The sequence below is a fragment of the Mycobacterium sp. NGS48 genome (genome assembly GCF_059812585.1).
Window position 1 is genome coordinate 1 of sequence record NZ_JCALCY010000009.1, and the last position, 55448, is coordinate 55448.

Consider the following 55448-nt stretch of genomic DNA (forward strand, 5'->3'; position numbering starts at 1 on the left):
ACTGTGCGCCAGCGCTTCACGCAATTGTACAGTCCGGCCATAGCAGCCAACGCTAATGCCGAATAGCGATGTCGGCCGTCGCATCGCAGGTAAGCTGCAGTACCTTTGCTCAACTGAAACCGTCATGAAATGTTAGCCGCGGCCACGCCGATCCCTGCGCTCAGCTATGAGGTCGGCCAGCCTGGTCCGCGAGATAATGCTCGGCAGGCACCAACGTCGTTTTGGCAGTCCTAAACCCGCGGGAGATGACGCTCTTCGTCGGGGCGCTACCCCTGCCCCGCCCCTCGCAGTGCTCGTAACCCCTGCAGGGTCCTTGTAATCAGCTCCCGTCGTTCGTCTATCGTCATCGAGTCACCGAGGGAAGTGTGCACCCGCAAATAACCCTGCGTCACAAGATCGTCGACCAGGAACCGCGTCGCACCGAGCGGCAAGGATAGCCGAGCGGCGATCTCTGCGACCGAGGGACTGTGTACGCAAAACGTCAGGATCTGGCCACGCACGTCGTTTCTCGGCCAGTGCGGTGGCTTCACTGTGGTGGTGAGCGTATTGACCGGAGCTTCGAGTGCCACTTCGACTCCAGCGGCGATGTGGCCTGCCGCCGGCGTGTATGGCCGGACCAGGCTCGGCTCGCTCGCTGTTCCCGGTTTTGTGAACCAGCCGCCGATCGGCTCGCCCTTGCCTTTCGGCTGGTGATGCGCGTCGGTGTGCTCGTCCCGGACATGCGGCGAACTATCCGGCACCTTGTGGTTCTTCAAGAACCACAAGGTCTGGTCGGCGTGCACCGACGCGCGTACCTCATTGGAGACGACCTTGAGTATGACGCGGTCGGTGTCTATGACGAATGTGGTCCGTCTCACCGGCAGCAGCCGAGCCAGAAGACCACGACGGCGAGCATGTCGGCCATGCCGGGCCGCCTCAGTCGCCACGACGGATCTACGCAGCTTGGCTAGCCTGCCTCGGCGTACCCCGAACAGCTCCGACACCACCCCGTCCGTGTCGGAGAGCAACGGATAGTCGAACGAGCGCTGTTGGGCGAAGTGGGCCTGCCTGTCGACGGTGTCGGTGCTGATGCCCACGCGCTGGGCGCCCAACTGGGCGAATTCGCTCCTCAGGTCCCGAAAATGGCACGCCTGGGCTGTACAGATCGGTGAGGACGCTATTGGGAAGAAGAACAGCACAACCGGCCCTTCGGAAAGGAGCGCGGACAGCGTCCGAGGCCGACCGGTGTGGTCGTACAAAGTGAAGTCAGGCGCTTTCTCGCCCGCGATCATCGGCAAAGACTAACGCGAGAAGCTCTGCGCGACGCCCGACTCGGATAATTTGGTCTTCGCCGACGTCGGTCCTGACTTAACGGAAAGACAAGGAAGGGCCGACGATTGACTCGGACGGCTTTCACGTGCATCGGAACCGTCGAATACGGCGGGCAACCACCGCCCAAACGAAAAGTCATCGACGGCAACGAGTTCGATCATGTTGTCTTTCCGCGGTATTCCCGTCTCATTGAAGCTCGCGAGAACTGCTGAGGCGGCGCGAGTTTGACTGTTCTCACGCGAGGCCAAGGTGCGACGCGGCGGCCGTGACTGCATCGTCGTCGATAGCGAGGGCCCGGATGCTGCGCACGCTTAGCGCACCGAGGGCACGGTCGAACAATGTCACCTAAATCCAGCTTGCCTCCAGGGTCGACCACCACCGGAGCCCGGCCGCGTCGGAATGTAGTTCGAACTGACCGACAGCGTAGGCCTGGGTGGCTGAGCGCTGACCGGTCGCTACAACCGACGGACGTAGTGATTCGGCCATCAACACGCCAGGGTTCGTCGAGGTCGATATGCCTCGCCGCCTCTGGGGATCGCGCCCCTCTGACAACCGCCTCGAGCACGCACTTCAAACTTGTTGCTCATGACAATGGCGGAAGACGTCGAGGCGGAACGGGCGGCATCAACGGAGTCGTTGATCGAAGCCGGCGCGTCGGCCCGCACCGCGTGTGGTGAGTGGACTGCGCTGGATCTCGCGGCCCACCTCGCAGCGGAAGAACGCATCGGTGGTGTGACAACTCGTCGACAGCGCCATCCGTCTTGCGCGACGCCACGGCTTCGCGGCACTGATCGACCGGTTGCGTCGGCCCATCCCACGGCTGCTGTTGCGGCCGCGGGTGGCCCCGCTGGCCCTGTTCGAATACTGGACGCATCACGACGATCTCATCGGGCTCAATGACCTTGCCCATGCCGTGCCGGCGACACTGGCGGAGGTCATTCCGCTGCTGCTGCGCTATCAGCTCAAGAAGCTGCCCGCCGGTATCCGGTTGACAGTCGGTACCAGCGACAGCAACAGTCGGTGGTCTGTCGGCCCGGAGTCGAGTCCCGAGGTGATTCTCGACGCCACGTCCGCGGATCTAGTGCGGTGGCTTGCGGGACGGAGAGCGTTAGCCGAAATCGCCATGGCGGGCCCCGATGTCCACGTGCAGGCCCTACGTGCGTTCGACGGTCATGTATGACGTCGGAATCATCGCAGCTTCTGCGCGAATTCAATGATGTTGCCGTCCGGGTCGGCGATGTGAAGCGTCCGTTCCTGCCATGGTCGATCCACCGGCCCGCTGAGGATCTCGACGCCGAGCCCTCGCAACCGCTCCGCTTCCCCATCCACGTCTTCGATCCGGAAGCCGATCTCGCCACAGGGTGGGTTGCCGCCTTCGCGACAGATGAGCTCCGGCAGCTTCGACCGTTCGAAAAGCGAGAACTTGGTGTTATCCATGTCGAACTCGATGTAGCCGTCGCCTTCGGTCCGCACCTTGAGCCCGAGCACTTCCCGGTAGAACGTCACCGACCGTTTGAGCGACTCGACATATTGGATGACGTAGTCCACGCGAGGCATGAAATACACCGTATCGGTTTCCAGGCGCCTCGATCGCCTCCCGCAAATACCTGCTGCCCGCGCTACAACCGCGTTAGGCTCTCGATGTCCGGCCACATCGCGCATCAGGAGTCCACTATGAAGTCCGATGAAAAAGGCCTTAGCGAAGACGCCCGTCGGCTACGTGAGTTCGCCGCATTCGACAAGTTCTCGGATGATGAGCTGGAGCGTCTCGTCCGAGCGGCAAATCGCACATCGACGAGGGGGCCATCGCCGCTGATTCATGAGCAGACTCCGTCGGATGCCTGCTACATCCTGCTCAGCGGCGAGGCCGGGGTGTACGTCGGCCAGGACCGCATTGCCGTGGTGGGGCCGGGCGAGATGATCGGGGAATCCGTGCTGCGCCGCGGGCAGCTGCGTTCTGCGACCGTAACGACGACCGGCCCGGCCGAGGTTCTGCGTATTGGGCGCGATGATCTCGGCGGATTGCTCGACGACATTCCCGCGCTGCGTGAAACCATGGACGCGACTGTCGCGCGACACGTGCCCGTAGCTTCGTCGCCGAAGCCGAAACCGCAGCGCACCAAGGTGAACGCCTCGGTCTCGACGGACTTGGTCGAGCGGTTCGAGGAGGCCGCCAACGCCGCCGGTGTGAGTCTCGCGACCGCGCTCGGGGATGCGCTCACCCAGTGGATCGAGCAGAGCAGCACAGCCGCTTCCCCGTAGGCCTCCAGCAGGCCGCGTCCGGTACGGTGCGCTCATGTCCGATCGAAACCGCCGCTTCCTCCTCCGCGAACGTCCCACCGGACGCATTGGCCCTGACACGTTCGAACTCAGCGACGAGGCGGTCCCCGAGATCGGCGACGGCGAGGCACTTGTACGCGTCGATTGGATCTCGCTCGATCCGACGAACCGAGCGTGGATCAATGACATGCCGTCGTATTTGCCGCCGGTCGGCATCGGCGAGGTTATGCGCGCAGGTGGGCTGGGTGAAGTGATCGCGTCGAAGAACCCGCACTATGCGGTCGGCCAGATGGTGCAGGGTCTTGTCGGCTGGCAGGAGTATGCGGTCGTCTCGGACGCGATGCCGTTGCTGCCGGTTGAGGTCGCCGAGGGTGTCTCCCCCAGCGCATATCTCGGCGCGCTCGGGATGACGGGGCTTACGGCGTGGATCGGGATCCGCGACATCGGCAAACCTCAGCCGGGTGAGACGGTCGTCGTCTCGGCCGCGGCCGGCGCGGTCGGCTCGGTTGCCGGTCAGCTCGCCAAGGCCGATGGCGCGCGTGTGGTCGGAATCGCCGGCGGCCCCGAGAAGTGTGCGCTGCTGACCGAGCAACTGGGGTTTGATGCGGCCGTCGACCACCGCGCCGACGACTGGGCCGCCCAGCTGGCCGCGGCGACGCCTAACGGCATCGACATCGACTTCGAGAACGTCGGCGGCGACATCATGGACGCGATCTTCGCGCGCCTCAACATTCGCGCGCGCGTTGCGCTATGCGGGCTGATCTCCGGCTACAACTCGGCTGACCCGCCGCCTGGACCGCGCGCGTTCGGCAACCTGCTCGTCCAGCGTGCCACGTTGCAGGGCTTCATTGTTCTCGACCACTTCGGCCAGGCGCCAGAAGCAACCGCCGAAATCGCCGGCCTGATCGCCGAGGGCAGGCTCACGCCGCTCGAGACGGTCGTCGAGGGCTTTGAGCAATTGCCGACGGCGATCAATATGCTGTTCGACGGCAAGAATGTCGGCAAGCTCGTCGTCAAGACAACCGGCTAGTGAAGGCGCCGTTGACATCTGACGCACGCTCGCCGCGCCACGACGAATTACTGCGGGTGGGTTGCCAGGTAGTCGTCGACCGCGATCCGTGACGGCGCAGCGTAACCGATGGGCAGCAACACATCTCCCGCGGTCGTGTAGTAATAGACATCCCACCGGTAGTAGCTGTTAAACGCGACGGGATCGGCTGCGAGCACCGCGGCGTATTGGTTGACCGCCTGGACGTATTCGTTCGCGTGGTTGTACCGGTAGAGGGCGTGATCACGGTTGCTGGCAAAGCCATTGGCCGCGAGGTAGCGCCCCGCTGCCAAGATGCTGTCGCGCGGTGAGTGGATATCGCCGCCCTCGCCGTAGGCGCCGAACGTGGAGGGCAAGAACTGCATTGGGCCCTGCGCGCCAGCGGTGCTCGGCCCCACGATGCGCCCGAAGCCGGATTCGATGAGGTTGATCGCGGCCAGGCAGGCCCAGTCAACGCCGGACTCCGACTCCGCCTGGTGGTAATAGGCCAACAGTTCGTCGGCTGGGACTGGAGGCTCGATGCGCCACGCGGGCAGCGTGTCCTTCACCTCTGCCATCGCCATGAGCTGCCGGCGCGCATCGATATTGCGGTAGTAGACCTCGAGTAACGACGGTGGGATGCGGGGACGCGTGATCGCATCCCATTCGGGGTGTCGCCCGATGGCCCGATAGGCCGCCTGCTGCCGGCGCGCCGCCGTCTCCAGCGTTGCCTCCGCCGTCGACACGACACGCAGCGCGAGCTCGTCGGCGACAAGGTCGTCCGCCAGTTGCGCGGGGTCTGACGCCAGCCTGGGCTGCACTCCCTCGGGCATGCTCGGCGCCGCCGCCACCGTTGTGGTTGACACGAGCGTTGCAGCGGCTACTTCTGTTGGCGGCGTAGTTGCCTTTGTACACCCGACGAGTGCCCACATGATCGTGCCGAGGACGAGCGGAGAAACGGCTACACGGTTACAGCTCACTGTGTTCGCTTCCATCGAATCCACGCTGCGACAATAGGTCTCGCGTCAGTCGGCCAAGGCGCGTCCCACTATCAGCGGATCGGCCTGACCCACTGCGTCGCGATCTTTTTCATCGTAGTCAAACTTGTCGAGGAAGTGCCTCATGGCGTTGATCCGGGCCCGCTTCTTATCGTTGCTTTTGACCACAATCCACGGCGCGAAATCGGTGTCCGTCGCGTCGAACATCTTTTCCTTGGCCGCGGTGTACATATCCCATCTGTTGATTGACTCGATGTCCATCGGCGAAAAAACTTCCACTGCCGGACAGGGTCAACCATTCGGATGGCGAACCGCGTGCGCTGCTCTGCCCGCGATACCGAGCACCAGAACTTTGTCAGGCTGATCCCGTCGTCGACAAGCAACTGCTCGAAAATTGGTGCCTGCCGGATGAATTTGTCATATTGCTCGGGAGTGCAGAACCCCATCACCTTTTCCACACCTGCGCGGTTGTACCACGACCGGTCGAACAGCACTATCTCACCGCCTGCAGGCAGGTGGGCAACGTAGCGCTGAAAGTACCATTCGGTGCTTTCGCGTTCGCTGGGCTTATCCAGCGCCACTACCTTCGCGCCGCGCGGGTTCAGATGTTCCATGAATCGCTGGATCGTTCCGCCCTTACCAGCGGCATCGCGGCCCTCGAACAAGATCGCATGACGAGCGCCAGTGCGCTTGGTCCATTTCTGCAGCTTCAGCAGCTCGATCTGCAGTCGTCGCTTCAGCGGCTCATACTCGTCGCGCGGCATTCGCTCGTGGTAGGGGTAGTTCTCGCGCCAGGTGTCGACCGGATCGCCGTTGCGGTCGAGCAGGACGGGAGCGTCGTCGTCCGCGCGTCGCCCACGGTATACCCGTGTTCGCTGGTCGAAAGGTCATCCAGGTCAATGTGAGTCATCGGCAGACGCTATCCACAAAAATCATGGTGTCACTGCCGACGCCAAAACGCCCGGGTGATCGGTCGGGGCGCTCAGGCCGTGAGTAGTCCTATGCCGAGCGAGGCCAGGCCTGCCGCGAGCATCAACCCGCCGGCGTACACAAGGGCGATCAGCGCGTTGGGGCGTTCGCGACCCGCCCCCATCGATGAGAAGAAGAAGCCGCTCGGCATCAACAACGCCGCGATCGGCACCCCGATGCGCGATAGCCAACCCCAGAAGCCCGCCATGTCCACAGCCTCGGCGTAGAGCAAGGCGGTTAACGACAGGATCAACAACACCCCCGCGTGGGCATGCCCCGCACGCGCGAACGACATCTGAAACGGTGTGGCCGGGGCGGATCCACGCACCAGCTTCACCAGGTAGAGGCCGCCAGTCTCCACGGTGACCAGGGACAGTAGCAGGATCCCGGCAAGGATCCGGGTGACGTCAGACATCGAGTCGCCTCTCGATCGGATACTGTTGCTATCCAATTTATTGGATACCTTCGCTACCTGATATGTCAAGATGGACTCATGCGACTGGCTGAGCTGTCTTCACGGAGCGGGGTCGCCGCTTCGACCATCAAGTACTACCTGCGGCTCGGGCTGCTTCAGCGCGGTGAGCATCAGAGCAGCACCTGGGCGACATACGACGATTCGCACCTGCGTCGGCTCGCCCTCATCCGTGCTTTGGTTGAGGTGGCCGGGCTGCAGCTCGAGGCGGTGCAGCGGATCCTCGAGGTGGTCGACGACGAGTCGGTGCCGTTGCACCGCGCGCTCGGAACCGCGCAGTGGCTCCTGTCCCCCACTCTCGGCGAGGAACCGAGCGGCGGGTCGACGGAGCGTGTTGATGCACTGCTTGCCCGGCACGGCTGGGACCTGGCGCCCGACAGCCCGCACCGCCCCGTGCTCGCCGGCGCGCTCGACCGGCTCGACAACCTTGCATTCCCGGCCAGCGACGCGCGGCTCGACCGGTACGCAGCGGCACTCGGCGGCCTCGCGCAGGGCGAAGTGGAAGCGGTCACCGCCGAGGCGGAGCGCGCAACCGCGATCGAGCACCTGGTGATCGGAACCTTGCTCTACGAGCCGCTATTGGCCACGATGCGCCGGATGGCGCAGGAGGCCGAGTCGGCCCGCCGCTCCGGCCGCCAGTGACGTCAGCAGGGGCTAGAGATCACCGGTGAAATCAGCGCTGAGCCACCGGTCGGGTCGGATGGTGAATAACACGTTGTCCGCGGGCTCGATGTCACGAACGAATGCGCGCCCACCATCCTCGCCGAGGTAACGGATGGCGATGGCTTCCCGCGCCTCCACAGGACTGGGTGTGGTGGTATCGACGACGGTGCCCTCGACGACCACGTATTGATAGGGCAGCTCTTCGCGTTGAACGACCACAGTTACCGTGCCCGCGCGCTCGATGAGCCGAGCCTTGCGAGTAGACGGCGAGGTGTTTATCAGGATGTTTCCTCCGGGCGTGTAGTCATACCAGATCGGGACACTGGCCGGCGGCCGGCCGTCGGCGGCTGCGACCGACAGCACGGCGACGTGCTTGGCTGCGAGGAACTCCTGGCGTTCGGTTTCGCTGAAGCGTTTCACGCCGACTGAGAACGCACAGCCCGGGGTTCTATTCCCCGCCGTTGACCTGGTGTTGGCAGTATCTGGCAGCTCGCCACATGGATCTGGCAGCAGCGTTGCACTTCGATTTCGGCTAGAGCCTGAGACCGACTATTCAAGGAGGAACGACCGCCATGGCCAAGCTCGCACTCAAGCAAGCCACGATCGAATATCAGGAATTCGGGCCGCAGGATTCGGCGCACACCGTGCTGTTCGTCCACGGCATCCTGGTCGACGGGCGACTCTGGCGCGGCGTCGTCGAAGAATTGGCGCTCCGCGGTTTTCGCTGCATTGTGCCCACGTGGCCGCTGGGCTCACACACCATCCCGGTTAACGACGCCGCCACACTCTCGCTATCCGGCGTCGCGGAGATGATCAACGACGCGATCGTCGCTCTTGACCTGTCCGATGTGACGCTGGTCGGCAGCGATACCGGAGGAGGGTTGTGTCAGCTGATGGTCGACGACTATCCGGACCGGATCGCCCGCCTAGTGCTCACCAACTGCGACGCCTTCGACCAGTGCCCGCCTTACCCGTTCGACATCGCATTTGGCTTGCTTCGCGGACCGATGTCGATCAAGTCGCTCTTCGGACTGATGCGGTTGCAGGTGCTGCGCCGATCGCCACTCGGCTTCGGCCTACTGTCCAACCAGCCCGATCCACACCTCACTTCCGCATGGCTGCAACCCTGCCTGCGGGACTCACGCATCTGCCGCGACCTTGCGGCGCTGCTGCGTCAGGTGGCCACCGCCGATCTCACCGATGTGGCGACCCGCCTCCCCCGGTTTACCGAGCCGGTGACGCTGGTGTGGGGCCAGCGGGACCGCTGCTTCACCCCGGACTTGGGTCGACGCCTGGCCGGGTTATTCAGCAATGGCAAGCTGATCGAAGCTCCCGACGCGAAAACCTTTGTTGCACTCGATGATCCGTCCGCAGTCATCGAGGCGATTGCGGCAAACGCTGCCTAGGCTTTTCAACAAAGCGCTACAGCAGACCCGGGAAAGAGCCGGCCCCATTCAACGCGGGCCGCTGACTGCGCATCGATGAAGCTGTGCGACGACTTTCCGCCGCCGCCCGCGAGATGGACGAGCGCCCAAGCCATTGCGAACACCGGCATCTGGTGACGTTGTGCCGCGCCGAGCAGTTCGTGCAAAGCCGTCTCCGAAGTGCACCGGCGAAGGCCGATCAGAATCCCCTGTGCCGTGTCGAGGATACGACCGCTTTGCAGATCAGAAGACATTTGGGGGTGAGCCCAGTTCGTCATCATGCCGTGCTTACCTCCTATTGAGCCGTTCTGATGTCTGCCACCCGCATTGCAGAAGAAGTACCCCCGTGCGCGTATCCCTCACGCGCATGCCGCTATTGCACCATGTGCCATGATTTGTGCATCGATGCCGTTGCGCCAGATCACCGTACGCATCGGTATGTAGCTGTGATCGTCTTGAGACGTAGCGGCGGCGTCAGAGAGGCCACACCTCGCGCCGCCAGGCGGCGTCCCAAAACATCCACTCGTAGCGGGCTGTCGTGGCGAAATGTGCCCGGGCGCGGACTTCTTCGGTAGCGCACAAGGTCTGGCCGACGTCGTCGGCCAGCGCCAGAACCTCGGCGACGGTGGTCCGATATTCGTCGTCGGCGTAGGTGTCGATCCAGCGCTGGTAGCGCGGATCGGGCGAGCCGCGCTTGACCAACTGGGCCCCAACCTCGGCATAGATCCAGTAGCACGGCAGCACTGCGGCGAGCCCATCGGCGAAGGTGCCGCCGTACGCGGTGGCCAGTAAATAGCTCGTGTAGGCGCGGGTCGTCGGTGCGACCGGCATGGTGTCGGGGTTCTGGAGGCCCAGCTCGGACAACAGCGACTCGTGCAGGGCGAGCTCGACCTCGACGATGCCGGCGGCGTGCCGCGCGAACATGCCGACACGATCGTAAGTGGGCGCCTTGCTGCCCACGACGGTCAGCGCGCGGGCGAAGTCGTGCAGGTAGTGCGCGTCCTGGGCGACGTAGTGGGCGAAGATGTCTGGGTCCAGGCGGCCGTCGGTGAGGCCCGTGAGGAACGGGTGCTCCAGGATCGCCGCATAGGTACCGGCCGCCTCGGCCCACAACCTTTCCGTCCAACCATTCCGCATCACAGCCCCGCTTCGGGTGGGTCGACCAGTCTCCGAAAGCTCGCCGCCGGATAGACGGATGCGCCTGAGTTCTGGACCCGATCGGCCAACGCGATGTCCGATGTCACGACGTTGATTTCCTGCGGTTGACCATCGGCCAGGACCAGACGGACGATCTCGTCGTCACCGGAGTTCGCGGCCGCCTTGGGTGCGTGGGCTACCTCGATCACCGATGAGCGAATCGGTGGCTTGGACGGCCGCTCGAAGACCACCGTCACCTGATGACCTTCCCTCGATGCCCAGCGCTCGAGCTGCTCCACAAGCCGGGCCATCGCCCGGGGGCGGTCCTTCCACCAACCGTCCGGGCGACTGCCGATCACGTTCATGGCGTCGACGATCCACCGCACTTTTCCACGGTACGGGCAAGGGCTTCTAATGCACACCCCAAGCGCCGCTGAGGTATTCAGCGCGGCAGGCCCGCCGAGCCAGCTTGCCGCTGGTCGTGCGCGGGATGGCGCCCGCCGGAAGTAAGCGCACATCGGCGGCGGCTAGCCCATAGCGGTCCAATACCGCCGCCCTGATCGCGTCGATCGCCGGCTGCGGGTCAGCGCGGCTGGTTCCGGCGGCGCGTTCCGCGATGATCACCAGGCGCGGGCCGGTATCGCCGGTGTCGGCTCCCGGCAATTCGTCGGCCGGTGCGGAAAACGCCGCGACATAGCCACGTCGCACCATCGGCGAAGCCTCCGCGGTGGTCACTTCGATGTCCTGCGGATAGTGGTTGCGGCCGTCAACGGTCACCAGGTCGACAATTCGTCCGGTGACGTAGAGCTGCCCGTCGAGATACATCCCCATGTCCCCGGTCCGCAGCCAGGTGCCTTCGATCGGTGAGCCGTCGGCGTGGCTGCCCTCTCTGAGCCGCAACTGCAGCTTGGCGCCGAAGGCCCGCCGGGTGTCGTTCGGACGCCCCCAGTAGCCGCGACCAATGTTGTTGCCTTGCAGCCATATTTCGCCGACCTGACCGTCGGGCAGTTCTTCGTCGGTGTCACGGTTGACGATCACGGCCCACTGGCTGCGAGCGACCCGACCGCACGAGACCTGTGGCACCGCGTTCTGGGCGTCGGCCGGCACTCGCGCGGCGTGACCGGCAGCCAGTTGCTCGCGGTCGAAGTAGGCAACGGTCGCCTCGGCAGCGGGGTCGATAGTCGAGACAAACAAGGTCGCCTCTGCCATGCCGTAGGAGGGTTTGATCGCCGTGCGTGGCAGCCCGTAGGGCGCGAACGCATCGCGGAATGTGGTTATCGCATCGATGCTGACCGGCTCGGATCCGATGATCATCACGACGTTGCTCAGGTCGATATCCTCACCCGGTGCGGGCAGACCGCGCTGCGCCGTCCACTCGTAGGCGAAGTTCGGTGCGGCGGTGACCACACGCCCATGTCGCGACTCAGCGGCCAACGCGTGAATCCACCGCTGCGGCCGTCGGACAAAGGCAGCTGGCGACAACAAGGTGGAATGTCCGCCATATACCGCCGGGAAGCCGATCATCGACAGACCCATGTCGTGGTAGAGCGGTAACCAACTGACGCCGTGGGTGTTTCGGTCAAGCAGGTCGATCGACAGGATCATCTGCAGCAGGTTGGTGCCGACCGCGCGGTGGGTGATTTCCACGCCCACCGGGGGCCGCGTCGAGCCCGACGTGTACTGCAAGTGGGAGATATCGTCGAGGCCCAGCTCGACATCGACGAACGCATGCCCCGCGGAGTCGGGAATCTCGTCGATGACGACGACTTCGGGCCTTCGAAGATGCGAGAGCTTCTGCAGAAACGGCTGGACGGCTTCGATCGCGGCCGCTGTCGTGAGGACCACCGCGGGTTCTGAATCACGCAGCGCCGTCTCGAGCCGTTCGGCGTGGCCGGGTAATTCCGGCGCGAACAACGGCACCGCAATGGTGCCCGCTTTGACCGCTGCGAAAAAGCCGGCGACATAGTCGATGCCCTGCGGCGCCAGGACCGCTACCCGATCACCGCAAGCTGCCAGTTGTTGCAGGTGCGCACTGATCGCTTGCAGTCGGACGCCGAATTGGGCCCAGGTCAGTTCGACGGCATGCCCGTCGACGGCGCCGGTGTAGTCCAGGTAGCGATATGCCACCGAGTCGCCGACGTGGGCGATGTTGCGGTCGATCAGAGAGATCAGCGTGACGTCTGGCGGCAACACAATGCCGCCCTGGGCGTCCAGGCAGTCCTCGATCTGTAGCAGCCCCATGACCCGCAGTCTAGGAGCCCGAGCCGTCAGCTCCTGCTAGCTGCGAGGGCCATGTGGCGCTTCACAACGCCGACTCGTGGAGGACCAGACTGATGAAGACGTAAGCCATGCACATGAGCAGGTTCATCGAGGCGAGAACCAAGCCGGCGACGATGAGCCACTGAACCGCGCTGCGCCGGCCGCGCGTGACCTTTGCGTGGCGCTGCTGGCGCTCTATCTCCATTGCGGCCAGCGCGAAATTCACATCGACGTACTCGTCAGAGACCAACGGCGCACCGCCCGCGATTTCCAGCAGACGCGTCGCTGGGATTCCAACTCCCACACCGGCGAAGCTCCGGCTCATCCGTCGCGCTTGTCTGCGGCTGAGCATTCGGTGTCGTGCGACGTGGCGCTGCGGCGGACTATCCCATTCGTCACCCCAGAGGTTTGACGAGACCGTCATGAGGGATGACTCTAACCGGGTTGGTCTTCCACGGGCTCGTTCAGGGAGCACAAGTCGGGAAATCTGTCGGGTCGGTCGACTCATCCGCCACTTTGGCGTGCTTCTGTCTAATGCCGCCCCTCGCGAACCTTGTATGTGGCTGGCCACGATTTTCGAGAGTCGTCTCCCACCAGCGGTGTTCCCAGTCCGCCGACTTTGACGTCGTAGGCCTCCTTGCCGGAACCGACTTCGCGGTTGGCGTGCTGTTGAGCCAGGTAGTACAGCTCGTCGATGGTGGCTTCGTCGTAGGCGACGAAGGTGGTTTTACGGGGCGCGTTGTCGACTTGGGTGCTCAGCCGGTCGGTCAAGATTCTCGACGTCAGCGCCGCCAGCGCGAACAGCGTGAATGGGATCACCCAGTAGCAGGTGAACGCTCCAGGCGTCTTCGCGTCGAGAATCGTGGCGTCGCCGTCCACGATCGGCGGGATCAATGACGACACCGTCATGGCGGCGAAAACCGCGATCCAAATCCGCGTCAGCAGCGTTGTGACCCGACCGAACGGTTCGCTTTTGACTGCGTCGGCGGGTTGGTCAATTTCGGCCAACTCGCGGACGAAAGGCTTGCCGACCAGCGCCCCGGCAAGGGCCACCACGAAGATCCCGGCGCTGCTCAGCGGCTGAATCCATCGCTCCAGGAACGGCTGACTGGATGTGAACGTCACAACCGCTAACACCAGAAATATGGCGACAGTGCCGATTTCGAACGTGCGCACCGGCATGCGTCGTCCCCACCCGGCCAGGACAGCGACGAGCGCAATGGCCAGCGCAACCAGTACGGACGTACCGAAAGGGACGTTGCCGACAAGCACCCAATAGACGATCCACGGCGCAAAGCCATACAGAATGCCCACGAGGGGTCAGTGTATGGCCAGGCTTGAGCGCCCTCTTCGGGTGCGCCGGATATGGTTGGTCGGAGACGAACCAACTGTGGGGCGGTGACTGTTTATGCGCTACAACCCTCCGCCGAACTGGCCCAAGCCGCCTGAGGGTTGGGTACCGGCACGTGACTGGTCGCCGGACCCATCCTGGCCGTCTCCCCCGCCCGGTTGGAAACTCTGGGTCGACGACGCCGCCGGCCCGCAGCGAACGATGTCCGCACTGAATCGGATTGAGCGCAGCGGCGACGATGTGGAATATTTCGGCGATGACCGCGCCTGGTCGGAGGCCTCTGAGTCCGAGGCCTCCGAGCAGTCACCGCCGGCCGAGCAACGCAACGTTGAGCCGCCATCGCCGTCGTCGCGTCCTGTCGAGGTCGCGCCAGAGGACTTATCCGCGCATCACCTCGGCTGTCACACCGCGATCAGGTGGGACGATGAGCACAAGTACGACATCGGGACGATAGTGGCCATCTCGGCAACTTCAGAGGCGATCAGCGTCAAACTGGCCGGACTCGACTCGCCGGTTTCGTTCGTACGAGACGCGCAACGTCGTGGCTCTGCCAATCCCCGCCTGTACGTATGGCTTTGAATGTGACCCGGTCCTAGCACGGGCCGTGGTGGCATCATCGCGGTATGGGCTTGCTGTTCCGCCTGGCAGAGCTTCTCATCGTGATATTGCCGCTGGCCGGCGTGGTCATCGCTGCAGTCAAAGCGTTCTCAGCCAACCAGAGGCGCGCCCGAACCGGATCACCCGAAAGCGGCGCCGCCGTCGAGCCTCCGGGTAATAAGGCCGGCAGCCAAGCCGCCCAGTGGACGTCGATCAAACGCGTCGTCGAAGAGCACAGCCGAACCGATGAGCGCTGGCTGGATTACGAACTCAACTTGACCAAGCTGCTGGACTTCCCGCTCATGACCGACATGCGCCATCCACTCACGGCGAGCTTCCACAAAGCCAAGTTGAAAGCGGACTTCCTGCGGCCGCTGAAGGCCGAGGACCTCCTCGAAGACCGAGAAGCTGCAACGCAGTACCTCGCCGCCGTCCAAGAGTACGTAACCGCGTTCGACGTGGCCGAGTCCGAGGCCGTCCGCCGGCGACGCAACGACTTCTCCCAAGCTGCACAGCAGCGGATTACCCGCGCGCAGAGCCTGTTTCGGGTGGCTTCGGACTCTGCCGCCACTGCACAGGAGCGGCAACAAGCCTATGACGTCGCCCGCAAAGAGCTCGACGGCCTGATCGTGTTACCGGCCGCGGCGCAGAAAACGATCGAGCGCAGAATCTCCGGCGAGATCGACGGCTAGGTTTAAGCCCGCTCAGGTTCGCTGATCTTGACCAGCATCTTGCCGATGTTGGCGCCGGTGAACAGCCCGTTGAGCGCGTCGACGCACGACTCGATGCCTTGGCACACTGTCTCGCGGTGCGCGAGTCGGCCCTCCTGCTCCCAGCGGCGAAGGTCAGCGAAGGCGTCGTCGAAGCGGCCCCACATGTCGAGGGCGTTGAACCCTTGCATGCGGGCGGTTTTGGCCAGCAGGTTCACGTAGTTGGCCGGCCCGGGATGCTCGCCCGTCAGGTAGCTGGAGATGACGCCGCACAGCACGACCCGCGCCTTGGGCGCCAGGCGGCCCAGCACTGCGTCGAGGATCCAACCGCCGACGTTGTCGAAGTAGACGTTCACCCCTTGCGGACAGTGCTGTTTGAGAGCGGCCGGTAATTCACCGTCCTTATAGTCGATGCACGCGTCGAACCCGAAATCCTCGACCACCGCACGGCACTTCACCGAACCGCCCGCGATACCCACCACGCGGGCACCGGCGATTTTGGCAATCTGACCGGCCACCGAGCCGGTGGCACCTGCCGCCGCCGAGACCACCACCGTCTCACCCGGCTGGGGCTGGCCGATGTCGGTCATCCCGAAGTAAGCGGTGGCGCCTGTCGGGCCGTAGACCGACATCACCGCCAACTGGTCGACCGTCGGCCCGGGAACCGGTGTGGTGAACACATCGTCTCGGACGATGACATATTCCTGGAAGCCCGACAGCGTCGTGACCACATCGCCGACCGCGTAAGCGTCGCAGCGGGTTGCCACCACCTCGCCGATCCCGGCTGCCCGGATGACCTCGCCCAACTGCACCGGCGGCAGGTAGCCCGGCTGGTCGTTCAGCCAGGTCCGTACGGCCGCATCGATTCCAACGTAGGTATTGCGGACCAACGCCTCACCCTCTGCGGGCTCGGGCGCCGGCGTGGTGACCAATTCTGTGTCACCGGGCTGCACCAGCCCGCTCGGGCGGCGACGCAGCAGGATCTGGCGGTTGGCGAGGTCGGGCACGGTGTGAACCTACCGAAGGCGGCGGCCGCCTCGGCACCCGAACCGCGATCAACAAGCCAGAATTTCGTTGTTTTGCTGCAGTGTCAGCGGGGTATTGCGAGCAGGAATGAGCGACATGGACCGACTCCCGCGAATCGGCGGGCCGCAGCGCACGCCAGAACCGCGGCGCCCTGCGTTCACCGAGGGGCCTTAAGGGGTGTATCCGGTTGTCTGCCAAGGATTTTGCGCACCAGGGTCGAGTGTGGTCGATCCCGCAGCTTCCGCGTCTATCACCGAAACAATCGCGCCACAATCCACCCGGGATAGACTTCAATCGTCGGGGGGAATCGCGCTGGACAGGAGCGTAAAACCATGGCTACCACAATCGAGCCGGACACCGAGACCCGCACGCCGTTCGAGCAGGATATCGCTGCTACGCAGCGATACTTCGACAGTCCGCGCTTCGAGGGGATCATTCGGCTCTACACGGCCCGCCAGATCGTAGAGCAGCGCGGCACGATCCCCGCCGACTACATCGTGGCACGAGAGGCGGCGACGGCGTTTTACCAGCGTCTGCGCGAGCTGTTCGCCGAGCGTAAGAGCATCACCACCTTCGGCCCCTACTCGCCGGGGCAAGCGGTGACGATGAAGCGGATGGGCATCGAAGGGATCTACCTCGGCGGGTGGGCGACCTCGGCGAAGGGCTCCACGACGGAGGATCCGGGGCCCGATCTGGCCAGTTACCCACTGAGCCAGGTGCCGGAGGAGGCCGCCGGGCTGGTGCGTGCCCTGCTCACCGCCGACCGCAATCAGGAGTACCTGCGGCAACGCATGAGCGAAGCGGAACGCGCGTCCACCCCGGCTGTCGACTTCCGGCCGTTCATCATCGCCGATGCCGATACCGGCCATGGCGGTGATCCGCACGTGCGCAATCTGATTCGTCGCTTCGTCGAGGCCGGCGTGCCCGGATACCACATCGAGGACCAGCGACCCGGCACCAAGAAGTGCGGCCATCAGGGCGGTAAGGTTTTGGTTCCTTCGGATGAACAAATCAAGCGCCTGAACGGCGCCCGGTTCCAGCTGGACGTGATGGGTGTGCCCGGGATCATCGTCGCGCGCACGGATGCCGAAGCCGGCAACCTGATCGACAGCCGCGCCGACGAGCGCGACCAGCCGTTCCTTCTCGGCGCCACCAACTTGAAGATTCCCTCGTATAAATCCTGCTTCCTGGCGATGATGCGGCGCTTCTACGAGTTGGGTGTCACGGCGATCAACGGTCACCTGCTCTACTCGCTGCCCGACGGCGAGTACGCCGCCGCGGACACCTGGCTGGAGCGCTACGGCATCTTCGACCTGATCGGCGAGGCGGCCGCATCCTGGCGGGACGACGGGGACCAATCGATCGACGCGCTCTACGACAAAGTCGAGGCGCGGTTCGTCGATGCCTGGGAAGACGCCGCCGGGCTGATGACCTACGGCGAGGCGGTGGCGGAGGTGCTCGAATTCGCCGAGAGCGAGGACGAAGCGCGCGACATGAGCGCCGCGGAGTGGCGCCAGTTCGCCGAGCGTGCGTCGCTGTATACCGCCCGCGCCAAGGCCAAGGAGTTGGGCGCCGACGCCAAATGGGACTGCGAGCTGGCGAAGACGCCCGAAGGCTACTACCAGGTGCGCGGCGGCATCCCGTACGCGATCGGCAAATCGCTGGCGGCGGCGCCTTTCGCCGATCTGCTCTGGATGGAGACCAAGACGGCCGATCTCGCCGACGCGCGCCAGTTCGCCGAGGCGATCCATGCCGAGTTCCCCGACCAGATGTTGGCCTACAACCTCTCCCCCTCGTTCAACTGGGACACCACCGGCATGACCGACGAGGAGATGCAGGCCTTTCCCAAGGAACTCGGCAAGATGGGCTTTGTCTTCAACTTCATTACCTACGGCGGCCACCAGATCGACGGCCTGGCCGCCGAAGAGTTCGCCACCGCGCTGCAACAGGACGGCATGTTGGCGCTGGCCCGCCTGCAGCGGCAGCTGCGGCTGGTCGAGTCGCCCTACCGCACGCCGCAAACCCTGGTCGGCGGGCCGCGCAGCGACGCCGCGCTGCTGGCGTCCTCCGGGCGCACGGCCACCACCAAGGCGATGGGCAAGGGCTCCACTCAGCACCAGCACCTCGTGCAGACCGAAGTGCCGCGCAAGCTGCTCGAGGAGTGGCTGACGATGTGGAGCGAGTATTATCAACTCGACGAGAAGCTGCGGGTGCAGCTACGTCCGCAACGCGCCGGCTCGGAATTGCTCGAGCTCATCATCTACCGCGATGGCGGCGACGCCGAGGACAAGCTCGCCAACGTCATCTTCGGCCAGTTCCAAGACCGGCACGAAACCACCATCCTCACGGTCCGCGACCAGAACACCTTCGAAGAGAAGTTGCGGCAGAAGCGTCTGATGACGCTGATCCATCTCTGGTTGGTGCACCGCTTCAAGGCCGACTGGGTGCACTACGTCAGCCCCACTGAGGACAACCTGTATCAGACCGAGAAGATGAAGTCGCACGGCATCTTCAGCGACGTCCATCAAGAAGTCGGTGAGATCATTGTCGCCGAGGTGAACCGTCCGCGCATCGAGGAGCTCCTTGCGTCCGATCACGAGGCGCTGCGCCGGCTCATCGCCAAAGAAGACTAGCGAGGTCAAAGTCGGTTAGCCGGAACCGATTTCGCCCTGATATTTCTTGGTCATGTGGTCGATGGCCTGAAGTTGGGTCTGCGCGAGGTCATCTCGTACTTCGGTGGCCCGCGCAGCGGCATCGAGTGTTGGTTGCGCCTGGCCTTGGAAGTGGGGTATCACCTCGGCGGCGAACAGTTCGGCCGACCGCTTGGTCGCCGCCGGGTTCGCCCACTCGTGGCCCATCTGCAGCATGCAGCCGAAGCCGCCGGACTGATCCCACAGCCGCTGGACCTGCGCGCGCGCCCGCTCGGGCGTGCCGATCACGCCGGCTCCGTTGTCGTTGATCATGTCGATCATCTCGTCGAGCCGATCCCCCGGCATGGTCATCTGCGGGAAGGCCGCCACCTTCTGGAAATAGTGGAACCACGGCTCGATACCGAATTTCACGTCGGCGCGCGCCTGCTCATCGGTCTCGGCGATATGCATCGGCCCAACGAGACTCCAGTTAGTGCGGTCAACGCGGGTGCCGAAGGCCGCAGCACGCTCTTCGACGATGCCCCAGTGATAGGCGAGCGCGTCGAAGCCTTCAATCGTCAGCGTCGCACCGATCGACAGCAGCCCGATGCCGTGCTTGCCGGCCAGCCGCGCGCCGGTCGGTGAGGCGACCGCAGCGACGGCCAGTGGGATCCCGCCATCGGAGTACGGCGCCAGTTGCAACCGGGCGTCGAACAGCTCGTGGGTCGCGGTTTTTGCCGTCACTGTCTCCCCCGCCAGCAGGCGTACGACGATGTCGAGGTTGGTTTCCAGCAGCTCGCGGGTGTCGGTCGGGCTGAGTCCGATCATCGCTGAATCGGTGGGCAGCGAGCCCGGCCCCATCCCCCCGATCACCCGGCCGTGCGTGAGGTGATCGAGCAGCATCAGCCGGTCGGCGACCCACAGCGGATTGTGATACGCCAGCGAGATGACGCCGGTGCCGAACCGGATCCGTTTCGCCCGTTGCGCGGCGGCGGCGATGAAGATTTCCGGCGAGCTGATGATCTCGCTGCCCGCCGAGTGGTGCTCGCCGAGCCATACTTCGTCAAAGCCAAGCGCGTCGAGATGTTCGACGAACTCCAAGTCGCGCTGCAATGCCAGGGTCGGGTTGGTGCCGGCGCGGTGAAACGGTGCGATGAAATATCCGAATCTCAGCTTGGCCATGACGGGTCCCCTTGCAGTGGATTTGCCCGGAACCTTAGACCGAGCGCCCTATGCAAGGGGACGTTTCGCCGGTAGCTCAATTCACTTGCGGCGCGCGATCACGGCCATCCGCCGCAAACGTTGCCGACGCAGCCACCGCCGCCGCCCGGTCCCCCACCGCCGCCGCCGACGCCAGGAATCTGGCCGCCGCCGCCACCGGGGCCGCCGCCGCCGCTTGGTCCGCCGGGAATTTGGCCGCCGCCGCCACCGGGGCCGCCGCCGCCGCTTGGTCCGCCGGGGACACCGCCACCGCCACCGCCGGGGCCGCCACCGCCGCCCGGTTCGCCGGGAGCCGGCGCCGGAGCCGGGGCCACGCTGGTTGTAGTCGTCGTGGTGGTCGTGGTGGTCGTCGTCGGCCCGCCTTTTTCGCCCCCGCCACATCCGACCGCGAACGAAAGCATGGCCGCACCGCCGACGAGTGCGATCGCGATTCTAGGTTGGGATTTCATCAGACCCTCACTTTCGTATCAGCTGCGCACTGTCACTTCAAAAGCTCGCGTGTTTGTACCCAGGATGCATTGTCGCAAAACCTGGGTGGCTTGACCAGATATCGCAGCATGTCCGGCCTTGGGTCAGCAACGGCTGCCGAACGCCTCCGGGCACTCTGATACGTATGTGGCACAAAAGGATCCGCAGACCACTCACTGCTACCTTCTCTTAGCTCAGGGGGTGTTGATTTCCGACTTCAGCATCCAAGCTTGCTTTTCCAGCGCATCGATGACCGCGTGCAGCAAGTCGGCGGTCGAGGGATCCGCGGCGTCCACGCCGTCATGCACGCTGCGCAGGGTGTCGACGACGGCGTAGATCCGACCGGTGATCATCTCGACCGCTTCCGCGCTGCCGAGTAGGCCGGGTGCCGCGGAGGGAACGGTCGTTGTCGTCACGACCGTGTCGGAGCGGCCGTCGGGGACGGCGTCGAGGGCGCGCGCATGCGCTCGGCAATCGTGTCGCTGGCCTCACGGGCGGTCTCGACGATGGTGTCAAGGTGCAGATGCAGGTCTCGGAAGTTCGTCCCGACGAGGTTCCAGTGCGCTTGCTTCCCTTGCAGGTGCAACTCGATCAAGTCGACGAGTACCTTCTGCAGATCTTCCAGCAAGCTGGCCGGAGCTTGGAATGCCCGCACCTCGTGGACATTTCGACGGTTGACCGACAGCGAAGTTGTCATCGCGGATTTCCCTTTCGTTGAGTTATTCGGGCCAGGTGTTGTTGAGGATCATCTCGACCAGATCGTCGCGGACGAACGACTCGTCGTAGTGTGCGAGGACGTCGGCGTTCATGGTGCCGAAGGTAGTGCGAGGGCGGCCCTTCATGCCGTCGGTAAAGGCGGCCAGGATGCGGCGTTTGAAATCGGGCCGCGGGTGTGCGGCGGTAACGGCCGCCAGCGCTTCGGGCGAGAGATCATCCCGACCGATGCCGACCACGTCGGTCTCGACGCCGGCTGTGACCAACGCGATTTCGGGTTCCAGGAATTCGGTCACACCGGGCGTGGTGTGTAAAGCGATACCCAGCCACACGGTGCGAGCGTCGGCTTCGTCGACGCCTCGCTGCAGTAAAAAGTCGCGTGCCGCATTCGCGCCGTCTACCTCGAAACGCAGAGTGGATGAACGGTAGCGCTCGGTGAGGCCGAGGTCGTGAAACATCGCGGCGACATACAGCAATTCCAGATCGGGCTGTATCCCCCGGCGGCGGCCTTGTAGCGCGCCGAAGAGGAAGACCCGCCGGGAATGGTCGAACAGCAAGTCGTCTTCGGCATCGCGAATGAAGTCTGTGGCGTCGCGTACCAGCGCGGTATCGGGGATCGCGATGCCGGCAATTTTTTCAATCGACTGGGTGTCCACGATGAGCCTCCTTGGTTGGAATGCAGCCAGCTTGCCTGCGTGCAGGCTTTTCCGACCGTGGCCATCGAGCCGCGCTTCCCACAAAAAGCGACACAATGGTGCCTGTGACGGAAGGCGGTGCGGGTTCACGGGTGGTGGCGATCGTCGTCTTCGACGAGGTGACGCTGTTGGATGTCGCGGGCGCGGCGGAGGTCTTTGCCGAAGCCAACCGGTTCGGCGGCAACTACCGGCTCAAGATCGCATCGGTGGATGGGCGCGACGTGACGACCTCAATCGGGACCCGGTTGGGCGTCACAGACAGCGTTTCGTCCATCGATTCGGCCGACACCGTGATGGTCGCCGGCAGTGACAACCTGGCCAGGCGGGCCGTCGATCCGGCGCTCGTCGACGCCGTCAGAGCAATGTCGAGCCGAACGCGGCGGCTGGCGTCCATTTGCACCGGGTCTTTCATCTTGGCCCAGGCCGGTCTGCTCAGCGGCCGGCGCGCCACCACGCACTGGCGCGACACCCGGCTGCTCGCCCGGGCCTTTCCTGATGTCACCGTTGAGCCAGACGCGATTTTCGTCCGCGACGGTGACGTCTTCACGTCGGCCGGGATCTCCTCGGGCATCGACCTTGCGCTGGCGCTGGTCGAATTGGATTACGGCACCGAGCTGGTCCGCGACGTGGCTCGGTGGTTGGTCGTCTACCTCAAACGGGCGGGCGGCCAATCACAATTCTCGGTGCTGGTCGAAGCGGACCCACCGCCGCAGTCGGCGCTGCGCCCGGTCACCGATGCGATCGCAGCCGATCCGGCCGCCGACCACAGCATGAAAGTCCTTGCGGCACGGGCATCCTTGAGCACCCGGCAGCTGACCAGACTGTTTCAGTCCGAACTCGGCACGACGCCGGCCCGCTACGTCGAAATGGTTCGAATCGACGCCGCCCGCGGCGCACTCGATGCGGGCCGCAGTATCACCGACGCCGCGCACGTGGCGGGCTTTGGCAGCACCGAAACGCTCAGGCGAGCATTCGTCACCCGCCTGGGTGTGTCACCGAAGGCTTACCGGGACAGATTTCGCACCGCATCCCGCGGTTGATCGCAGGTCAATTCCGCTTGGGCAACTGGGCGCGGATCAACGGTGCAATCTTGTCCGCCATGTAGGCGTGCCCGCCGTCGGTGGGATGTACACCGTCGGCGCCGATCAGATCGGGTCTGTCAACGAACCAGCGGTCGTTGATCGGGTCCACGAATGTCGCCCCGACGGCTCGCGCCTGGCCGGCGACCACGTCACGCACTTCCAGTACCCCGTCGGGCGGGTCGGTCGTCGGCCACGGCGGCCCGATCACCAAAAGTTTTGCGGACGGTGCGATATGGCGGGCCATATCGAAAGCGTCACGGGTCAATTGGGCCAACAACTCAGGGTTGACACCCTGGTCATTGCGGGACCCGAAGAACACCACCAGCACATCGTTGGGGTGGACGGCCCGGGCAGTGAGATCCCGAAAAAGGCTGCCATGGTCGCCGGGCACGCCATATCCCGCTCGGCCTTCGGATGCCACGTCGGGAGCGACCTGCATACCCTGGCGACCAAGTGTCAGCCAGGTGCGAGCGGTCCATGCCTTGGAGCCAAGGCCGCCCTCGTCGGTTCCGTTGGTGTAGGAATCGCCGATCACCGCGACGTGGTTCACCGGCGAACCGATACTGCGTGTCTGGTAGCGCGGCGGCGCGCCCTGTGCACTGAGAATGCCGAACGCGAATGCGAGTGCGACGACCAACGAGGTCAGACGACCCACTGCTACCTCCACTGTTCACAAACGCCGTGTTAGCGGCATCGTACGAGCAAACGCAAAGATTTGCGGTCCGAGTGGCCGCGAATCCGTTCGGCATCCAGCAGCAATGACTCCTAGCCCGCGCGTACCGAAAGCGGAGCGCTGTGCTCTTCGAGGTGCTCGTGCAGCGGGCCGCCGACTGGTTGAAGCCGCACCTTCGCCGGGTCGGCCCGTAGGTCGACTCGCGTTCCGGCGCTCGGCTCGCCCACGTCGATCATCCTGCGCATCCACCGCCGAGCCGGCTCCTCCACGACGTGGAACAGCACCGCGGCGATACCCGTGGCCAGCGTGAGCAGGCCGAGGACGGTCAGTTTTCCTGCATAGCCGTGCAAGGTGAGCTCAAACTGCTGAGTGGCCCATATCCAGGCGGTGTGCACCAGTTCGTGCACCATGTACAGGCAGAACGAGATCTGGCCGCCATAAACCATCGCCCGGATCGACAGCAGCTTCGGCAGACTGCCGGCGCCCATCGCCAGTGTCATCACCAGCGGCACGAACAAAATGTCGACCAACCCGCCGCTGTCGATGACCCCGGGCACCGGGTAGGTGTCGAGCAGGTACAACAGCCCGACGACGGCCGCGATCAGCAAGCCGGAAAGGTAGCCGGCGCCGCGGCGCGCACGATCGCTCGGGCGCAACCTGATCACAGCGGCGGCAACCAGTGCGCCCGCCGTGAATTGCATGACAATGCGGGGCAGCCAGCTCCACGGCGTATAGAACTGGCCGCTGGCCAACAACAGCAGCACCGGCGGCAGCGATGCGCCGAACGCCAGCCAGATCAGGTTCCGTGCTCTCGTCGCATGCGCCATCCGGAAGATCACCAGTATCAGCGCACCGAACATCAGGTACGCCAGCCACTCAGCGCTGATCGACCACGCCGGGCCATCCCAGCTCGATCCGTCGAAATATGGCTGAAACCACAGCTGCACCAGCAGGACTTGGCGCACATAGCTGACCGCGGTGAGCTGATTCACCGCCTCCGACGGCACATGGCCGACGTGCAGCGTGAAGATCAGCCACGCTGCGGCCAGATGCAAGGTGACCAGGTAGACCGGCCACACCCGGGCCAGTCGCAGCCAGAGGAAATTGAGGGTGGCGCGGGTGGACCATGACCAGCCCATCCGATCGAGGTAGTTCCAGGTCAGCACGAAGCCGCTGAGGATGAAGAACAGGTCGACGCCCTGGGCGCCGCAGTTGAGGACCGGAGCCATTGCGTCGCTGAAGCCCGGCGCCGCATCTCGCAACAGGGGCCGGAAATGGAACAGCACTACCCAAACGGCGGCGACGATGCGAAGACCGGTGAGGGCCTTGATGTCTCCGCTGCGCACAACACTCTTTCCGGGAAGCCACTGCTGTTTCGGTCGCGCCACTGCGTCGATTGGCCGTGCGGGCCGCCTCCACGCGGCAGCGTTCGGAGGGTACCAGTGCAAGCCCCCCAAAGGCCTGTCGGCAAGGCGGTGTGGCTGCGGAAAACTACCGCGCGACACGGCCAACCAAACTATTGACTCATTCCAGAAAAAGGGGTCATAGTGCTTGCGTGTCCTCGACGGCAGAGTTCGCGGAGCAACTTCGGATGGCCGATCTACGCGTGACACGTCCTCGCGTCGCGGTATTGGAGGCGGTGCACGCCCACCCGCACGCCGACACCGACACGATTTTCTCGGCCGTGCGGTCCGGCCTGCCCACCGTGTCCCGGCAAGCCGTGTACGACGTTTTGCACGCGCTGACCGCCGTCGGTCTGGTGCGGCGCATTCAGCCGTCCGGCTTCGTCGCCCGCTACGAGTCTCGGGTCGCTGACAACCACCATCACGTGGTCTGCCGATCGTGTGGGGCCATCGCGGACGTCGACTGCGCGGTCGGTGAGGCGCCCTGTCTCACGCCATCTGACGACAGTGGCTTCACCCTCGACGAAGCCGAGGTCATCTATTGGGGGCAATGCCCCGACTGCTCGACTGCAGATTGAAGGATCACAGCCGTGATCGCAGCCCGATTCACTACCTGGAAGGAATATTGTGTCATCCGATACATCTCAAAGCCGCCCGCCGCACGCCGACACCAAGACGGCTAGCGCCAGCGAGAGCGAAAACCCGGCAATTCCGTCGCCGAAACCAAAGACGCATGCTCCTCTCACCAACCGGGATTGGTGGCCAGACCAGGTCGACGTCTCGAGGCTGCATCCGCACTCGGCCCAGGCCAACCCGCTCGGCGAGGACTTCGACTACGCCGCGGAATTCGCCAAGCTCGACGTCGACGCGCTCAAGGCCGACATGATCTCGATGATGACCACGTCGCAGGACTGGTGGCCGGCCGACTACGGCCACTACGGCGGCCTGTTCATCCGGATGAGCTGGCATTCCGCGGGCACCTACCGCACACACGACGGCCGCGGCGGCGGCGGCCAGGGTATGCAACGCTTCGCCCCGCTCAACAGCTGGCCCGACAACGCGAGCCTGGACAAGGCCCGCCGGCTGCTCTGGCCGATCAAGAAGAAGTACGGCAACAAGATCTCCTGGGCGGACCTGATCGTCTTGGCCGGCAACGTGGCCATGGAGTCGATGGGGTTCAAGACCTTCGGCTTCGGCTTCGGTCGCGAAGATGTCTGGGAGCCCGAGGAGATCCTCTGGGGTGAAGAGGACGAATGGTTGGGCACCGACAAGCGCTACTCCGGTAAGCGTGACCTCGCGCAGCCCTACGGCGCGACGACCATGGGCCTGATCTACGTCAACCCAGAAGGCCCCGAGGGCAAGCCCGATCCGATCGCCGCGGCGATCGACATCCGCGAGACGTTCGGCAGGATGGCGATGAACGACGAGGAAACGGCCGCCCTCATCGTCGGCGGCCACACCTTCGGCAAGACCCACGGCGCCGGCGACGCCGACCTGGTCGGTCCCGAACCGGAGGGCGCCCCGCTCGAACAGCAGGGGCTGGGCTGGAAGAGCTCTTATGCCAGCGGTACCGGCAAGGACGCCATCACCAGCGGCCTGGAGGTCGTCTGGACGCCAACCCCGACCAAGTGGGACAACAGCTACCTGGAGACCCTGTACGGCTACGAATGGGAGCTGACCAAGAGCCCCGCCGGAGCCTGGCAGTTCACCGCCAAGGACGGCGCCGGCGCGGGCACGATTCCCGATCCGTTCGGCGGTAAGGGTCGCGCCCCGACGATGCTGGTCACGGACCTCTCGATGCGGGAGTCGCCGATCTACGCCGACATCACCCGGCGCTGGCTCGACCACCCCGAGGAGCTGGCTGACGCCTTCGCGAAGGCGTGGTACAAGCTGCTGCACCGCGACATGGGACCGATCAGCCGCTACCTGGGTCCGTGGGTCGGCGAGCCGCAACTGTGGCAGGACCCGGTTCCGGCCGTGGACCACAAGCTGGTCGACGACAAGGACGTCGCGACGTTGAAGAAAAAGGTGCTCGATTCCGGCCTATCGGTTCCGCAGCTGGTCAAGACGGCCTGGTCAGCGGCGAGTAGTTTCCGCAGAACCGACAAGCGAGGTGGCGCTAACGGAGCACGGCTGCGCCTGGAACCGCAGAAGAACTGGGAGGTCAACGAGCCCGCGGAGTTGGGAAAGGTGCTGCCGGTTCTCGAGCAGATCCAGCAGGACTTCAACGGCTCGGCGTCCGGTGGCAAGAAGATCTCGCTTGCTGACCTGATCGTGCTGGCGGGTTCTGCGGCGGTGGAGAAGGCGTCCAAGGACGCCAGCTATGAGATCTCGGTGCATTTCGCGCCGGGGCGGACGGACGCGTCGCAGGAGAGCACCGACGTGGAGTCCTTCGCGGTGCTCGAGCCGCGCGCCGACGGGTTCCGCAACTACGTTCGTCCCGGCGAGAAGGCACCGTTGGAGCAGCTGCTGGTCGAGCGGGCCTACCTGCTGGGTGTGACGGCTCCGGAGATGGCGGTGCTCGTCGGTGGCCTGCGTGCGCTCAGCGCCAACCATGGCGGTAGCAAGCACGGGGTGTTCACCGACAGGCCCGGCACGTTGACCAACGACTTCTTCGTCAACTTGGTGGACATGGGTAATGAGTGGAAGGCGTCGGAGTCGGCGGAGAACGTGTACGAGGTCGTCGACCGCTCGACGGGGCAGCTCAAGTGGACGGCCACCGCCAACGATCTGGTGTTCGGCTCCAATTCGACGCTGCGCGGGCTGGCCGAGTTCTACGCCCAGGACGACACCCAAGGGAAGTTTGTGGAGGACTTCGTCGCGGCGTGGGTCAAGGTGATGAACCAGGATCGGTTCGACCTCGTTTGATCAACATTCACAACGGCGCATCGGCACCCCGCAGCCCAACACGACTGCGGGGTGCCGTGCGTTGCATTACCCGAAAGCGACTGGAGGAGTGCGGTATTCATGGCTGACCGTCCCGATGTTTCGATGAACCCTGCGATCATCGACGAGTTTCGCGCCAACGGCGGCAAGGTCGGTGGACCGTTCGAGGCCGCGACGTTGCTCCTGCTGCACACGACGGGCGCAAAGTCGGGCAAGACCCGGATCAATCCGGTGATGTACTTCCGCATCGACGGCACGCTGAGCGTTGTCGGTTCCTACGCCGGAGCCGACGTCGACCCCGCGTGGGTGCACAACTTGCGCGCCCATCCGCGGGCGCACGTCGAGATCGGCACCGAGTCCTACGACGTCGAGGCCCGCGAGATGGCGCGCGACGAACGCGAAGCAGCATTTCGGCACGTGGTGACGGCGGCACCGGGCTTCGGCGACTACCAATCCAAGACCGAGCGCGTCATCCCCATTTTCGAGTTGCGGAAGGTATGACGCTCAGCACCAGCTCGTGGTAGTAGTAGCCGCCGCAGTAGCTCAACTCGGCCATTCCCGGGAGCTGCATCAGTGCATGCTCATCGGGATCGCGCGTCGTCGGTGAATACCGATCGGTACAAGTCCCAGTCCCTGGTGTCGACCGCGCGTGCGTATCGGCTGAGCAGTGCGGCGATCTCGAGTTCATCGCTGATCCGCTGGATATCCATGCACGCTCCAAAGTTGTTTCTTAGCAAAGTATTAAACGCTGCTCCCGGTGACCTTAGAGTAGCCAATTACCGTCGTGAGCAGGTTGAGGTAAATCCTGATCCGCAATGTCAGCAACGTGATCGAGAAATGAGGCCGATGTGACCGAGTCGATCGACACCGCAGCTTCGTTCGCCAGTCCGCGCTGCGCGACTGCCACCTTCGACTGCGTCGGTGCCCATGTCCGGGCCCAGTGGCGCCACCTGGCGACCGTGGTCACGATCAGTGGGGCAATCGATGCGCTGAACATCGACCGGGTCAGCGAGTACAGCAGGCATTTCGTGCTGCCGGACCAGCCCATCGTCCTGGACATGAGCGGCGTCGATTGCCTGGCTGCTCAGGGTATCCGCGTCCTGTACCGCATCGACGAAGACTGCCGCGCCGCGGGAGTGGAGTGGGTGCTGGTCGCCAGCCCCGCAGTCAGCCGTCTGCTGGCTGTCACGGGTGACGAGGACGAGTTTCCCGTCGTCGGTTCCCTGCCTGAGGCGCTGCACTACTTCGCCGACGCGATCTCGGCACGCCGCCGGATGCTGATGCCGCTACTGACTAAGACGGCCTAACTACCCGGCACGCCAGTTACCCGTATGCTGCTTCTCATGAGGTCGAAGCCACTAGCAATCGCCGCGGCGACGGTGCTTTGTGCCGGCTTGGGTGCTTTCTCCGGAGTCGCGAGCGCCGATCCCCCGGCCCCGCATACTCCAGGGCCGGCGCCGGGGCCCGGGCAGACCGCACCTGCCCCGGGGCGGACCGCACCCGCACCGCAAGCGGCGTCGGGACAACCCAAGACGATCATCGACGCCGACGGCACGTATGCGGTCGGAACCGACATCGTCCCGGGAATTTATACGTCGGCCGGTCCCACCGCAAAGACCACTTGCTACTGGAAGCGGGTCGGCGGCATCGAAGGCAAAGAAATCCTCGACAATGCGATGACCAAGAAGCCGCAGGTCGTGGAGATCCAGCCGACCGACAAGTCCTTCAAGACCGACGGTTGTCAGCCGTGGCAGAAGAACGACTCGGCAACCGTCGATCCGGGCAAGTCGATGGCGGAAGCCAAGCTGCAGTTGGGCATCCTGAACGGGATCGTCGACCAGCATCGCAACGATCAACCGCCCACGCCCTGATCACCGGGTCCACAACCTAGCCGGTGCCGGCTTCGCCGAGCAGTTGGTCCGCCGGGCGGTCCCAGCGATCGAGATTCACCTTTTCGACGAGTGGCCGGCGGCGCACCGGTCCATGCCGGCCCTTGGGCCAGCCGACTACCACGTGTCCGGCCAGCATCCAATCCGCGGGTACCCCCACCGCGTCGCGCAGCAATTGCTCACCGCCATAGGAAGCCCAACTGGTAAGACACGCACCGAGACCTTGGGACCGTGCAGCCAGCAGGAAGTTCTGCATTGCCGGGAAGATCGAGCCGCCAAGTAAGAGCTCCGAGGCCGTCGGGTAATGCTGCTGTGCGAATAAGACCGACGTGAATTCTGCTGCCCGATCGTGCAATTCGTACGTTGCGCGGTGGGTACGGGCGCGTCTGCTGTGGTCGTCGTCGGCCGGACGGGTCATGCCGTAGACCGGCTCGATGACCGCCAGAGCCTGGGCGGCGGCTTTGGCAACGACAGTCCGTTGTTCGGGTGATCGCAACACAACGAACCGCCAGCCCTGCGCGTTGGCACCCGACGGCGCCCAGGTCGCAGCTTGCAGACATCGAGCGAGCGTGACGTCATCAACCGGCTCACGGGTGAACCGCCGGATTGTCCGAGCGGTCGACATCACCTCCCAGACATCGCTGCTTGCCGCGCTCATCGGGCTCCTTCCCGGCAGGTTCACCGCAAAACCTACTGCGTTACAACCCGCGTCACGCGGGCACACTTGCGGTATGCAGACCGTTGAATACGCTCCCGGTCGGCTCGTTGACCTAGTCGGTGAGCCGGCACCACGAACCGTGCTGCTGTGGCACGGTCAGCAGCGCGACGCCCGCACCGCCGTGCGGCCGCTCGCCGAGCTGGTGGCCGGCCACGGGCTGGCCGTGGTCGCGCCCGACTGGAACTCCCACGCTGACGACGGTGGGCGCGAGGATCTGCTGCGATCGCTGGATTTCGCGCGGGAGCACGCCGACGACCCCGACAAGCTGATGCTCGTCGGCTGGTCGTTGGGCGGTGCGGCAGCGGCGGGGCTGACCACGCAGGCAAGCCAGTACGGTCTCCGGTTCGCTCATACCGTGTGTCTGGCCGGAGCATTCATGGCACCGGACCCGATCTCAGGGAAGCCTCCGACTGCAGGGCTGCACGATGCGGAGCATCGCACGCCATTCACGCTGCTCCACGGCATTGCCGACGACGCTGTTCCGGTCGCATGGAGCCGAGAATTTGCGTCGGCGCTCGAACAGAACGGCTGGCCGGTGGAGTTGGTTGAGCTCGGCGCGGATCACGGCTCGATCGCCGGCGCAAAGTACGACCCGGTCGCCGACCGCTACTCAGCCGCCGACGACCGCGCCACCTTGAGCATCGCAGCCGACGTGGCCGCCCGCATCGCCGCCAATCCATGATTTGAAGATCAGTATACAAGTGTTTACTGTGCTCATGGCGCCCCACGCAGGCACGGCTGACAGGAGCAGTAATGGACGCATTCTCATTGAAGTTGCCCGAGGAAGTCGCCCACGTCCGCGACTGGGTACACGAGTTCTCCGAGTCCGTCATCCGGCCGGCGGCGGCCGAATGGGACGAACGTGAAGAAACGCCTTGGCCGATCATTCAGGAGGCCGCCAAGGTCGGGCTGTACACGCCCGACCTATTCGCGCAGATGGCGGGTGAACCCAGTGGGCTGGGCCTGCCGGTGGTGTTCGAGGAAATGTTTTGGGGCGACGCGGGGATAGCGCTGTCCATCCTGGCCACTGGACTTGCCGCGGCCGCATTGGCGGCCAACGGCACTCCCGAGCAACTCGGCGAGTGGCTGCCGCAAATGTTCGGTACCCCGGACGACCCGAAACTCGCAGCCTTCTGCTCATCTGAACCCGGCGCCGGCTCGGACGTCGGGGCGGTGCGCACCCGGGCAAAGTACGACGAGGCCACCGACGAATGGGTGCTGAACGGGACCAAGACGTGGGCCACCAACGGCGGCATCGCCAACGTGCATGTGGTGGTGGCGTCGGTCGACCCGGACCTGGGCACTCGCGGGCAGGCGACTTTCATTGTGCCGCCTGGGACCAAGGGTCTGACGCAGGGACAGAAGTTCAAAAAGCACGGTATTCGCGCATCGCACACCGCCGAGGTGGTGCTCGACGACGTTCGCCTCCCCGGCGAAATGATTCTGGGTGGCAGAGAGCGTTTCGAGCGTCGACTCGCCAAAATCCGGTCGGGCGAACGGACGTCGAGTCAGGCGGCGATGATGACGTTCGAACGTACCCGTCCCGTGGTCGGTGCGATGGCGCTGGGCATTGCCCGCGCTGCCTACGAATACGCGCTGGATTACTCGTGTCAGCGCGAGCAGTTCGGGCGCAGGATCGCCGAATTCCAGGCCATCGCGTTCAAGCTGGCGGACATGAAGAGCCGCATCGACGCCTCGCGGCTGCTGGTCTGGCGGGCCGGCTGGATGCAACGCAACGATCAGCAGTTCACCTCGGCCGAAGGCTCGATGGCCAAACTGTTCGCCAGTGAAACCGCGGTGTATGTCACCGATGAGGCAATCCAGATTCTCGGCGGCAACGGTTATACGCGGGACTATCCGGTCGAGCGCATGCACCGAGATGCCAAGATTTTCACTATCTTTGAAGGCACCAGCGAGATTCAACGGCTCGTCATCGGCAGGGCGCTGACCGGGCTGACCATCCGCTGACTTCGCCCGGCCGGCGTCGGGCATAGTGCGCCGTTAGCTAGTCTGTGGGCCGCGTGAATCCTGCGCACCCACGCGCACAGCGCATCGACGAGTCCTGGCGAGAAAGTAGCGGTGAGATTGTCGCCGCCGCTCTCGATCAACACACGATCCAGGGGCGCATAGTCCTTCTCCAGTTCTTCGATTGCGATGAGGTTCATCGTGATGTCGTCGCGAATCGCGGTATGCGGGCAGCTCTGGTCTCGACGGCGCGAATCCGCTCGGCGGGCAGCACTCCGGCAGCTCGCAGGAACCGCGCATCTTCATCGGTGTAGATGTCGCTGGTGATCACTCCGATGTTGAACTCCGCGGCCATGCTCCGGCGTCAGACGGTGACGGACTCGCCGCGGCCCACCTCGACGATGCGGTCGGCCAGTCCGCGTTGCTTCATTTCGTCGATGAAATCCGCGAGCGGTGAAGCAAATACCGTGTAGTCGTCGAAGTGAATCGGAATCACCTTGGGCAGCTTCAGCCCGGGGTTCAACCAATCGATTGGTCAGGGCGCGGCTGCTGCCTCGGACTCATGCTCTGCGCCGTTGGTGGCCGCCGCATCATCCCAGCCGTTGACATGCGGCCCCGTCGGCCCAGCGAGGTCCTCCGAGCCGGTGACCTCGCGAAGCGCGGCGATCAGCTGGTGGACTTTGACCACCTCTTCCTCGGTCGGGATGGCGCCGGCCTCGAGCTCGTCGGGCAACTCGGGCCGAACGCCCCCTCCGTTGGCCGCATCTGCCGCCGACAACTTGGCGCGGATGCGCGCGGTGTACAGCTGCTGGCCCAGTGTCGATCCGGGCGCGGCGGCAGCGCGCTCCATCAGGTCGTCATAGCGTCGCCGGACATCGCTGAGCGCCACGATGACGGTGGAGGTGGACCGGCTCTGGGTTGCCGCGTTACTCAGCGCTGCGCGGAGTTTACGCAGACCGGAGAGAACCACTTCGGCGCGTTTCTGAAACTTCTTGTCTTCGGGGAACGGCAACGAATCAATGGCGGCGCCGTACATGTGCATGGCCGCCTCGGCGAGGCTGACAATGACTTGCGCTTCACCTTCATTCGGGTCGAATTCGCCCATGGCCCCTCAATTCTGTGCTGGTTCAATTTTCGTCGCTTCGACTGCACCGAAGAGAGTATCGGTAAGAGGCGCATAACAATAGCGGTGCTGTAGGCGAGGGCGGGTCTGTCGGCCGCTACCCGCGCGAAACTCTGCGGAGCTCGATCCGTCCGTCGTTTTCGCGCACATCCAGTGCCGGCTGGCTGACGATCGCCGGCCCCTGCAGCAAGGTGCCGTCGCGGATGTCGAACCGTGAGCCGTGGCAGGAACAGGTGATGACGTGGCCGTCGAGGTCGCCCTCGCTGAGCAGGCAGCCGCGATGGCTGCACCGGTCGTGGATGGCATAGACGCGCCCGTCGCGACGAACCAGCAGCACCGGCGTGTCGTCGACGTCGGTGGAATGTGGTTGCCCATCAGCCAGATCCACGCCTGAATCGACCGCGGTCCAGTCCTCAGGACCGGGATCGAAGGCGGTCTGGTTGACGCCGACACCGCGTACGTAGGCCATGTGCCCGCCCAGGTAGCCGCTGCCGCCGAGCACCCCCGCTCCGGCGAGTGCCAGGAATGCGCCTCGAATTCGGGCTCCGCGTCGGCGGGAGATCAACGACGCCCCGTAGAGCAGCAGCGCGACGGAGTTCGCTTCGGCGTGGATCAACCCGACGCGGCGGACGCCCTCGTCGGACAGCTCGGTGTCGGCCCAGTCGCTGAGTCCGGTGACCGCGGTGGGTGCCGCAGCTGCAATGCCGATCATGATCAACCGCTGCGCCGCTCGGGCGCCCGCACGTGGGGCGAACAGATCCAGCAGGGATGCCGACAGGAATGATCCGATCACCAGGTCGGTCATCGGCGGGTGCGCCGGGTGACCTAACCACGTTCCGCTGATCGCGTCTTTGAGCGGTTCAGCGCTCAGCAACCCGCGGGCCTTTTTGGCGATCCACTGTGCCGGAACGTCGAGGATGCTGGCGCGCTCGAGCGCATCGATCAGCGGTCGGCCTGGCGTGGAGACGGACACGGCGGGACCTCCCTTGAGCGGCGATCCTCCTGCAGTACCCGGCTGCTGCTGGCTCTACACGCCCTTCTGAGCGCGTCCGCCAGAAATGAAGTAGTCGCCTACTCTAGGTGCCCGTCCGCTCCGCGCCCGACACTGCGCACAGCTGTTGCCACGTCAACCGCGCGAAAGGGCATGAACCGATGATTCCCGATGGATTCGAGACGGGCTCGTTGTACCGGCCCAACTTACGCTGCGCAGACAAACTCGAGGTGATCGATAAGGGTGTTTGCACGCCGACCCATCCGGTACCGTTGCTGTTCGTGCACGGCGCCTGGCATGGCGCGTGGTGCTGGGACGAGTACTTCTTGGACTTCTTCGCGGACAAAGGCTTTCGGGCTCTCGCAGTGAGCCTGCGCGGCCATGGAAAGAGCCCGATAGCCAAGTCGCTTCGCAGTTGTTCGTGCGCAGACTATGTCGACGATGTCCGTTCGGTCGCCGACGACTTGCCCACCCCGCCGGTGGTCATCGGCCATTCGATGGGCGGTTATGTGGTGCAGAAGTATCTGGAGTCATCCCCCGCGCCGGCCGGCGTCCTGGTCGCGGCCATGTCCCCCCGGGGTGCGTATGGCCTGATGCTTCGGCTGGCGCGACGGCATCCCTGGCTCTTAACACAAGCCCTGGTCACCGGAAAATCGTCGCCGTGTGTCAACACTTTTGACCGTGCCCGCGAACTGCTGTTCTCGGCGCAGACTCCCGACTCCCACGTGGTGGGTTACGCGTCACGGCTGGTGGAAGAAAGCCAACGAGCCATATTCGACGGGTTGCTGTTCAATCCGCCCAGGCCCAAGCGAGTGACCACGCCGTTGCTCGTCGTGGGCGCCGAAGATGACGGTTGTTTCATCGTCGACGACATACGCGCATTGGCGCGCGCTTATCGCACCGAAGCAGAGATCATCCCTGGTATGGGCCACGACATGATGCTGGAACCCGAGTGGGTAGCCGTCGCCAACCGAATTCACGAATGGCTGGACGGTCGGGGGTTGTGAGCTGACACCATGGATTGGTGAGCATCGACTATGTGCCCGACGGCCACATCGTCACGATCACCATCAACCGTCCCGAGACGCGTAACTCACTGGACATGGCGCATTTCCGCGACCTTGCCCACGCCTGGGCCGCGTTTCGCGACGACGCCGACGCCTGGGTTGCCGTCGTCACCGGTGTCGGCCGAGACTTCTGCACCGGAGCCGATCTCAAAAAGTTCATCCCGGAGCTGACCGGTGAGTTGCCGCGGCCCGATGGCTGGGATGCCAACGATGCCATCCACGCCGTCTTGCACCGCTTTCCGGTCTACAAGCCGATCATCGCCGCGGTGAACGGCACTTGCGTTGCGGGCGGTTTCGAGATGTTGAGCTGCACCGACATTCGCGTAGCGGTGCCAGAGGCGCGGTTCGGGGTCATGGAGCCCAAGCGGGGTCTGTTCGCGGGCGGCGGCAGCACGGTACGGCTGCCGCGGCAGCTGCCCTACGCGCTGGCGATGGAGTTACTGCTGACCGCCGACATGCTCGACGCCGAGCGTGCGCTGGCGATGGGTCTGATCAATCGCGTCGTCACGCCCGACCGGTTGATGAATACCGCCTATGACTACGCCGAGCGCATCGCTGCCAACGCGCCGCTTGCGGTCTGGGCAACGAAACAGTCGGCCGTCGAAGGGCTGGCACTTGACCTGCACTCGGCATACGACAACGAAACTCGGCACAGCGACCGTGTTTTCGCGACCGAGGACGCCAAGGAAGGGCCGCGCGCCTTTGCGGAGAAGCGACCGCCGAACTGGCGATCGCGCTAGTTCAAACCATAGAAGCGTTGCGCGTTCAGTCCGGCGATTTTGGCGCGGGCGTCGTCGCTGATGTCGGGACGCGAGCGTAGGTGCTTGGTGCTCTCCGGCCACTCCCCGTCCCAGTGCGGATAATCGCTGGCGAACATGATGAAGTCGGCGCCGAGCACATCGATGACGCCCGGCAGAATCGGCTCCTCCGGTTCACAGGTCACCCAGATGTTGCCGGCCTGGACATACTCCGGCGGATCCCGCTGCCAGCCACCGTCGATCCAGTCACCGCGCTTCTCGTAATGCTCGTGCAGCCGGTCGATGAAGAACGGCACCCAGCCCACTCCCGCCTCCAGGAAGGCCACTCGCAAGTCTGGGTGGCGATCGAAAACGCCGCCCGACACCAGCGCCGTCATTGCCGTCATCTGGTCGAACGGAAAGCTGATGCAGTGCACCTGGATGTAGTTGGTGAACCGGTCGACGCCGATCTTCGGTAGATGGAAGCCGGGCACGCCGTGGATGCCAAGCGGCATCTCGAGTTCGACCGCCGCGGCGTAGAACGGGTCGAGGTCGGGGTGATCGAGGTTGCGGGTCTTCAGCGCCGGCGGGAGCAGCGTGGCGGCCAACCCGAGATCCTTCGCCTCGCGCATGATGTCGATCGCGACCTGCCCGTGCTCGATCGGTGTTACCGCCACGCCGCGCAGCCGACCGGCCGTCGGCTCGCAGTAGTCGGCGATCCACTGGTTGTAGAGCCGGGCGAACCCGGCGGCAAATTCGGGATCCTCCAGAGTTGGGGCGCACAGCCCCAGACTGGGATAGAGCACCATCGTGTCGATGTGATCGCGATCCGCGTCGCCCAGCACACCGTCGGCAGAGGAGCAATTGATCCCGACCGCTCTGGTCAGACCGTGCTCGACCGGCACACCGGCGCCGGGACCGTGGTCCTCCGGGTAGTGGCGGCCCTCGATCAGCAGCCTCGGGCGGCCGTCGGTACTGGGTGTGACGTGCTGCGGCCAGCGCTTCAGCGCTTCGATCGCCAGGGTGGGGCTCTCGGCGACGTGGCCGTCGGCGTCGATGATGCGCATGTCCCGAACCGTAACCGCTCGTGAAACACTCTCGTCATGGTTATCGCGATTGCCCGGCCCAAGCTGGAAGGCAACATCGCCGTCGGCGATGATCGTCAGCTCGGCTTCGCCGAGTTCGGCGACCCGCAGGGACGTGCCGTCTTCTGGCTGCATGGCACCCCGGGCGCCCGCCGGCAAATCCCGACCGAGGCCCGCGTCTACGCCGAGGAGAACCACATTCGGTTGATCGGCGTCGACCGGCCCGGGATCGGGTCGTCCACGCCCTACCAGTACGACACCGTCGTCGCATTCGCCGAAGATTTGCGCACCGCGGCCGACACGCTCGGCATCGATAAAATGACCGTCATCGGCTTGTCCGGCGGCGGCCCTTACACCCTGGGGTGTGCGGCGGCGATGCCGGATCGTGTCGTCGCGGTCGGAGTGCTCGGCGGCGTCGCACCGACGCGCGGCACGGACGCGATCGGCGGTGGAGTGATGGCGCTGGGTTCGCTGGTGGCACCGCTGCTCACCGTGGTTGGCTGGCCGATCCGGATGGCGGCGATCGGTTTCATCCGGATGATCCGTCCGGTCGCGGAACCGGCGTTGTACGTCTACGCCCACGTATCGCCGGAGGGCGACCGGCGGCTGCTGGTGCGTCCCGAATTCAAGGCCATGTTCCTCGACGACCTGCTCAACGGCAGTCGCAAACAACTGGCCGCCCCATTCGCCGATGTGGTGGTCTTCGCCCGGGACTGGGGTTTTCGGCTCGATCAGGTCAAGGTGCCGGTGCACTGGTGGCACGGCGACCGCGACCACATCGTTCCGTTCTCCCACGGTCAGCACGTGGTCGAAAGACTGCCCGATGCCAAGCTGCACCCGATACCCGGTGAAAGCCACCTGGCTGGGCTGGGCCGCGCAGAGGAGATTTTGCGGACCATGATCAAGGTCTGGGACCGCGCCGAGCAGAAGTGACTCGACAACGGCTCACCAGCGATCAGCGGAATGCTTTCGTCGGGGCGCTACTGGGCTGGACGATGGATGCCTTCGATTACTTCCTCGTGGTCCTGGTGTACGCCGATATCGCAGAAACCTTTCACCACACCAAGACTGAAGTCGCGTTCCTTACCACCGCCACTCTGATGATGCGCCCGGTGGGGGCACTGCTGTTCGGTCTGTGGGCTGACCGGGTGGGACGGCGACTACCACTGATGGTGGATGTGACGTTCTACTCCGTGGTCGGGTTTCTTTGCGCCTTCGCCCCCAATTTCACCGTGCTGGTGATCCTGCGGCTGCTGTACGGCATTGGGATGGGCGGCGAATGGGGATTAGGTGCCGCACTCGCGATGGAGAAGGTTCCGGGCGAGCGCCGCGGCTTTTTCTCCGGCCTGCTGCAGGAGGGCTACGCCTTTGGCTATCTGCTGGCAACCTTGGCGTCGCTGCTGGTGATCGACTGGCTGGGGCTGTCGTGGCGCTGGCTGTTCGGTCTGTCCATCATCCCGGCCCTGGTCAGTCTGATCATCCGGTACCGGGTGAAAGAGTCCGAGGTTTGGGCGTCGGCACAGCAACGAATGCGCCTGTCGAACACCAGGATTCGCGATATTCTGCGCGACGCCAAGGTCATCCGTCGGTTCGTCTATTTGGTGGTGCTGATGACCGCGTTCAACTGGATGAGCCACGGCACCCAAGACGTCTACCCCACGTTCCTGTCAGCTTCCGATGACGGCGGCGCTGCGTTATCGGGCGGGACGGCGAAGTCGATCGTGGTGATCTACAACGTCGGCGCCATACTCGGCGGCCTGGTGTTTGGCACGCTCTCCCAGCGGTTCGGCCGCCGTCACACGGTCGTCTTCTGCGCAATCCTCGGGCTGCCGATCGTGCCGCTTTTCGCCTACTCACGCAGCGCGGCGATGCTGTGTCTCGGCGCGTTTCTGATGCAGGTCGTCGTGCAGGGCGCCTGGGGCGTCATCCCGGCGCATTTGACCGAGATGTCGCCGGACGCCATCCGGGGGTTCTATCCCGGCGTCACCTACCAGTTGGGCAACCTGCTGGCGGCGTTCAATCTGCCACTGCAGGAGGCGTTGGCCGTTTCCCATGGCTACCCCTTTGCGTTGGCCGCCACGATCACGCCGGTGCTGATTGCGGTCGCGCTGCTCACCGCGATCGGCAAAGATGCCACCGGAATCAGGTTCGGTACGGAGCGGACTCTTGTCGGTGACGTGAACTAACCTGTGGCCGTGGCGCAGGTTCCGCGAACTCGCTACGCCAGCACCGGCGGCATCGACATCGCCTACCAGGTCTTCGGCGACGGTCCGACAGATCTCCTCGTGCTGCCCGGGCCGTCGATTCCGGTCGACACCATCGACTCCGAGCCGTCGATGTGTCGCTTCCACCGGCGTTTGGCGTCGTTCAGCCGAGTGATCCGGTTCGACCTGCGCGGAATGGGTCTGTCGTCGGGTGCGCTATCGGTGGATGCGCTCGGGCCGCAGTTTTGGGCCGAGGATGCCATCGCCGTCATGGACGCGGTCGGGTGTACGCAGGCGTCGATTCTCGCACCGAGTTTCAACGCGATGATCGGCTTGGTTCTCGCCGCCCGTTATCCCGAGCGGGTGCGCAGTCTGGTCGTCGTCAACGGTGCAGCGCGTGTGCTGCAGGCGGCCGACTATCCGGTGGGCGCTACGCCGAGCACCGCCGAATCGTTCATGACCGTCGGCATCGAGGCCGACGCCGTCGAGCAGGGTTTCGACATGCTGGGCATCGTCGCGCCGAGTGTTGCCCGCGATGGCGCCTTCCGCGCGTGGTGGGATCTTGCCGGCAACCGGGCGGCGTCGCCGAGCATGGCCCGTATCGCCACCAAGGCCGTGATCGACTCCGACGTACGCGACACTCTCGCTTGCATCGCCGCGCCGACGCTGATCCTGCACCGCACCGGAGTGGACTTCATTCCGGTTGGTCACGGCCGCTACCTCGCAGAGCACATCGCGGGATCGCGCTTCGTGGAGTTACCCGGTGCCGATTCCCTGTATTGGGTCGGCGACGCCGCGCCGATGCTCGATGAGATCGAAGAATTCATCACCGGCGTGCGGGGTGGCTTCGAGGCCGAACGGGTGCTGCTCAGCGTCGTATTCACCGACATCGTCAGTTCGACCGAGCATGCCGCTGTCCTGGGCGACGATCGCTGGCGCGACCTGCTCGACAATCACGACAGCATCGTCCGCCACGAACTCGAGCGGTTCGGCGGCCGTGAGGCCAACACGGCCGGCGATGGATTCGTCGCGACGTTCACCAGTCCCAGCGCTGGACTTGCCTGTGCGGCCGCCATTGTCGACGCGGTGCGGACGCTCGGTATCGAGGTGCGGGTCGGTATTCACGCGGGCGAGGTGGAGGTGCGCGGTACCGACGTCGCCGGAATGGCCGTGCACATCGGTGCGCGCGTCGCAGCGCTCGCCGGACCGAGCGAAGTGCTGGTGTCCTCGACGGTGCGCGACATCGTCACCGGCTCACGCCGCAGATTCGTCGACCGCGGCGAGCACGAACTCAAAGGCGTGCCCGGCCGCTGGCAGCTCTGCGCGCTGCTGCGTGACGAGGCGACGCAGCTACAGCGCTAGATGGAGCCTGAGCGCGTCTTCGAGGTCCGCGAGTTCGGCGGGAGAAATGCGACCAATCTGCCGTAAAAGACGCTGCGTCGCAACGGATCTCACCTGTTCCGCCTGGGCCTTCGAATCAACAGCAAGACCGCTCGTAGCCGCCGACAGCAGCACCTGAAACGGATAGACCCGTTGAACATTACTGGTTACCGGGACGACGGTAACCACACCACGACCGAGACGGGTGGCTGTGGCGTTGGCTCGGTCGTTGCTGATGACGACGGCCGGACGTTGCTTATTCGCCTCGCTGCCACGGACGGGATCCAGATCGACCTGCCACACGTCACCGCGCAGCATCGGTCACACCATCCCCGGTAGCGGCTTCCCACCACTCCGCATCCTCGCCCGACGACCACTCCGCCCACGCTTCGGCGTAGTCCTCCTCCAAGGCCGGGAAGCGAAGCATCTGCACCGCGCGCTGCAACGCCGCCGACCGCGAGGGCAATCCAGCTTTTTCGACATAGGCATCCAAGACGGCGATGTCCTGGTCGGACAGGCTAATGCTGAGCTTCATACCGAAATGCTACTCCGGTAGTACGAGCGGTAGCAAACACGCTCCTAGCTCTGGCGTGCCGCTTCTTGGACGAGTTGCACGCGCGACGTAAGGCCTAGCTTGGTGTAGACGTGCGTGAGGTGGGTCTGCACGGTTCGTGGTGAGACGAAAAGCCGTGTGGCGATGTCTTTGTTGGGAAGTCCTTCGCTGACGAGCCGGACGACATCGAGTTCGGCGGGAGTCAACGACGCCCAGCCGTTCGACGGCCGTTTACGTTCGCCGCGGCCGCGCTGGGCGTAGGCGATCGCCTCCTCGGTGGACAGCGCGGCGCCCTCAGTCCACCTGGTATCAAAAACCTGCTGCTCCACGGCATCTCGTACTGTCGTCACCGCGGCTTCATATCCCGCGTCATAGATCGGGAACCGCACTTCTCCACTGCGCTGGCGGATGGCTTCCGCGGCGCCGAGAAGTCGCGTCGCATACTGGTGACTGCCGCCGGCGGCCGCGATGCGGGCGAGGCATTCCAGGGTATCGGGCAAGCGCACACCGCCACCAGATCGAGCGGCGATAGCCAGTGCTTCATGCGCGTCGCGCTCGGCTTGTGTCGGCTCACCTTGCGCGAGCGCGACAAGCGAGCGCACCGTCAGTGCCATCATCCGGAACCAACCGGGTACCACTGCGACGGTGTCCTCGGCCCACCGGCGAGCCAGGGCAAGGTCACCACATGCCAGCGCGGCCTCAGCCATCGGATTCGAACTTCTGCCGAAGATTTCACGCAGCGGGAGTGTCTGCCGCCACGACGTCTCGCATGCGAGCTTCGCCGCGTCACCGTCGCCTTCGGCCAGGGCAGCATGGGCGAACACGGCGTAGATGGAGTCGCCGTAGAAACCGCCCATCGCGGCGGCGGCCCCTTCGGCGGATGCGGCCGCGGCCCGAGCAGCGGTTGCCTGGCCCTGGTAGGCGAGCACTATGCCATGCGCCACGAGACGGTTCACCATGTTGGTCAGCTCGTCAGCCGTCGCCGCCTCGTCGGCTAATGAGGTGAGCACCCGGCCGGCGTCGCCGAGTTCGCCCTGCATCCACAGCGCTACGCCCAGCCATACTCGGGAGTGCCGTGAATAGAACCGGTCGCTCTGGGCGTCCGCGATGGCTCGTGCTTCTTCTGCTGCATCTCGCGCACTGATCGGATCGCCGGCGAAACAGGCCATGGCTGCCTGCAGGGCGCGGATCTGGCATAGCTGCAACCGGTTGTCGGCTGCGCGGGCGTGTTCGATCGCGTCGGTGAAGAATGTTTGCGCGACTTCGGCGTCGTAAAGCGCCAACATGCCGCACGTCGTGAGCGTGTGCGCGACCAATGCCGGATCGTCGAGTTGACGTGCTGTCACAAGAGCGTCTTGCGCCCGCTGTGTGCTGGCGGGGGTGCCCGCGGACGCCGCCAGCAAGCCGTGGTTGGCGACCGCGCGCACCCACACGGCCGGTTCGACTTCCGGTCGGCATTCGTCGGTCAAGACGGCGTCGAACCCGGCCAATCCTTCCGCTAGCCGCCCTCGCCTGCCCCAGAACTGCTGCAGGGTCGAGACCAATCGCAATGCCGCATTGAAATCGGCCCTCTCCCGACTCCACGTGTACGCGGCCCGCAGGTTGTCGATCTCGACTTCGGCCCACTCCACAAGCCGCTCGTACGCCGCTTGAGGCGTCGATTCCAAATGGACTGCAGTAGACGTGTAGTAGTCACAGTGACGGGTGCGCACGTCGTCCGCCTCGCCCGACTCACCAAGCTTTTCCAACGCGTATTGACGCACCGTCTCCAACAGTCGGTAACGCATTGCGCCCCTGGCCTCTTCGGCGATCACCAGGGACTTGTCGACCAACAAGCCGAGTTGGTCGAGGATCTGGTAGCCCTCCACGTCGGTGCTGGCACCCACAGCTCGGGCGGCATCGAAGTCGAATCCACCCATGAAGACCGCAAGCCGGCGCAACAGGATCTGTTCAGCCTCAGTGAGCAGCGCGTGCGACCAGTCCACTGATGCCCGCAAGGTCTGCTGGCGGCGCACCGCTGTGCGCGCACCACCGGTCAATAGCCTGAAGCGGTCGTGGAGACTGTCGACGATCTGGGTGAGCGACAGCGCCCGTACCCGGGCCGCTGCCAGTTCGATAGCCAACGGCATGCCGTCGAGACGGTGGCAGATCTCCGTAACGAGGGCACTGTTGTCGTCGGTGATATAGAAGTCGGGCCGGGCACGGCGGGCCCGGTCGGTGAAGAGCTCGATTGCTTCGTCGGCGAGCGACAGCGACGGCACCCGCCAAATCACCTCGCCGGCGATGCCGAGCGGTTCGCGGCTGGTGGCGAGAATTGTCAACTGCGGACAGGCATTTAGTAGCTCAACAGTTATGTCGCCACACGCGTCGAGCAGGTGTTCGCAGTTGTCCAACAGCAGCAGCATTCTGCGGTCGCCGACGAACCGCAGCAGGGTGTCCATCGTCGAGCGGCCCGGCTGGTCGGGCAGTCCGAGCGTGCGCGCCACGGCAATCGGCACCAACGCCGGAATCGTGATCGGTGCCAAATCGACGTACCACGCACCAACCTCGAACTTGGTTGCGAGTTGGGCAGTGACCTCGACGGCGAGTCGTGTCTTACCGGCGCCGCCGGCCCCCGTGAGCATGACAAACCGGTTATCAACGACGATCTGACGCAACTCTGGCAGTTCGGCTTGGCGTCCGACGAAACTCGTCAGCTGCGTTGGAAGATGCTGCGAGACAATCGTTCTCGATGTCCGTAGCGGCGGGAACTCGTTGTGGACATCGGGGTGGCAGAGCTGTACGACTCGCTCGGGTCTGGGCACGCCACGTAGCGGGAAGCTGCCCAGATCGGCCAGCCACGCATCGGGCGGGAGCCGATCGATGACCAGGGCCTCGGTGGTGCCCGAGAGTACGGTTTGGCCGCCGTGGGCCAAATCGCGGATGCGCGCGGTGCGGTTGATGGTAGGGCCGATGTAGTTGTTCTCGTCACGCAGCTGGATCTCGCCGCTATGGACGCCGATGCGTAACCGGATTGGTGCCAATGGTGCTTGCTGTAATGCGAGGGCGCACGCGACTGCGTCGCTGGCGCGGGCGAACGCCACGACGAAGCTGTCCCCCTCGCCCTGCTCGACGGGCCGTACGCCGGCATGCGCGGCGGTGAGTTCCGCAAGCGTGCGGTCCAGCCGGGCCACAGCATCGGTCATCTGGTCGGGCTGGCTTTCCCAGAGCTGCGTGGAGCCCTCGACGTCCGCCAAGAGCAACGTCACTGTTCCGGTCGGCAGCTCGCTCACGCCCAGGTCACTCCAGTTCAGCGGCAGTTCGCTCATGGTAGCCAGCATGCGGTCACCGGGTAGGGCAAAACATCAGCGAAACCGCGTATTAAAAGGGCGGTGGCTCGTAATTGGCGGCTATCCAGGCGGCGCGTTTTCGGCGTTCTTCGGCAAGGCGTTCTTCGTTGATGCGTCGCTCAGCCGCGATACGGGAGGCGCGTTCGGCGGCGCGGGTCCGTTTTCGAGTAGGCATCATCAGCCCCCGGTTCTCGTCTGGCCTTGCCTCCGCCGGCAACACCAATTCGCCTGTGGGATCGGCCAATATCGGGAAGAACACTGCACCTCCGGGCGTGGTGGTGTACGTGTGGCCGGTGGGCGCCGTCCAGACCACCGTGCCGTCGCTGAGTTGCCGATCGGCCCAGCCGGTGTAGAAGGTCTTCAAAAGGTGGTGGTATCGACAGAGCAGCTTGAGATTCGAGGGATGCGTGGGGCCAAGCGGAAACGGGACCGTATGGTCGATATCGCAACATTCAGCTGGGAGATCGCAGCCGGGGAACCGGCAAGTCAAATCCCGCAGCCGTACGAACTCTGCCAACGCCGCCGACGGGCGATACCCGGCCTGCGGATCTGCCGATGGCTTGACGAAGGGCTTCAGTTTGGCGGTAGCCGCGAGGTTGCGCAATACAGGTGCGGGAACAGGCCCAAACCCCGGCAGAAAGCCCGGCGACTGCGAGTCGCCTTCTACAGAAGGCTGATCGGCGAACACATGAATGACCACATCTGTGCCCGGGTTCCGGGCTGCCGCAGCACAATCCATTGATCCACATTCGCAACGCATTACGTCTAGTCCAGCGGCCAGAGCACCCAGCGCGTCGGCACGCCGCTGCGCCTTGGTGCGCGGATCATTCCGGCACGCCGTGGCGGCCAGTGCATCCAGCTTGAGATCCAATGCGGCGCCGTCGTGAGCCTGGACCTGTCCCCAGATTCCGGCCAATCCGGTTTCGACCGGTCCGATCTCGACACAACGATCCTGGTTGCGCTCCCCAGGCACCCGCTGCGCGGCTGGATCAAACCGGACCACCCACATGTCGATACGCTCGAAAAGCTTGGGCTCTGATAGCCGCTTCCACTTGTGCCCATGCCGGGCGATCGCGGCATCGATCTTCGCGATCAACGCCGGATCCTTGACCAACTCGGTGCGGCACACCACTGCCGCCATCACCCGAAAATCGATAACGCCCGAGGCGAAAGTCTCAGCCACCAGCGGCAATCGCTCACGCAACTCAATCGCATACCGCAGCCGTCCCCGGGCACGGCCACGACTGATTCCCAACGCCGCGGCCACTTCGGCCACCACGTTTTCATGCCCGTCGATGGCCCAGTTTTCCCGGTCGACATCGTCCTCAGGTGCCCGCCGCGCATACAACTCCCCGATCGCGGCCAACTCCCGCCCACACATCGCGTTCTGCGCCTGCGCCGCCGCCGTGATCGCATCGACTACAGCGGCGTCATCCGCATCCGCAAAACAGCCGCTGATCTGAGCCGATGGATCGAATTCGAACATACATTCGATACTAGATGGACCCCCCGACAGGGTCAGTCGCTGAGCACCCGCCGCAGCAGATGCATCGCCACCGTCGTCGAGCGCTCTCGAATGTCGGCGCGGTTGCCGGGCAGCTGGACCGTGCGGGTCAGCGACCGGCCGTCGGCCAGCGCGACCTTAAAGCAGACCGTGCCGACCGGCTTGTCGCCCGTTCCGCCGCCCGGCCCGGCGATCCCGGTGATCGCGACCGCGGTGTCGGCTCCGAAACGGCGCAGCGCACCTGCGGCCATCGCTTCGGCCACCGGCTCGGACACCGCCCCGTGCGCGTCGATCAGCGCCGAATCCACGCCCAGCAGCTCCGTCTTGGCGTCGTTGGAGTAGGCCACTACCCCACCGGCGACATAGGCCGACGAACCGGCCAGATCCGTCAGCCGTGCAGCAAGCAGCCCGGCGGTACACGACTCCGCCGTCGCGATCCGCCGGTCTGCCAGTAGCTGTGCGACCTGATCGTCCACCCGCGAGCCATCTTCGGAAAAGATCTGCTGCCCATGCTTTTCGCGCAGCAACTCGAGCAGCTGCCGGTACACGTCGGCGGCGTCGGGCTCGTAACGGGTGACCATTTCGACCTCCCCGCGCCGCAGGCAGGTGGTGATCTCCAGCGAGCCCAATCCGGGAACGCGCTCCTCGGCGTCGCGCAGCGTCTCGGCCAGTCCGGATTCCGGTAACCCGAACATCCGCACGGTGTCCTGGCGATAGACAGTCCGCCCCGCGATGGCCTCCTGCACGGCGGGCAAATTCACCGCGGTCCGCCACATCGGCTGCAGCTCGCGCGGCGGCCCGGGCAGCACCACGACTGTCGGCGCCCCGGGCACGACGACGCCCGGCGCGGTGCCCACCGGGTCCATCACCACCGCCCCGGCCGGGATCATCGCCTGCTTGCGATTGGCCGCGCGCACCGCCCCGAAGTCCCCGCTGCCGACGCGTTTCATCAGCGATTTCAGGATCGCGGCGATCTTGCCCTCCAGCTCGGCGTCCAACACCAGCTCACGCCCGCAGAACCGGGCCACCGTCGCCACGGTCATGTCGTCGGCGGTCGGCCCCAAACCTCCGCTGGTCACGATCAGGTCCACACCTTGATCGGCCAGGAACCGCAACTGGGCCTCGATGTCGTGCTGCCGGTCCCCGCAGATCGTGATGTGCGCCAGTTCGACGCCCAATTCGAGCAGCCGATCGGCGATCCAGGGGCCGTTGCGGTCCTGTACCCGCCCGGTCAAGACCTCAGTTCCGGTGACGACAATGCCCGCACGTGCGCTCACTGGTATGACCTTAAGGTGTGAACGTTGAGGTACTTCAAGCCGATGTGACCAAGCTCGAGGTCGACGCAATCACCAATGCGGCCAATACCCAACTGCGTCACGGCGGCGGGGTGGCCGCAGCCATCTCCCGCGCCGGCGGACCGCAGGTGCAGCGCGAGTCGAACGACAAGGCGCCGATCGGGCTGGGCGAAGCCGTCGAGACGACCGCCGGCGACATGCCGGCACGCTTCGTAATCCACGCGGCCACGATGGAACTCGGCGGGCCGACATCGGCGGCGATCATCACCAACGCCACCCGCTCGACGTTACGCAAGGCTGACGAGCTCGGCTGCAACTCGTTGGCGCTGGTGGCTTTCGGCACCGGAGTTGGCGGGTTTCCCCTCGCCGAGGCGGCCCGGCTGATGGTCGACGCGGTTCGGGAGCACCAGCCAAGCTCACTGCGTCGGGTGGTGTTCGCGGTCCATGGCGACGAGGCCGAGCAGGCGTTCCGCACGGCGGTGCAGACCTAAGCCTCCGGCGAGAGGTACCGCTCCACCGATTCGGTCTTGTGCGTCATCGCGTCGCTGACGCCCGACCGCCAATCCGCTTTGATCACCACACTGACCCGAGTAGCGCGGGCGGCTACCGCCTCGACGGCGCGCTGCACCACCGCCATCACCTCGTCCCAGGAGTCGCCTTCGACGACGGTGAACATCGCATCGGTCTTGTTCGACAACCCGGAGTCGCGGACTACCCGCACCGCTTCGGCGACCAACTCACCGACTCCCTCACCGACACCCATTGGGGTAACGGAGAACGCGACGAGCACTGACACAACTTAAGTTTAAAGCGTGGCGCATGGCAGCATCGGCCTCATGCGGGTTCTCGTGCAACGGGTCTCATCGGCATCGGTGACGGTGGACCGCCAGGTCGTGGGCGCGATCCGGCCCGGGGGTCAGGGACTGCTCGCCTTCGTCGGTGTCACCCACGACGACGATGTCGGCAAGGCGCAGCGACTTGCCGAAAAGATTTGGCAACTCCGCATACTCGACGAGGAACGTTCCGCCGCTGACGTCGACGCACCGATCCTGGTGGTCAGCCAGTTCACGTTGTACGCCGACACCGCCAAGGGCCGACGGCCGTCCTGGAACGCCGCCGCGCCGGGCACTGTCGCCGAACCGCTGATGACGGCATTCGCGGAACAGTTGCGGCGATTGGGCGCCTCGGTGCAGACCGGGAGCTTCGGAGCGCACATGCAGGTCGAACTGGTCAACGATGGCCCGGTGACCGTACTGCTGGAATTGTGATGCCTGTTTTCCGCGGCGGCGGCGAAGCGTAGCGTGACTTGACGTAACCAACGCACCGATCGATCACCATGCCTTCGCGCACCCAGCGCTGTTTTATCGCACCGCCGGGGAGTACCGCGACTGCTTGCTGCCGTTCGTCTCGGATGGGCTCAACGCCGAACAACCCGTGTTGGCTGCGGTTCCCGAGCCCAATATGAAGCTGCTGCGGGATGGGTTGGGGCCAGCTGCTGCCCAGGTGACGATGGTCGACATGACCGAAGCGGGACGCAATCCCGGCCGGATCCTGGGCGAAGTATTGAGTGGCTTCCTGGAAAGGCATCCGGATCAGCCGGTTCGAATGATCGGTGAACCCGTCTGGCCCAGCCGATCTGAGCTGGAGTATCCGGCATGTGTACAACACGAGGCGTTGATCAACCACGCGTTCACCGGCCGTGATGTCACGTTGGTGTGTCCATACGACGTCGCGCGCCTGGAGCACCGCGTTGTGGCTGACGCCCGCGCCACCCACCCGGTGCTCTGGCAGGCCGGATCGCCCGCCGAAGCCAGCAGCACATTCGCGCCCGACGCGGCGTGGGCACATTACAACCAACCGCTGTCGAGCCATGACGCCGCGGTCAGATACACCGCCCGCCGGCTCGCTGACCTCAGCGGAGCGCGCGCTTTCGCAGCCAGCTACGGCCAGTGGTTCGGGCTATCTCCCGAGCGAATCGCAGACCTGCAATTGATCATCAATGAGTTGGCCACCTCGAGCCTGATGCAAGCCGGCGCTTGCCGGCTTGCCCTCTGGCAGAACGACGGTCATCTGGTCTGCGAAGCCCGCGACAGTACATATCTCGACGACCCGCTCGCCGGTCGCCGCCCGTATGACCGCGACACCAGCCGGGGACGCGGCCTCTATGTGGTCAACGCGGTCGCCGATCTCGTGCGCACCCACACCACCTCCGACGCGACCACGATCCAGGCCTACCTTCGCATGAAAGGGTCGGCGTAATGCGCGGGCATGCTGCGCTGCATTCCGCCGCTGGATTGACGCCGTTCGGACACTTGGCGTGGAGCTATACCGAACACACCGAATTTCTCCATCGCGCCGCCGAGTACATCGCCGACGGGCTGCGGCACAACCAATACATCGCCTACGCGGGTGAGGGAACGCGCGACGCGCTGCTGTCCGAGTTGGCCGCAATCCCGGGTATCGCCGAACATCTCGATTCCGGCCGCATCGAGGCGATTTCGGCGGACGACTACTACACCTTCTGCCCCGGCACCGACGTCATCGACGGCGATGCAGCAGTGGCTAAATATCTCAGCGCTGCCCGCCAGGCAATCGCCAACGGCTACAGCGGCTTCCGGGCGGTATCCGATGTCACGTCGGTTGCGCGCACGCATGCACAGCGCGACGGGCTGGCCCGTCTGGAGTACCTCGTCGACCAGCAGATGGCGGTGCTGCCGTTTTCGGCGATGTGCGCCTACAACGCCCGTGAACTGGGTTCAGCGGCAGACGAGTTGATGTGCCTGCACCCATTCGTCAACGCAGGGTCCGTGATGTTCCGGCTCTATGCCGACCCTGATACGGGCACGGACTTCACGCTGGCCGGCGAAATCGACGCCGAAACCAACGACCTGTTCGACACCACGCTGCACCGCGTCTGGCCACTGGTGCCCGGTCACACCATGCGCATCGGCGCCGATGAGTTGGAGTTCATCAGCCATCAGCAGTTGTGCCTGCTGGAAACGCGAGCCCAACAGCAGAACCGCAACGTGATCCTGTCGACGAACCAACCCACCGTCAGTCGGCTCGTCGATCTGCTCGACCTCACCCATGTGCAGGTGGCTGCCGCGCAATGACCCGCTCCGATGACGACGAGTGGGACATCGTCAGCAGTGTGGGCTACACCGCCCTGCTGGTGGCCGGGTGGCGCGCTGTGCACGCCGCGGGCCGGCAACCGTTGGTGCGCGACGACTACGCGAAGCATTTCATTACCGCGTCATGCGATCCCTATCTGACGGTATTGCTGGCCGACCCGGGAACCTCGGTGGGCGCGACGGCGTTTCCGCGACTGTACGGCGTACAGACCCGGTACTTCGACGAATTCTTCCTGAGCGCAACCGGTGACGGCATCCGACAAGCGGTGATCGTCGCGGCCGGTCTCGACTCCCGGGCTTATCGTCTCGAATGGCCCGACGGCACAACCGTGTTCGAGCTGGACCAGCGCAGAGTCCTCGAGTTCAAGGCCGGTGTGCTCGCCGAGCATGCGGCCGAACCCACCGCCCGCCGCACAGCGGTTGCGGCGGATCTGCGCGAAGACTGGTCGATACCGTTGCGTGAGGCCGGTTTCGATCCGCGACAACGCACGGCCTGGTCGGTCGAAGGAGTTCTGCCGTACCTGACCGGCCAGGCGCAAGACGCGCTGTTCACCCGTATCGATCGACTCTCGGCGTCGGGCAGCCGGATCGCGATCGGTGCGCTCGGGTCGCGTCTGGACCAAAGCCGGCTCGCTGACTTGGAAGCGAACTATCCCGGGCTCAACAGGTCGGGCGATGTGGACTTTTCAACCCTGACCTATGACGACGAGGACAAGACCGATCCGGCGCAGTGGCTCGCCGAGCACGGGTGGACGGTCGAAGCTGTTCGCACCAACCCGGAGTTACAAGCGGGCTACGGGCATACCCCGCCGCATGTCGACACCCAGATCGACAGCATCATGCGCTCCCGGTATATCGCCGCGACGCGCTGAACCTGATCGATTCCGGTCAGAGCTTGTGCGGAACGTCGAGGATCAGGCCACCGTCCATGACGTATTCGCTGCCGGTGGAGTACGACGACTCGTCGCTGGCCAGAAACAGCACAAACGTCGACACCTCACTCGACGCGGCGGGGCGGCCGAGCGGGATGGTGAGCATGTTGTCGGGAAAGTGCTTGGTCATCGGGGTGCGGATGAAGCCCGGATGAATCGAGTTGACCCGAATGTTGTGCGGCGCCAACTCCAATGCCGCGGATTTGGACAGGCCGCGCACCGCCCACTTGGAGGCGACATAGGGATGGACCATCTGGGCGCCGCGTAGCCCTTCGATCGACGAGACGTTGATGATCGAGCCGCCGCCCGCGGCGATCATCGGCTCGACAGCCACCCGCATGCCCAGAAACGTGCCGGTGAGGTTGACGTCGATGACCTTCTGCCACTTGGCCATGTCGAATTTGTGAATCTGGCCCAGCGCGACGATGCCGGCGTTGTTGACAAGGACGTTCAGCGTGCCGAAGTCCTGCACCGCGGTGGCAGCGGCGGCTTCCCATTGTTCGAGCTCGGTGACGTCGAGGTGCACGTAACGCGCAGCCTCGCCGATCTCATCGGCGAGCGCCTTGCCCTCGTCGTCGAGGATGTCGCCGATCACCACTTTGGCGCCCTCGTCGACGAGCATCCGGGCGTGGGCAGCGCCCATGCCGCGGGCGCCCCCGCTGATCAGTGCAACTTTTCCGTCTACGCGTCCCATGACGGCTCAGGCTACCTCAGCGGCATAGGCGCCTTTTCCGGTGATCAGCGGCAGGTCCAACGTGGTGCGGATGCCCGGATCGGCGGCCACTACCGCCGGGATGGCATTCACGATCCGGCCTGCGGCCGCGACAATCGCGGCGTGGTTGTGGTCGCCCCGGCGGCTGGACGGGCAGATGTCCACCGCATAGGACGGCTCGCCGGTGATCTCGACGCGATACGAACCGCCGGGCTGTGCCGGCCTCGGCCAGTCGGGGCGCAGGTCGTCGCGCAATCGGGTGACGTGCTCGATGACGATCGCGGGCCGGCCGTTGACCATCCCGCTGATCTCGAAGCGCATCGCCGCGACGCTGCCCTTGGGTACATGGCCGACCGCGATGTCGAAGGCCTCCGGCGCCGGCTCGCGCTCGTAGGTTTCGGTGATGTCGTCGACCTCGATGCCCAGCCCGGCCGCCAACTGCCGGATGGCCGTTCCCCAGGCGATGCTCAGCACGCCCGGTTGCAACAGGATCGGCAGTTCGTCGAACGGCTTGCCGAAACCCATCACGTCGAACATGACGATCGCGCCGTCGTAGGTGGCGTAGTCGGCGATTTCCATGCAGCGCACCTGCTCGATTTGCTGACAGGTGCCGGCGAACGCGAACGGGATCAGGTCGGTGGCGAAACCGGGGTCGACTCCGGTGATGAACAAGGTCGAATTAGCCTGTCGGGCAGTATCTTCCATTCGCGCAATGTATTTGTCGGGTATCAGCTGCCACGGGAACTGCAGTATCCCCGGCGCGGAGCCGACCACGTTGACGCCGGCCGCCAGGAGGCGCTGGCAATCTCCGATCGCCTCGGCGGGTCGGTCGTCGCCCATCGCGCAGTACACCGCGCACTGCGGCTCGGTGGCCAGCAACGCGTCCAGGTCGTTGATGGCGGTGATGCCGGTGGCGACGTCAAGCCCGGCCAACTCCCCGGCGTCCTTGCCGATCTTGGCATCCGACGAGACCCACACGGCGGTCAGCTCGAACCGCGGGTCGGTGACGAGCTGGCGCAGCGCGAGCCGGCCAACGTTTCCGGTGCCGATGTGAGCGACGCGGATTGCCATGTTGCCTCCCTAAACGATGGGGTCTCGCCGGGCGAAACCGTACCGCGTAGTGGCTGCCGGCGTAATCCGTACTAAACTAGAACACGTTCCAGTTCGCCTACCGTCCCCTGAGGAGCAGGCATGCACACCCCCATCTGCGACGAGCTCGGCATCGAGTTCCCGATCTTCGCCTTCACGCACTGCCGCGATGTCGTCGTCGCCGTGAGCAAAGCCGGCGGTTTCGGAGTGCTCGGCGCGGTCGGCTTCACTCCGGAGCAGCTCGAGATCGAACTCAAGTGGATCGACGAGAACATCGGCGACCACCCCTACGGGGTCGACATCGTGATCCCGAACAAGTACGAAGGCATGGATTCGCACCAGTCGGCGGAGGAGCTGGCCGATACCCTGCGCAAAATGGTGCCGCAGGAGCACCTTGACTTCGGAAAGAAGATCCTCGCCGATCACGGCGTGCCGGTCGAGGACAGTGACGGCGACAGCCTGCAGCTCCTCGGTTGGACCGAGGCAACTGCCACGCCCCAGGTCGAGGTGGCGCTCAAGCACCCGAAAGTGAAGATGATCGCCAACGCGCTCGGCACCCCGCCGGCCGACATGATCAAGCACATTCACGACGCCGGACTCAAGGTGGCCGCGCTGTGCGGCTCCCCCTCGCAGGCTCGCAAGCACGCCGACGCGGGCGTCGACATCATCATCGCCCAGGGCGGCGAGGCCGGCGGACACTGCGGCGAGGTGGGCTCGATCGTGCTGTGGCCCCAGGTCGTCAAGGAGGTCGCCCCGGTCCCGGTGCTGGCCGCGGGCGGCATCGGCAGCGGCGAGCAGATCGCGGCGGCACTGGCGCTCGGCGCGCAAGGCGCATGGACCGGATCGCAATGGCTGATGGTCGAGGAGTCCTCGAACACCCCGGTTCAGCAGGAGGCCTACGTCAAGGCCGGCAGTCGCGACACCGTCCGCAGTCGCTCGTTCACCGGCAAGCCGGCCCGCATGCTGCGCAACGACTGGACCGAGGCATGGGAGGCGCCGGACAACCCGAAGCCGCTCGGTATGCCGTTGCAGTACATGGTGTCCGGTATGGCTGTACGGGCCACGAACCGGTACCCCAACGAATCGGTCGACGTCGCGTTCAACCCCGTCGGTCAGGTGGTCGGACAGTTCACCAAGGTGGAGAAAACGGCGACGGTCATCGAGCGCTGGGTGCAGGAGTACCTGGAGTCGACGAACCGTCTCGACGAGCTCAACGCCGCAGCCGGCGCCTGATCGCCGGCGGGCGCGTTATTCGCCGTCAGCGGGCGGACCGGTGAAAACCTCTTTGGTCCGGCCGACGGCGTAAGTCGCGATGTCCAGCGAATTGTGGACGATGTCGCCGGTGCCGCCGGCGATGTCGCCGCGGAGGATGTCGCCGGCGTTGTCGACGATGTCGGAAGCCCGCTCGACGGCGTTGGTGGTGATGTCCCTTGCGGCGGTCAGCGCGTCTTTCGGGTTGAATGCCATCAGAACCTCCATGTGATCTGGATCGGCGTTATGGGTTCGGGTTATCGGTGGTGATACTTGTGTCTGAGGGGAATCCTCCGCTTTGAAGCGGGAAGCCGCCGTTGGTCAGCTGCCCGATCTGCCAGCCGTGCTCGGTGCACATCATTGGATACCCATCGGGCGACTGGGCCGCCGATCCGCGGGGATTAGCGCACGGTGCGCCGACCTCCTGAACTCCGTTCAATGGGTATGAAATCACCCAGTAGCCGGTCTGGGCGGTCGGGAACTGATGGGTGATGAAG

At 64.8% G+C, this 55448-nt stretch carries 58 protein-coding genes and 5 pseudogenes (1 of these 63 running past the window's edge); 27 read left to right on the forward strand and 36 right to left on the reverse strand.

The window, feature by feature from the left end:
• Positions 1 to 266: 266 nt before the first annotated feature.
• The gene (locus AC5Y42_RS16385) at positions 267 to 1271 is read right to left on the reverse strand and encodes a redoxin domain-containing protein (protein WP_499899652.1); all 1005 of its coding nucleotides are present in this window, start codon (positions 1269 to 1271) and stop codon (positions 267 to 269) included.
• 839 nt (positions 1272 to 2110) lie between these two features.
• Here AC5Y42_RS16385 and AC5Y42_RS16390 point away from each other — a divergent pair.
• The gene (locus tag AC5Y42_RS16390; protein ID WP_499899653.1) at positions 2111 to 2491 is read left to right on the forward strand and encodes a DinB family protein; all 381 of its coding nucleotides are present in this window, start codon (positions 2111 to 2113) and stop codon (positions 2489 to 2491) included.
• A gap of 8 nt (positions 2492 to 2499) precedes the next feature.
• Here AC5Y42_RS16390 and AC5Y42_RS16395 read toward each other — a convergent pair whose 3' ends face one another.
• Positions 2500 to 2868: a VOC family protein gene (locus AC5Y42_RS16395; protein ID WP_499899654.1), complete on the reverse strand. Its 369-nt coding sequence runs from the start codon at positions 2866 to 2868 to the stop codon at positions 2500 to 2502.
• A gap of 117 nt (positions 2869 to 2985) precedes the next feature.
• On the opposite strand from AC5Y42_RS16395, the gene AC5Y42_RS16400 reads away from it, so the two are divergent.
• A complete protein-coding gene (locus AC5Y42_RS16400) occupies positions 2986 to 3573 on the forward strand; it encodes a cyclic nucleotide-binding domain-containing protein (protein WP_499899655.1) in 588 nt (195 codons plus the stop codon).
• A gap of 34 nt (positions 3574 to 3607) precedes the next feature.
• The gene (locus tag AC5Y42_RS16405) at positions 3608 to 4621 is read left to right on the forward strand and encodes an NADP-dependent oxidoreductase (RefSeq protein ID WP_499899656.1); all 1014 of its coding nucleotides are present in this window, start codon (positions 3608 to 3610) and stop codon (positions 4619 to 4621) included.
• Positions 4622 to 4668: 47 nt separating this feature from the next.
• On the opposite strand, the gene AC5Y42_RS16410 is transcribed toward AC5Y42_RS16405, so the two are convergent.
• The 3 genes and pseudogenes from AC5Y42_RS16410 to AC5Y42_RS16420 form a co-directional block, all read right to left on the reverse strand.
• Positions 4669 to 5451, reverse strand: coding sequence for a lytic transglycosylase domain-containing protein (locus AC5Y42_RS16410; RefSeq protein ID WP_499899776.1), 783 nt, complete (start codon positions 5449 to 5451; stop codon positions 4669 to 4671).
• 192 nt (positions 5452 to 5643) lie between these two features.
• A pseudogene (ppk2, locus tag AC5Y42_RS16415) lies at positions 5644 to 6526 on the reverse strand (polyphosphate kinase 2).
• Positions 6527 to 6598: 72 nt separating this feature from the next.
• Complete coding sequence (locus AC5Y42_RS16420) at positions 6599 to 7000, reverse strand: hypothetical protein (protein WP_499899657.1); 402 nt, start codon at positions 6998 to 7000, stop codon at positions 6599 to 6601.
• A gap of 78 nt (positions 7001 to 7078) precedes the next feature.
• Here AC5Y42_RS16420 and AC5Y42_RS16425 point away from each other — a divergent pair, with 78 nt between their 5' ends.
• Positions 7079 to 7699 (forward strand): MerR family transcriptional regulator, encoded by a 621-nt coding sequence (locus AC5Y42_RS16425; RefSeq protein ID WP_499899658.1) that lies wholly within the window; start codon positions 7079 to 7081, stop codon positions 7697 to 7699.
• A gap of 12 nt (positions 7700 to 7711) precedes the next feature.
• On the opposite strand, the gene AC5Y42_RS16430 is transcribed toward AC5Y42_RS16425, so the two are convergent.
• On the reverse strand, positions 7712 to 8140 hold the full coding sequence (locus AC5Y42_RS16430; protein WP_499899659.1) for a pyridoxamine 5'-phosphate oxidase family protein: 429 nt from the start codon (positions 8138 to 8140) through the stop codon (positions 7712 to 7714).
• 152 nt (positions 8141 to 8292) lie between these two features.
• Between AC5Y42_RS16430 and AC5Y42_RS16435 the strand changes: the two genes are divergently transcribed.
• A complete protein-coding gene (locus tag AC5Y42_RS16435) occupies positions 8293 to 9126 on the forward strand; it encodes an alpha/beta fold hydrolase (RefSeq protein WP_499899660.1) in 834 nt (277 codons plus the stop codon).
• A 5-nt stretch (positions 9127 to 9131) separates the two neighbouring features.
• On the opposite strand, the gene AC5Y42_RS16440 is transcribed toward AC5Y42_RS16435, so the two are convergent.
• The 6 genes from AC5Y42_RS16440 to AC5Y42_RS16465 form a co-directional block, all read right to left on the reverse strand.
• Positions 9132 to 9425 carry an ANTAR domain-containing protein gene (locus tag AC5Y42_RS16440; RefSeq protein WP_499899661.1) on the reverse strand — a complete coding sequence of 98 codons (294 nt, stop codon included), beginning with the start codon at positions 9423 to 9425 and terminating at the stop codon, positions 9132 to 9134.
• Between the two features lie 193 nt (positions 9426 to 9618).
• Positions 9619 to 10281, reverse strand: coding sequence for a thiaminase II (tenA, locus tag AC5Y42_RS16445; RefSeq protein WP_499899662.1), 663 nt, complete (start codon positions 10279 to 10281; stop codon positions 9619 to 9621).
• The gene (locus AC5Y42_RS16450) at positions 10281 to 10667 is read right to left on the reverse strand and encodes an NYN domain-containing protein (protein ID WP_499899663.1); all 387 of its coding nucleotides are present in this window, start codon (positions 10665 to 10667) and stop codon (positions 10281 to 10283) included. The genes tenA and AC5Y42_RS16450 overlap by 1 nt, the downstream gene beginning before the upstream one ends.
• A 25-nt stretch (positions 10668 to 10692) precedes the next feature.
• On the reverse strand, positions 10693 to 12522 hold the full coding sequence (locus AC5Y42_RS16455; protein WP_499899664.1) for a fatty acyl-AMP ligase: 1830 nt from the start codon (positions 12520 to 12522) through the stop codon (positions 10693 to 10695).
• A 61-nt stretch (positions 12523 to 12583) separates the two neighbouring features.
• Positions 12584 to 12964 (reverse strand): hypothetical protein, encoded by a 381-nt coding sequence (locus AC5Y42_RS16460; protein WP_499899665.1) that lies wholly within the window; start codon positions 12962 to 12964, stop codon positions 12584 to 12586.
• A 107-nt stretch (positions 12965 to 13071) separates the two neighbouring features.
• The gene (locus AC5Y42_RS16465; RefSeq protein ID WP_499899666.1) at positions 13072 to 13854 is read right to left on the reverse strand and encodes a hypothetical protein; all 783 of its coding nucleotides are present in this window, start codon (positions 13852 to 13854) and stop codon (positions 13072 to 13074) included.
• 94 nt (positions 13855 to 13948) lie between these two features.
• On the opposite strand from AC5Y42_RS16465, the gene AC5Y42_RS16470 reads away from it, so the two are divergent.
• Both AC5Y42_RS16470 and AC5Y42_RS16475 read left to right on the forward strand, forming a co-directional pair.
• A complete protein-coding gene (locus AC5Y42_RS16470) occupies positions 13949 to 14470 on the forward strand; it encodes a hypothetical protein (protein ID WP_499899667.1) in 522 nt (173 codons plus the stop codon).
• 44 nt (positions 14471 to 14514) lie between these two features.
• Positions 14515 to 15180 carry a hypothetical protein gene (locus AC5Y42_RS16475; protein ID WP_499899668.1) on the forward strand — a complete coding sequence of 222 codons (666 nt, stop codon included), beginning with the start codon at positions 14515 to 14517 and terminating at the stop codon, positions 15178 to 15180.
• Between the two features lie 2 nt (positions 15181 to 15182).
• On the opposite strand, the gene AC5Y42_RS16480 is transcribed toward AC5Y42_RS16475, so the two are convergent.
• Entirely contained in the window at positions 15183 to 16205 is a 1023-nt protein-coding gene (locus AC5Y42_RS16480) for an NADP-dependent oxidoreductase (protein WP_499899669.1), read from the reverse strand.
• Positions 16206 to 16556: 351 nt separating this feature from the next.
• On the opposite strand from AC5Y42_RS16480, the gene aceA reads away from it, so the two are divergent.
• A complete protein-coding gene (aceA, locus tag AC5Y42_RS16485) occupies positions 16557 to 18857 on the forward strand; it encodes an isocitrate lyase ICL2 (RefSeq protein ID WP_499899670.1) in 2301 nt (766 codons plus the stop codon).
• A 15-nt stretch (positions 18858 to 18872) separates the two neighbouring features.
• Here the strand turns inward: aceA and AC5Y42_RS16490 are convergent, their stop codons facing one another.
• The 4 genes and pseudogenes from AC5Y42_RS16490 to AC5Y42_RS16505 form a co-directional block, all read right to left on the reverse strand.
• Positions 18873 to 20036, reverse strand: coding sequence for an LLM class flavin-dependent oxidoreductase (locus tag AC5Y42_RS16490; RefSeq protein WP_499899671.1), 1164 nt, complete (start codon positions 20034 to 20036; stop codon positions 18873 to 18875).
• A gap of 98 nt (positions 20037 to 20134) precedes the next feature.
• Entirely contained in the window at positions 20135 to 20524 is a 390-nt protein-coding gene (locus tag AC5Y42_RS16495) for a hypothetical protein (protein WP_499899672.1), read from the reverse strand.
• A 213-nt stretch (positions 20525 to 20737) separates the two neighbouring features.
• A pseudogene (locus AC5Y42_RS16500) lies at positions 20738 to 21240 on the reverse strand (Dps family protein).
• A 22-nt stretch (positions 21241 to 21262) separates the two neighbouring features.
• Complete coding sequence (locus AC5Y42_RS16505) at positions 21263 to 21916, reverse strand: HD domain-containing protein (protein ID WP_499899777.1); 654 nt, start codon at positions 21914 to 21916, stop codon at positions 21263 to 21265.
• 128 nt (positions 21917 to 22044) lie between these two features.
• On the opposite strand from AC5Y42_RS16505, the gene AC5Y42_RS16510 reads away from it, so the two are divergent.
• A complete protein-coding gene (locus AC5Y42_RS16510; RefSeq protein WP_499899778.1) occupies positions 22045 to 22992 on the forward strand; it encodes a GlxA family transcriptional regulator in 948 nt (315 codons plus the stop codon).
• A gap of 7 nt (positions 22993 to 22999) precedes the next feature.
• Here the strand turns inward: AC5Y42_RS16510 and AC5Y42_RS16515 are convergent, their stop codons facing one another.
• Together AC5Y42_RS16515 and AC5Y42_RS16520 are read right to left on the reverse strand one after the other, a co-directional pair.
• Entirely contained in the window at positions 23000 to 23689 is a 690-nt protein-coding gene (locus AC5Y42_RS16515) for an Rv0518 family GDSL lipase (RefSeq protein ID WP_499899673.1), read from the reverse strand.
• A gap of 110 nt (positions 23690 to 23799) precedes the next feature.
• Complete coding sequence (locus tag AC5Y42_RS16520) at positions 23800 to 25053, reverse strand: acyltransferase family protein (protein ID WP_499899779.1); 1254 nt, start codon at positions 25051 to 25053, stop codon at positions 23800 to 23802.
• Between the two features lie 245 nt (positions 25054 to 25298).
• Here AC5Y42_RS16520 and AC5Y42_RS16525 point away from each other — a divergent pair, with 245 nt between their 5' ends.
• The 3 genes from AC5Y42_RS16525 to AC5Y42_RS16535 all read left to right on the forward strand — a co-directional run bounded on the left by AC5Y42_RS16525 (position 25299) and on the right by AC5Y42_RS16535 (position 28497).
• Positions 25299 to 25688, forward strand: a complete 390-nt coding sequence (locus AC5Y42_RS16525) for a Fur family transcriptional regulator (protein ID WP_499899780.1) — start codon at positions 25299 to 25301, stop codon at positions 25686 to 25688.
• 49 nt (positions 25689 to 25737) lie between these two features.
• Positions 25738 to 27978, forward strand: a complete 2241-nt coding sequence (katG, locus tag AC5Y42_RS16530; RefSeq protein WP_499899674.1) for a catalase/peroxidase HPI — start codon at positions 25738 to 25740, stop codon at positions 27976 to 27978.
• Positions 27979 to 28077: 99 nt separating this feature from the next.
• The gene (locus tag AC5Y42_RS16535; RefSeq protein WP_499899675.1) at positions 28078 to 28497 is read left to right on the forward strand and encodes a nitroreductase family deazaflavin-dependent oxidoreductase; all 420 of its coding nucleotides are present in this window, start codon (positions 28078 to 28080) and stop codon (positions 28495 to 28497) included.
• A gap of 10 nt (positions 28498 to 28507) precedes the next feature.
• Here AC5Y42_RS16535 and AC5Y42_RS16540 read toward each other — a convergent pair.
• Positions 28508 to 28706 (reverse strand): annotated as a pseudogene (locus tag AC5Y42_RS16540) (nuclear transport factor 2 family protein); the annotation flags it as partial.
• Between the two features lie 138 nt (positions 28707 to 28844).
• Here AC5Y42_RS16540 and AC5Y42_RS16545 point away from each other — a divergent pair.
• Positions 28845 to 29303: an STAS domain-containing protein gene (locus AC5Y42_RS16545; protein ID WP_499899676.1), complete on the forward strand. Its 459-nt coding sequence runs from the start codon at positions 28845 to 28847 to the stop codon at positions 29301 to 29303.
• Positions 29304 to 29339: 36 nt separating this feature from the next.
• Complete coding sequence (locus AC5Y42_RS16550; protein WP_499899677.1) at positions 29340 to 29867, forward strand: Rv1352/Rv1906c domain-containing protein; 528 nt, start codon at positions 29340 to 29342, stop codon at positions 29865 to 29867.
• A 16-nt stretch (positions 29868 to 29883) separates the two neighbouring features.
• Here AC5Y42_RS16550 and AC5Y42_RS16555 read toward each other — a convergent pair whose 3' ends face one another.
• Positions 29884 to 30543 carry a nitroreductase family protein gene (locus AC5Y42_RS16555; protein ID WP_499899678.1) on the reverse strand — a complete coding sequence of 220 codons (660 nt, stop codon included), beginning with the start codon at positions 30541 to 30543 and terminating at the stop codon, positions 29884 to 29886.
• A gap of 73 nt (positions 30544 to 30616) precedes the next feature.
• On the opposite strand from AC5Y42_RS16555, the gene AC5Y42_RS16560 reads away from it, so the two are divergent.
• Both AC5Y42_RS16560 and AC5Y42_RS16565 read left to right on the forward strand, forming a co-directional pair.
• Positions 30617 to 31285, forward strand: a complete 669-nt coding sequence (locus tag AC5Y42_RS16560) for an alpha/beta hydrolase family protein (protein WP_499899679.1) — start codon at positions 30617 to 30619, stop codon at positions 31283 to 31285.
• A 71-nt stretch (positions 31286 to 31356) separates the two neighbouring features.
• A complete protein-coding gene (locus tag AC5Y42_RS16565; RefSeq protein WP_499899680.1) occupies positions 31357 to 32571 on the forward strand; it encodes an acyl-CoA dehydrogenase family protein in 1215 nt (404 codons plus the stop codon).
• Between the two features lie 80 nt (positions 32572 to 32651).
• Here the strand turns inward: AC5Y42_RS16565 and AC5Y42_RS16570 are convergent.
• The 4 genes and pseudogenes from AC5Y42_RS16570 to AC5Y42_RS16585 form a co-directional block, all read right to left on the reverse strand.
• Positions 32652 to 32914: pseudogene (locus tag AC5Y42_RS16570) on the reverse strand (GTP-binding protein); the annotation flags it as partial.
• An 18-nt stretch (positions 32915 to 32932) separates the two neighbouring features.
• Positions 32933 to 33079, reverse strand: a pseudogene (locus tag AC5Y42_RS16575) (MBL fold metallo-hydrolase); the annotation flags it as partial.
• Between the two features lie 24 nt (positions 33080 to 33103).
• Positions 33104 to 33673 carry an XRE family transcriptional regulator gene (locus AC5Y42_RS16580; protein WP_499899681.1) on the reverse strand — a complete coding sequence of 190 codons (570 nt, stop codon included), beginning with the start codon at positions 33671 to 33673 and terminating at the stop codon, positions 33104 to 33106.
• Between the two features lie 115 nt (positions 33674 to 33788).
• A complete protein-coding gene (locus tag AC5Y42_RS16585; RefSeq protein ID WP_499899682.1) occupies positions 33789 to 34664 on the reverse strand; it encodes a Rieske (2Fe-2S) protein in 876 nt (291 codons plus the stop codon).
• A 179-nt stretch (positions 34665 to 34843) separates the two neighbouring features.
• On the opposite strand from AC5Y42_RS16585, the gene AC5Y42_RS16590 reads away from it, so the two are divergent.
• Positions 34844 to 35689 (forward strand): alpha/beta hydrolase, encoded by an 846-nt coding sequence (locus AC5Y42_RS16590; RefSeq protein WP_499899683.1) that lies wholly within the window; start codon positions 34844 to 34846, stop codon positions 35687 to 35689.
• Between the two features lie 17 nt (positions 35690 to 35706).
• Positions 35707 to 36489 (forward strand): enoyl-CoA hydratase/isomerase family protein, encoded by a 783-nt coding sequence (locus AC5Y42_RS16595; protein WP_499899684.1) that lies wholly within the window; start codon positions 35707 to 35709, stop codon positions 36487 to 36489.
• On the opposite strand, the gene AC5Y42_RS16600 is transcribed toward AC5Y42_RS16595, so the two are convergent.
• Positions 36486 to 37553, reverse strand: coding sequence for an amidohydrolase family protein (locus tag AC5Y42_RS16600; protein WP_499899685.1), 1068 nt, complete (start codon positions 37551 to 37553; stop codon positions 36486 to 36488). The two genes, AC5Y42_RS16595 and AC5Y42_RS16600, sit on opposite strands and share 4 nt — an antisense overlap.
• A 36-nt stretch (positions 37554 to 37589) precedes the next feature.
• Here AC5Y42_RS16600 and AC5Y42_RS16605 point away from each other — a divergent pair, with 36 nt between their 5' ends.
• Genes AC5Y42_RS16605 through lipJ form a run of 3 tightly spaced genes read left to right on the forward strand, consistent with a single transcriptional unit; the run spans position 37590 to position 41137 of the window.
• A complete protein-coding gene (locus AC5Y42_RS16605) occupies positions 37590 to 38504 on the forward strand; it encodes an alpha/beta fold hydrolase (RefSeq protein WP_499899686.1) in 915 nt (304 codons plus the stop codon).
• On the forward strand, positions 38501 to 39757 hold the full coding sequence (locus AC5Y42_RS16610) for an MFS transporter (protein WP_499899687.1): 1257 nt from the start codon (positions 38501 to 38503) through the stop codon (positions 39755 to 39757). Before AC5Y42_RS16605 ends, AC5Y42_RS16610 begins: the two co-directional genes overlap by 4 nt.
• A gap of 9 nt (positions 39758 to 39766) precedes the next feature.
• Positions 39767 to 41137, forward strand: a complete 1371-nt coding sequence (gene lipJ, locus AC5Y42_RS16615; RefSeq protein ID WP_499899688.1) for a bifunctional lipase/adenylate cyclase LipJ — start codon at positions 39767 to 39769, stop codon at positions 41135 to 41137.
• Here lipJ and AC5Y42_RS16620 read toward each other — a convergent pair.
• The 5 genes from AC5Y42_RS16620 to AC5Y42_RS16640 are packed head-to-tail and all read right to left on the reverse strand — an operon-like array spanning position 41126 to position 47818.
• Positions 41126 to 41473, reverse strand: a complete 348-nt coding sequence (locus AC5Y42_RS16620; RefSeq protein ID WP_499899689.1) for a type II toxin-antitoxin system PemK/MazF family toxin — start codon at positions 41471 to 41473, stop codon at positions 41126 to 41128. The two genes, lipJ and AC5Y42_RS16620, sit on opposite strands and share 12 nt — an antisense overlap.
• A complete protein-coding gene (locus tag AC5Y42_RS16625; RefSeq protein WP_499899690.1) occupies positions 41460 to 41690 on the reverse strand; it encodes a ribbon-helix-helix protein, CopG family in 231 nt (76 codons plus the stop codon). The genes AC5Y42_RS16620 and AC5Y42_RS16625 overlap by 14 nt, the downstream gene beginning before the upstream one ends.
• A 44-nt stretch (positions 41691 to 41734) precedes the next feature.
• Positions 41735 to 45028, reverse strand: a complete 3294-nt coding sequence (locus AC5Y42_RS16630) for a helix-turn-helix transcriptional regulator (RefSeq protein WP_499899691.1) — start codon at positions 45026 to 45028, stop codon at positions 41735 to 41737.
• A gap of 40 nt (positions 45029 to 45068) precedes the next feature.
• A complete protein-coding gene (locus AC5Y42_RS16635; RefSeq protein WP_499899692.1) occupies positions 45069 to 46523 on the reverse strand; it encodes an HNH endonuclease signature motif containing protein in 1455 nt (484 codons plus the stop codon).
• Between the two features lie 32 nt (positions 46524 to 46555).
• Positions 46556 to 47818: a competence/damage-inducible protein A gene (locus AC5Y42_RS16640; RefSeq protein ID WP_499899693.1), complete on the reverse strand. Its 1263-nt coding sequence runs from the start codon at positions 47816 to 47818 to the stop codon at positions 46556 to 46558.
• Between the two features lie 17 nt (positions 47819 to 47835).
• On the opposite strand from AC5Y42_RS16640, the gene AC5Y42_RS16645 reads away from it, so the two are divergent.
• Positions 47836 to 48327: a macro domain-containing protein gene (locus tag AC5Y42_RS16645; protein ID WP_499899694.1), complete on the forward strand. Its 492-nt coding sequence runs from the start codon at positions 47836 to 47838 to the stop codon at positions 48325 to 48327.
• On the opposite strand, the gene AC5Y42_RS16650 is transcribed toward AC5Y42_RS16645, so the two are convergent.
• Positions 48324 to 48632 (reverse strand): MTH1187 family thiamine-binding protein, encoded by a 309-nt coding sequence (locus tag AC5Y42_RS16650; protein WP_499899695.1) that lies wholly within the window; start codon positions 48630 to 48632, stop codon positions 48324 to 48326. The genes AC5Y42_RS16645 and AC5Y42_RS16650 overlap by 4 nt on opposite strands.
• A gap of 40 nt (positions 48633 to 48672) precedes the next feature.
• On the opposite strand from AC5Y42_RS16650, the gene dtd reads away from it, so the two are divergent.
• The 4 genes from dtd to AC5Y42_RS16670 are packed head-to-tail and all read left to right on the forward strand — an operon-like array spanning position 48673 to position 51839.
• Positions 48673 to 49104, forward strand: coding sequence for a D-aminoacyl-tRNA deacylase (dtd, locus tag AC5Y42_RS16655; protein ID WP_499899696.1), 432 nt, complete (start codon positions 48673 to 48675; stop codon positions 49102 to 49104).
• Between the two features lie 58 nt (positions 49105 to 49162).
• A complete protein-coding gene (locus AC5Y42_RS16660) occupies positions 49163 to 50095 on the forward strand; it encodes an anti-sigma factor RsbA family regulatory protein (protein WP_499899781.1) in 933 nt (310 codons plus the stop codon).
• The gene (locus tag AC5Y42_RS16665) at positions 50095 to 50949 is read left to right on the forward strand and encodes an MEDS domain-containing protein (protein ID WP_499899697.1); all 855 of its coding nucleotides are present in this window, start codon (positions 50095 to 50097) and stop codon (positions 50947 to 50949) included. Before AC5Y42_RS16660 ends, AC5Y42_RS16665 begins: the two co-directional genes overlap by 1 nt.
• Positions 50946 to 51839 carry a class I SAM-dependent methyltransferase gene (locus tag AC5Y42_RS16670; protein ID WP_499899698.1) on the forward strand — a complete coding sequence of 298 codons (894 nt, stop codon included), beginning with the start codon at positions 50946 to 50948 and terminating at the stop codon, positions 51837 to 51839. The genes AC5Y42_RS16665 and AC5Y42_RS16670 overlap by 4 nt, the downstream gene beginning before the upstream one ends.
• Before the next feature lie 16 nt (positions 51840 to 51855).
• Here the strand turns inward: AC5Y42_RS16670 and AC5Y42_RS16675 are convergent, their stop codons facing one another.
• Positions 51856 to 52593 (reverse strand): glucose 1-dehydrogenase, encoded by a 738-nt coding sequence (locus AC5Y42_RS16675; RefSeq protein ID WP_499883967.1) that lies wholly within the window; start codon positions 52591 to 52593, stop codon positions 51856 to 51858.
• 6 nt (positions 52594 to 52599) lie between these two features.
• Positions 52600 to 53682 carry an NAD(P)H-dependent amine dehydrogenase family protein gene (locus AC5Y42_RS16680; protein WP_499899699.1) on the reverse strand — a complete coding sequence of 361 codons (1083 nt, stop codon included), beginning with the start codon at positions 53680 to 53682 and terminating at the stop codon, positions 52600 to 52602.
• A gap of 120 nt (positions 53683 to 53802) precedes the next feature.
• Between AC5Y42_RS16680 and AC5Y42_RS16685 the strand changes: the two genes are divergently transcribed.
• Positions 53803 to 54933, forward strand: a complete 1131-nt coding sequence (locus AC5Y42_RS16685) for a nitronate monooxygenase (protein WP_499899700.1) — start codon at positions 53803 to 53805, stop codon at positions 54931 to 54933.
• Between the two features lie 15 nt (positions 54934 to 54948).
• Here the strand turns inward: AC5Y42_RS16685 and AC5Y42_RS16690 are convergent, their stop codons facing one another.
• Positions 54949 to 55167 (reverse strand): Rv1893 family protein, encoded by a 219-nt coding sequence (locus AC5Y42_RS16690; RefSeq protein ID WP_499899701.1) that lies wholly within the window; start codon positions 55165 to 55167, stop codon positions 54949 to 54951.
• 28 nt (positions 55168 to 55195) lie between these two features.
• Positions 55196 to 55448 carry the 3' portion of a hypothetical protein gene (locus AC5Y42_RS16695; RefSeq protein ID WP_499899702.1) on the reverse strand. Its footprint extends 197 nt past the window's final position, so 253 of the gene's 450 nt are visible here — the last part of the coding sequence; its start codon lies off the right edge, out of view; the stop codon is at positions 55196 to 55198.

Bases quoted from the DNA above. Each gene is read 5' to 3' on its own strand.
- AC5Y42_RS16385 (WP_499899652.1), bottom strand. From the start codon at position 1,271: ATGATCGCGGGCGAGAAAGCGCCTGACTTCACTTTGTACGACCACACC.
- AC5Y42_RS16395 (WP_499899654.1), bottom strand. From the start codon at position 2,868: ATGCCTCGCGTGGACTACGTCATCCAATATGTCGAGTCGCTCAAACGG.
- AC5Y42_RS16400 (WP_499899655.1), top strand. From the start codon at position 2,986: ATGAAGTCCGATGAAAAAGGCCTTAGCGAAGACGCCCGTCGGCTACGT.
- AC5Y42_RS16405 (WP_499899656.1), top strand. From the start codon at position 3,608: ATGTCCGATCGAAACCGCCGCTTCCTCCTCCGCGAACGTCCCACCGGA.
- AC5Y42_RS16410 (WP_499899776.1), bottom strand. From the start codon at position 5,451: ATGCCCGAGGGAGTGCAGCCCAGGCTGGCGTCAGACCCCGCGCAACTG.
- AC5Y42_RS16420 (WP_499899657.1), bottom strand. From the start codon at position 7,000: ATGTCTGACGTCACCCGGATCCTTGCCGGGATCCTGCTACTGTCCCTG.
- AC5Y42_RS16425 (WP_499899658.1), top strand. From the start codon at position 7,079: ATGCGACTGGCTGAGCTGTCTTCACGGAGCGGGGTCGCCGCTTCGACC.
- AC5Y42_RS16435 (WP_499899660.1), top strand. From the start codon at position 8,293: ATGGCCAAGCTCGCACTCAAGCAAGCCACGATCGAATATCAGGAATTC.
- AC5Y42_RS16440 (WP_499899661.1), bottom strand. From the start codon at position 9,425: ATGATGACGAACTGGGCTCACCCCCAAATGTCTTCTGATCTGCAAAGC.
- tenA (WP_499899662.1), bottom strand. From the start codon at position 10,281: ATGCGGAATGGTTGGACGGAAAGGTTGTGGGCCGAGGCGGCCGGTACC.
- AC5Y42_RS16455 (WP_499899664.1), bottom strand. From the start codon at position 12,522: ATGGGGCTGCTACAGATCGAGGACTGCCTGGACGCCCAGGGCGGCATT.
- AC5Y42_RS16460 (WP_499899665.1), bottom strand. From the start codon at position 12,964: ATGACGGTCTCGTCAAACCTCTGGGGTGACGAATGGGATAGTCCGCCG.
- AC5Y42_RS16470 (WP_499899667.1), top strand. From the start codon at position 13,949: ATGCGCTACAACCCTCCGCCGAACTGGCCCAAGCCGCCTGAGGGTTGG.
- AC5Y42_RS16475 (WP_499899668.1), top strand. From the start codon at position 14,515: ATGGGCTTGCTGTTCCGCCTGGCAGAGCTTCTCATCGTGATATTGCCG.
- aceA (WP_499899670.1), top strand. From the start codon at position 16,557: ATGGCTACCACAATCGAGCCGGACACCGAGACCCGCACGCCGTTCGAG.
- AC5Y42_RS16490 (WP_499899671.1), bottom strand. From the start codon at position 20,036: ATGGCCAAGCTGAGATTCGGATATTTCATCGCACCGTTTCACCGCGCC.
- AC5Y42_RS16495 (WP_499899672.1), bottom strand. From the start codon at position 20,524: ATGAAATCCCAACCTAGAATCGCGATCGCACTCGTCGGCGGTGCGGCC.
- AC5Y42_RS16525 (WP_499899780.1), top strand. From the start codon at position 25,299: ATGGCCGATCTACGCGTGACACGTCCTCGCGTCGCGGTATTGGAGGCG.
- AC5Y42_RS16535 (WP_499899675.1), top strand. From the start codon at position 28,078: ATGGCTGACCGTCCCGATGTTTCGATGAACCCTGCGATCATCGACGAG.
- AC5Y42_RS16550 (WP_499899677.1), top strand. From the start codon at position 29,340: ATGAGGTCGAAGCCACTAGCAATCGCCGCGGCGACGGTGCTTTGTGCC.
- AC5Y42_RS16555 (WP_499899678.1), bottom strand. From the start codon at position 30,543: ATGAGCGCGGCAAGCAGCGATGTCTGGGAGGTGATGTCGACCGCTCGG.
- AC5Y42_RS16560 (WP_499899679.1), top strand. From the start codon at position 30,617: ATGCAGACCGTTGAATACGCTCCCGGTCGGCTCGTTGACCTAGTCGGT.
- AC5Y42_RS16565 (WP_499899680.1), top strand. From the start codon at position 31,357: ATGGACGCATTCTCATTGAAGTTGCCCGAGGAAGTCGCCCACGTCCGC.
- AC5Y42_RS16580 (WP_499899681.1), bottom strand. From the start codon at position 33,673: ATGGGCGAATTCGACCCGAATGAAGGTGAAGCGCAAGTCATTGTCAGC.
- AC5Y42_RS16590 (WP_499899683.1), top strand. From the start codon at position 34,844: ATGATTCCCGATGGATTCGAGACGGGCTCGTTGTACCGGCCCAACTTA.
- AC5Y42_RS16600 (WP_499899685.1), bottom strand. From the start codon at position 37,553: ATGCGCATCATCGACGCCGACGGCCACGTCGCCGAGAGCCCCACCCTG.
- AC5Y42_RS16605 (WP_499899686.1), top strand. From the start codon at position 37,590: ATGGTTATCGCGATTGCCCGGCCCAAGCTGGAAGGCAACATCGCCGTC.
- AC5Y42_RS16620 (WP_499899689.1), bottom strand. From the start codon at position 41,473: ATGCTGCGCGGTGACGTGTGGCAGGTCGATCTGGATCCCGTCCGTGGC.
- AC5Y42_RS16625 (WP_499899690.1), bottom strand. From the start codon at position 41,690: ATGAAGCTCAGCATTAGCCTGTCCGACCAGGACATCGCCGTCTTGGAT.
- AC5Y42_RS16630 (WP_499899691.1), bottom strand. From the start codon at position 45,028: ATGCTGGCTACCATGAGCGAACTGCCGCTGAACTGGAGTGACCTGGGC.
- AC5Y42_RS16635 (WP_499899692.1), bottom strand. From the start codon at position 46,523: ATGTTCGAATTCGATCCATCGGCTCAGATCAGCGGCTGTTTTGCGGAT.
- dtd (WP_499899696.1), top strand. From the start codon at position 48,673: ATGCGGGTTCTCGTGCAACGGGTCTCATCGGCATCGGTGACGGTGGAC.
- AC5Y42_RS16665 (WP_499899697.1), top strand. From the start codon at position 50,095: ATGCGCGGGCATGCTGCGCTGCATTCCGCCGCTGGATTGACGCCGTTC.
- AC5Y42_RS16670 (WP_499899698.1), top strand. From the start codon at position 50,946: ATGACCCGCTCCGATGACGACGAGTGGGACATCGTCAGCAGTGTGGGC.
- AC5Y42_RS16675 (WP_499883967.1), bottom strand. From the start codon at position 52,593: ATGGGACGCGTAGACGGAAAAGTTGCACTGATCAGCGGGGGCGCCCGC.
- AC5Y42_RS16680 (WP_499899699.1), bottom strand. From the start codon at position 53,682: ATGGCAATCCGCGTCGCTCACATCGGCACCGGAAACGTTGGCCGGCTC.
- AC5Y42_RS16685 (WP_499899700.1), top strand. From the start codon at position 53,803: ATGCACACCCCCATCTGCGACGAGCTCGGCATCGAGTTCCCGATCTTC.
- AC5Y42_RS16690 (WP_499899701.1), bottom strand. From the start codon at position 55,167: ATGGCATTCAACCCGAAAGACGCGCTGACCGCCGCAAGGGACATCACC.